47 protein-coding genes and 2 pseudogenes (2 of these 49 cut by a window edge) are annotated in these 57,671 nt (G+C 33.4%); 24 read left to right on the top strand and 25 right to left on the bottom strand.

Annotated features, from left to right (window positions below):
• Positions 1-1,185: the 3' portion of a POTRA domain-containing protein gene (locus J2W48_RS19380; protein WP_310283439.1), read on the top strand. Its footprint begins 702 nt before the window's first position; only the last 1,185 of its 1,887 coding nucleotides appear in the window; its start codon lies beyond the left edge, outside the window; it ends in the stop codon at positions 1,183-1,185.
• Between the two features lie 165 nt (positions 1,186-1,350).
• Entirely contained in the window at positions 1,351-1,815 is a 465-nt protein-coding gene (locus J2W48_RS19375) for a hypothetical protein (protein ID WP_310283438.1), read from the top strand.
• A gap of 286 nt (positions 1,816-2,101) precedes the next feature.
• Here the strand turns inward: J2W48_RS19375 and J2W48_RS19370 are convergent, their stop codons facing one another.
• A complete protein-coding gene (locus tag J2W48_RS19370) occupies positions 2,102-3,370 on the bottom strand; it encodes a tetratricopeptide repeat protein (RefSeq protein WP_310283437.1) in 1,269 nt (422 codons plus the stop codon).
• 42 nt (positions 3,371-3,412) lie between these two features.
• Positions 3,413-6,052 carry a DNA gyrase subunit A gene (gene gyrA / locus J2W48_RS19365; protein ID WP_310283436.1) on the bottom strand — a complete coding sequence of 880 codons (2,640 nt, stop codon included), beginning with the start codon at positions 6,050-6,052 and terminating at the stop codon, positions 3,413-3,415.
• Between the two features lie 258 nt (positions 6,053-6,310).
• Here gyrA and J2W48_RS19360 point away from each other — a divergent pair, with 258 nt between their 5' ends.
• The 3 genes and pseudogenes from J2W48_RS19360 (at position 6,311) to J2W48_RS19350 (ending at position 10,811) form a co-directional block, all read left to right on the top strand.
• Positions 6,311-8,857 (top strand): ATP-dependent Clp protease ATP-binding subunit, encoded by a 2,547-nt coding sequence (locus tag J2W48_RS19360; RefSeq protein WP_310283435.1) that lies wholly within the window; start codon positions 6,311-6,313, stop codon positions 8,855-8,857.
• 135 nt (positions 8,858-8,992) lie between these two features.
• On the top strand, positions 8,993-10,360 hold the full coding sequence (gene rimK, locus J2W48_RS19355; RefSeq protein WP_310283434.1) for a 30S ribosomal protein S6--L-glutamate ligase: 1,368 nt from the start codon (positions 8,993-8,995) through the stop codon (positions 10,358-10,360).
• A gap of 98 nt (positions 10,361-10,458) precedes the next feature.
• Positions 10,459-10,811: pseudogene (locus J2W48_RS19350) on the top strand (YetF domain-containing protein).
• Positions 10,812-10,931: 120 nt separating this feature from the next.
• Here J2W48_RS19350 and J2W48_RS19345 read toward each other — a convergent pair.
• Genes J2W48_RS19345 through hutH form a run of 3 tightly spaced genes read right to left on the bottom strand, consistent with a single transcriptional unit; the run spans position 10,932 to position 14,502 of the window.
• A complete protein-coding gene (locus tag J2W48_RS19345) occupies positions 10,932-12,263 on the bottom strand; it encodes an inorganic phosphate transporter (RefSeq protein ID WP_310283433.1) in 1,332 nt (443 codons plus the stop codon).
• Between the two features lie 31 nt (positions 12,264-12,294).
• Complete coding sequence (locus tag J2W48_RS19340) at positions 12,295-12,939, bottom strand: DUF47 domain-containing protein (RefSeq protein WP_056250900.1); 645 nt, start codon at positions 12,937-12,939, stop codon at positions 12,295-12,297.
• A gap of 48 nt (positions 12,940-12,987) precedes the next feature.
• Complete coding sequence (gene hutH, locus J2W48_RS19335; RefSeq protein ID WP_310283432.1) at positions 12,988-14,502, bottom strand: histidine ammonia-lyase; 1,515 nt, start codon at positions 14,500-14,502, stop codon at positions 12,988-12,990.
• Between the two features lie 634 nt (positions 14,503-15,136).
• Here hutH and thrA point away from each other — a divergent pair.
• From thrA to thrC, 3 genes are all read left to right on the top strand, one after another.
• Entirely contained in the window at positions 15,137-17,584 is a 2,448-nt protein-coding gene (gene thrA, locus J2W48_RS19330) for a bifunctional aspartate kinase/homoserine dehydrogenase I (protein WP_310283431.1), read from the top strand.
• Between the two features lie 74 nt (positions 17,585-17,658).
• On the top strand, positions 17,659-18,582 hold the full coding sequence (locus tag J2W48_RS19325) for a homoserine kinase (RefSeq protein ID WP_310283430.1): 924 nt from the start codon (positions 17,659-17,661) through the stop codon (positions 18,580-18,582).
• A gap of 101 nt (positions 18,583-18,683) precedes the next feature.
• The gene (gene thrC / locus J2W48_RS19320) at positions 18,684-19,973 is read left to right on the top strand and encodes a threonine synthase (protein ID WP_310283429.1); all 1,290 of its coding nucleotides are present in this window, start codon (positions 18,684-18,686) and stop codon (positions 19,971-19,973) included.
• 81 nt (positions 19,974-20,054) lie between these two features.
• On the opposite strand, the gene J2W48_RS19315 is transcribed toward thrC, so the two are convergent.
• From J2W48_RS19315 to J2W48_RS19305, 3 genes are read right to left on the bottom strand one after another with little or no spacing between them, the layout of a single operon-like run.
• Positions 20,055-20,513 (bottom strand): hypothetical protein, encoded by a 459-nt coding sequence (locus tag J2W48_RS19315; protein WP_310283428.1) that lies wholly within the window; start codon positions 20,511-20,513, stop codon positions 20,055-20,057.
• 9 nt (positions 20,514-20,522) lie between these two features.
• Complete coding sequence (locus J2W48_RS19310) at positions 20,523-20,984, bottom strand: helix-turn-helix domain-containing protein (protein WP_310283427.1); 462 nt, start codon at positions 20,982-20,984, stop codon at positions 20,523-20,525.
• A 46-nt stretch (positions 20,985-21,030) separates the two neighbouring features.
• Entirely contained in the window at positions 21,031-21,426 is a 396-nt protein-coding gene (locus J2W48_RS19305) for a hypothetical protein (RefSeq protein WP_310283426.1), read from the bottom strand.
• Between the two features lie 341 nt (positions 21,427-21,767).
• Between J2W48_RS19305 and J2W48_RS19300 the strand changes: the two genes are divergently transcribed.
• The 3 genes from J2W48_RS19300 to J2W48_RS19290 are packed head-to-tail and all read left to right on the top strand — an operon-like array spanning position 21,768 to position 23,357.
• Complete coding sequence (locus J2W48_RS19300) at positions 21,768-22,649, top strand: transposase (RefSeq protein WP_310283425.1); 882 nt, start codon at positions 21,768-21,770, stop codon at positions 22,647-22,649.
• Positions 22,612-23,124, top strand: a complete 513-nt coding sequence (locus J2W48_RS19295; RefSeq protein WP_310283424.1) for a hypothetical protein — start codon at positions 22,612-22,614, stop codon at positions 23,122-23,124. The genes J2W48_RS19300 and J2W48_RS19295 overlap by 38 nt, the downstream gene beginning before the upstream one ends.
• On the top strand, positions 23,121-23,357 hold the full coding sequence (locus J2W48_RS19290; RefSeq protein ID WP_310283423.1) for a hypothetical protein: 237 nt from the start codon (positions 23,121-23,123) through the stop codon (positions 23,355-23,357). Before J2W48_RS19295 ends, J2W48_RS19290 begins: the two co-directional genes overlap by 4 nt.
• 247 nt (positions 23,358-23,604) lie before the next feature.
• Here the strand turns inward: J2W48_RS19290 and J2W48_RS19285 are convergent.
• Both J2W48_RS19285 and J2W48_RS19280 read right to left on the bottom strand, forming a co-directional pair.
• Positions 23,605-23,996 (bottom strand): annotated as a pseudogene (locus tag J2W48_RS19285) (helix-turn-helix domain-containing protein).
• 147 nt (positions 23,997-24,143) lie between these two features.
• Positions 24,144-24,914: a hypothetical protein gene (locus J2W48_RS19280; RefSeq protein WP_310283422.1), complete on the bottom strand. Its 771-nt coding sequence runs from the start codon at positions 24,912-24,914 to the stop codon at positions 24,144-24,146.
• A 448-nt stretch (positions 24,915-25,362) separates the two neighbouring features.
• On the opposite strand from J2W48_RS19280, the gene J2W48_RS19275 reads away from it, so the two are divergent.
• On the top strand, positions 25,363-25,869 hold the full coding sequence (locus J2W48_RS19275) for a GNAT family N-acetyltransferase (RefSeq protein ID WP_310283421.1): 507 nt from the start codon (positions 25,363-25,365) through the stop codon (positions 25,867-25,869).
• 548 nt (positions 25,870-26,417) lie between these two features.
• Here J2W48_RS19275 and J2W48_RS19270 read toward each other — a convergent pair.
• Positions 26,418-26,993 carry a Crp/Fnr family transcriptional regulator gene (locus J2W48_RS19270; protein ID WP_310283420.1) on the bottom strand — a complete coding sequence of 192 codons (576 nt, stop codon included), beginning with the start codon at positions 26,991-26,993 and terminating at the stop codon, positions 26,418-26,420.
• Between the two features lie 227 nt (positions 26,994-27,220).
• Here J2W48_RS19270 and J2W48_RS19265 point away from each other — a divergent pair, with 227 nt between their 5' ends.
• Positions 27,221-28,321: a pectate lyase family protein gene (locus J2W48_RS19265; protein WP_310283419.1), complete on the top strand. Its 1,101-nt coding sequence runs from the start codon at positions 27,221-27,223 to the stop codon at positions 28,319-28,321.
• Between the two features lie 70 nt (positions 28,322-28,391).
• Here J2W48_RS19265 and J2W48_RS19260 read toward each other — a convergent pair whose 3' ends face one another.
• From J2W48_RS19260 to J2W48_RS19250, 3 genes are all read right to left on the bottom strand, one after another.
• Positions 28,392-28,775: a DUF3037 domain-containing protein gene (locus J2W48_RS19260; RefSeq protein WP_310283418.1), complete on the bottom strand. Its 384-nt coding sequence runs from the start codon at positions 28,773-28,775 to the stop codon at positions 28,392-28,394.
• Positions 28,765-29,547 carry a HipA family kinase gene (locus J2W48_RS19255; protein WP_310283417.1) on the bottom strand — a complete coding sequence of 261 codons (783 nt, stop codon included), beginning with the start codon at positions 29,545-29,547 and terminating at the stop codon, positions 28,765-28,767. Before J2W48_RS19255 ends, J2W48_RS19260 begins: the two co-directional genes overlap by 11 nt.
• A gap of 268 nt (positions 29,548-29,815) precedes the next feature.
• The gene (locus tag J2W48_RS19250; protein ID WP_310283460.1) at positions 29,816-30,673 is read right to left on the bottom strand and encodes an NAD(P)H-hydrate dehydratase; all 858 of its coding nucleotides are present in this window, start codon (positions 30,671-30,673) and stop codon (positions 29,816-29,818) included.
• A 238-nt stretch (positions 30,674-30,911) separates the two neighbouring features.
• Here J2W48_RS19250 and gcvT point away from each other — a divergent pair, with 238 nt between their 5' ends.
• The 6 genes from gcvT to J2W48_RS19220 all read left to right on the top strand — a co-directional run bounded on the left by gcvT (position 30,912) and on the right by J2W48_RS19220 (position 37,529).
• Complete coding sequence (gene gcvT / locus J2W48_RS19245) at positions 30,912-31,994, top strand: glycine cleavage system aminomethyltransferase GcvT (protein WP_310283416.1); 1,083 nt, start codon at positions 30,912-30,914, stop codon at positions 31,992-31,994.
• A 242-nt stretch (positions 31,995-32,236) separates the two neighbouring features.
• Positions 32,237-34,267, top strand: coding sequence for a S41 family peptidase (locus J2W48_RS19240; protein WP_310283415.1), 2,031 nt, complete (start codon positions 32,237-32,239; stop codon positions 34,265-34,267).
• A 198-nt stretch (positions 34,268-34,465) separates the two neighbouring features.
• Complete coding sequence (locus J2W48_RS19235; protein ID WP_310283414.1) at positions 34,466-35,179, top strand: YebC/PmpR family DNA-binding transcriptional regulator; 714 nt, start codon at positions 34,466-34,468, stop codon at positions 35,177-35,179.
• A 132-nt stretch (positions 35,180-35,311) separates the two neighbouring features.
• Positions 35,312-35,527, top strand: coding sequence for a hypothetical protein (locus J2W48_RS19230; protein WP_310283413.1), 216 nt, complete (start codon positions 35,312-35,314; stop codon positions 35,525-35,527).
• A gap of 299 nt (positions 35,528-35,826) precedes the next feature.
• A complete protein-coding gene (gene kdsA / locus J2W48_RS19225) occupies positions 35,827-36,645 on the top strand; it encodes a 3-deoxy-8-phosphooctulonate synthase (RefSeq protein ID WP_310283412.1) in 819 nt (272 codons plus the stop codon).
• Between the two features lie 17 nt (positions 36,646-36,662).
• Entirely contained in the window at positions 36,663-37,529 is an 867-nt protein-coding gene (locus J2W48_RS19220; RefSeq protein WP_310283411.1) for a hypothetical protein, read from the top strand.
• A gap of 63 nt (positions 37,530-37,592) precedes the next feature.
• Here J2W48_RS19220 and J2W48_RS19215 read toward each other — a convergent pair whose 3' ends face one another.
• Positions 37,593-38,138 carry a DUF1697 domain-containing protein gene (locus J2W48_RS19215; RefSeq protein WP_310283410.1) on the bottom strand — a complete coding sequence of 182 codons (546 nt, stop codon included), beginning with the start codon at positions 38,136-38,138 and terminating at the stop codon, positions 37,593-37,595.
• Between the two features lie 202 nt (positions 38,139-38,340).
• Between J2W48_RS19215 and recG the strand changes: the two genes are divergently transcribed.
• Positions 38,341-40,449 (top strand): ATP-dependent DNA helicase RecG, encoded by a 2,109-nt coding sequence (recG, locus tag J2W48_RS19210; protein ID WP_310283409.1) that lies wholly within the window; start codon positions 38,341-38,343, stop codon positions 40,447-40,449.
• A gap of 201 nt (positions 40,450-40,650) precedes the next feature.
• On the opposite strand, the gene J2W48_RS19205 is transcribed toward recG, so the two are convergent.
• The 3 genes from J2W48_RS19205 to J2W48_RS19195 all read right to left on the bottom strand — a co-directional run bounded on the left by J2W48_RS19205 (position 40,651) and on the right by J2W48_RS19195 (position 44,572).
• Positions 40,651-41,028, bottom strand: a complete 378-nt coding sequence (locus tag J2W48_RS19205) for a hypothetical protein (RefSeq protein ID WP_310283408.1) — start codon at positions 41,026-41,028, stop codon at positions 40,651-40,653.
• A 117-nt stretch (positions 41,029-41,145) separates the two neighbouring features.
• Entirely contained in the window at positions 41,146-43,476 is a 2,331-nt protein-coding gene (locus J2W48_RS19200; protein WP_310283407.1) for a hypothetical protein, read from the bottom strand.
• On the bottom strand, positions 43,436-44,572 hold the full coding sequence (locus tag J2W48_RS19195; protein ID WP_310283406.1) for a hypothetical protein: 1,137 nt from the start codon (positions 44,570-44,572) through the stop codon (positions 43,436-43,438). The genes J2W48_RS19200 and J2W48_RS19195 overlap by 41 nt, the downstream gene beginning before the upstream one ends.
• Before the next feature lie 115 nt (positions 44,573-44,687).
• Between J2W48_RS19195 and prmA the strand changes: the two genes are divergently transcribed.
• From prmA to J2W48_RS19180, 3 genes are all read left to right on the top strand, one after another.
• Positions 44,688-45,521 carry a 50S ribosomal protein L11 methyltransferase gene (gene prmA / locus J2W48_RS19190; protein ID WP_310283405.1) on the top strand — a complete coding sequence of 278 codons (834 nt, stop codon included), beginning with the start codon at positions 44,688-44,690 and terminating at the stop codon, positions 45,519-45,521.
• 36 nt (positions 45,522-45,557) lie between these two features.
• Positions 45,558-45,833: an ATP-dependent Clp protease adaptor ClpS gene (locus tag J2W48_RS19185; RefSeq protein ID WP_310283404.1), complete on the top strand. Its 276-nt coding sequence runs from the start codon at positions 45,558-45,560 to the stop codon at positions 45,831-45,833.
• A 167-nt stretch (positions 45,834-46,000) separates the two neighbouring features.
• Positions 46,001-46,450, top strand: a complete 450-nt coding sequence (locus tag J2W48_RS19180; protein ID WP_310283403.1) for a 2-dehydro-3-deoxyphosphooctonate aldolase — start codon at positions 46,001-46,003, stop codon at positions 46,448-46,450.
• A 108-nt stretch (positions 46,451-46,558) separates the two neighbouring features.
• Here J2W48_RS19180 and acs read toward each other — a convergent pair whose 3' ends face one another.
• The 7 genes from acs to J2W48_RS19145 form a co-directional block, all read right to left on the bottom strand.
• Positions 46,559-48,469: an acetate--CoA ligase gene (acs, locus tag J2W48_RS19175; protein ID WP_310283402.1), complete on the bottom strand. Its 1,911-nt coding sequence runs from the start codon at positions 48,467-48,469 to the stop codon at positions 46,559-46,561.
• 486 nt (positions 48,470-48,955) lie between these two features.
• Positions 48,956-50,425 (bottom strand): ketol-acid reductoisomerase, encoded by a 1,470-nt coding sequence (ilvC, locus tag J2W48_RS19170; protein WP_310283401.1) that lies wholly within the window; start codon positions 50,423-50,425, stop codon positions 48,956-48,958.
• Between the two features lie 65 nt (positions 50,426-50,490).
• Positions 50,491-51,012 (bottom strand): acetolactate synthase small subunit, encoded by a 522-nt coding sequence (ilvN, locus tag J2W48_RS19165; RefSeq protein WP_310283400.1) that lies wholly within the window; start codon positions 51,010-51,012, stop codon positions 50,491-50,493.
• A 5-nt stretch (positions 51,013-51,017) separates the two neighbouring features.
• Complete coding sequence (ilvB, locus tag J2W48_RS19160) at positions 51,018-52,706, bottom strand: biosynthetic-type acetolactate synthase large subunit (protein ID WP_310283399.1); 1,689 nt, start codon at positions 52,704-52,706, stop codon at positions 51,018-51,020.
• A 154-nt stretch (positions 52,707-52,860) separates the two neighbouring features.
• Complete coding sequence (ilvD, locus tag J2W48_RS19155; protein ID WP_310283397.1) at positions 52,861-54,534, bottom strand: dihydroxy-acid dehydratase; 1,674 nt, start codon at positions 54,532-54,534, stop codon at positions 52,861-52,863.
• A gap of 270 nt (positions 54,535-54,804) precedes the next feature.
• Entirely contained in the window at positions 54,805-55,923 is a 1,119-nt protein-coding gene (gene leuB, locus J2W48_RS19150; protein WP_310283396.1) for a 3-isopropylmalate dehydrogenase, read from the bottom strand.
• A 43-nt stretch (positions 55,924-55,966) separates the two neighbouring features.
• A complete protein-coding gene (locus J2W48_RS19145) occupies positions 55,967-57,142 on the bottom strand; it encodes a 2-isopropylmalate synthase (RefSeq protein ID WP_310283395.1) in 1,176 nt (391 codons plus the stop codon).
• 154 nt (positions 57,143-57,296) lie between these two features.
• On the opposite strand from J2W48_RS19145, the gene J2W48_RS19140 reads away from it, so the two are divergent.
• Positions 57,297-57,671 carry the start of a hypothetical protein gene (locus J2W48_RS19140; RefSeq protein ID WP_310283394.1) on the top strand. Its footprint extends 1,170 nt past the window's final position, so only the first 375 of its 1,545 coding nucleotides appear in the window; its start codon is at positions 57,297-57,299; the stop codon falls past the right edge of the window.

Genomic DNA, 57,671 nt, shown 5'->3' with positions numbered 1-57,671 from the left:
TTTAGAAACAGGTTTGACGATGGACGAAATGCACATGATGCCATATATACTATCCCTAATATTCAAAATACCTTTATTAATACAAGAATCAGATACTTTATAGATTTAGAAAGAAACTACGGTAAAAGTATAAATATTGAACGCCCATTTTATTCTCCTTTAACCAAATGGGCCGGAGGTATAACTTTGGGACAGAATTTTAGAAGAGATACTTTACAGGCAAAAGATTTGCATTATGAGTTTCAGAATTTTAAAAATAATACAGAAGATTATTGGCTTGGAAAAGCATTTAATATTACTTCTGATACTCCAAAAAAAGACAAGACAACCAATATAATCTGGTCAGGACGATATTTAAATATTGATTATATAGAAAAGCCTTCTGTTGAATATGATACTATTAATTTTTTTTCGGATGAAAAGCAATATCTAATGGGAGTTGGTATTAACACACGCCAATTCGTAAAAGATAATTATATATTCAGAAACGGTGTTCCCGAAGATGTCCCTATTGGAAGAATCTTCGGAATCACTTTCGGGTATCAGCAAAAAAATGAGATCTGGCGCCCCTATTTAGGCGGTCAGGCTTCTTTTGGAGATTATTATAAATGGGGCTTTTTAAGTACCAATTTTGAAGTCGGAACTTTTTTTAATGAGTCTAAAACCTATCAAACCTCTTTTTCGCTTCAGGCCAATTATTTTACAAAGTTAATGGAAATTGGAAACTGGAAATTAAGGCAGTTTATAAAGCCGGAAGTCATAATTGGAATAAATCGCCAAAACTCTATTGGAGATCAGCTTACGATTAATGAAAATTATGGTGTTTATGGATTTAATGCCCCATTATATGGGAAAAGTAAAATGGTTTTAACTTTGCAAACCCAAACTTATGCGCCAAAAGAAATTTTAGGGTTTAGGATGAATCCCTTTTTAAATTATTCAATTGCCGTTTTAGGCACAAGTAATTCCGGGCTTTTACAAAACAAATACTATTCAAAATTAAGTCTGGGACTTTTAATAAGTAATGACTATTTAGTATTTAGTTCTTTCCAACTTTCTATGTCCTATTACCCAACAATACCATTTGAGGGAGAAAATATTTTTAAAACAAATACTTTCCAGACTACTGATTTTGGATTACAAAGTTTTGAGTTGGCTAAACCAAGAATAGTGGAGTATAAATAGTGAAATTTTACTATTTATACTCCATTCCAAACTCAATTGATAATCAGCACATTCCAATTTCATCAAACCATTTTCAGTCACTAAAGAGTTATTTTTCATTTATACCCCTAGTTTTTGGCATAGTATATGAATATCCAAAAATAGATTAACATAAAACCCGTAAAAATGAAAACAATTAAAATAGCAATTCTTGGATTATTTCTTTTGGTTGCAAACTTAACACAAGCTCAGGTATCTGTAAATATTAACATTGGGGCAACTCCTGATTGGGGTCCTGCAGGTTATAAAAATATTGAATATTATTACTTACCGGACATTCGGTCTTATTATGATGTAAGAGCATCTCAGTTTATTTATTTCGGCGGAGGTAAATGGGTAAGGTCAAAACGACTACCTAACCACTATAGAAATTATGATTTATACAATGGCTACAAAGTAGTACTCAATGATTATCACGGCAGAACCCCATACGTTCATTACGATAAACATAAAGTTAGATATTACAAAGGATACCATAGAGAACCTCAAAAGTGTTACAAACCAAGAAAAGAAAATAAACACTATGCTCACACAAAACATAAAAACCACCATAATAAACGTGATAATCATGGCAGACATAAACGTGACTAAAAAACAAATAATTCATTTGTTTTATCAAATAACTGATTTATAACAAAAACAGAGTATCAAAATTTCGATACTCTGTTTTTGTTATAAATTAATCCAAGTCAAAAAAGTTAACTTATCCAACATATACATTAATATAAATTTACAGCCACAGCTTAAAAAAAGAATTACGAAGAGTTATTTTATTATAGTTTTTGATTGTATCTCTTTTTTACAACTGACAATAATAAGTAATAAAAAAGCCGTCTAAAAAAATATTTTTAGACGGCTTTTTATTTATTTTTTTTAATTAACCTTTTGCTTTTAATGCTTTTGCTTCAGCAGTCATTTCCAAAGCACTATAAACACCTAATAAAGTTTTCTTTACGTCTTCGTTTTTTGGATCTAATTCATTAGCTTTTTTAAGGTAAGGAATAACACCTTTAAATACACTTTCTCTTTTTGCCTTTAAAACATCATAACGTTTCATATCTTTATCAGAAGTACCTAATTTATTCATTTCATCAATAATAGGTCTTTCAGCTTCTAATTTTAAGGCAGCTAGATTAAGATATGCATTTGCATAATTCGGATCTATTTCGATAACCTTAAGATAATATTTTTCAGCATCCTCAGGATTGTTTGCATTTGCACTAATAACTCCCAGATTAAAAATTAGTTCTTTATTGTTTGGATCCTTTTGCAAAGCTTCTCCAACTAATTTTTTATATGTATCAAAATCTTTTGTGTCCAGATATAAATTTGCTTCTGTAAGAATTAAGGAAGTATCCTCAGGATTAGATTTTCTTGCATCAGCAATCGCTTTTTTAGCCTCTTCAGTACGCCCTTTTTGAACTAAAATTAAAGCAAGGTTTTTATAAATTTCGCCTCTTTTAGAAGGAATTGCTTCTGTTTTAGGATTTTCATGAGTACCTAATTTCACTGCCATATCTCTTTCACTGGCAGTATTAAAGCCATCTTCATTACCTGAAACTTTGCTCACTGCTGTGTAACTCGTTCCTTTTCCTGAATAATTTAATTTTTTTAATTCCTCATAAGTAGTAAGCGCTGCATCATAATCCTGTGCATTTACATAGGTCGAAGCTGCATAATACAAATTAATTGTATCTTTTTGATCCAGTAAATAAGCGTCGTACAATTTTTTTGCACCTTCTGCTTGTTTATTAGCCTGAGTATCTGCGATAGCCTCATTAATCAATTTACCTTTAATTTGAGTAATTGATGTAGCAGCCTGAGTTGAATACTTCTGCTTTCCAGACGCCTTTTCTAAGTCAATTAATTTTTTATAACTTTCTGCTGCCAGAGACAGGTTTTTTCCTGTTTCTACACTTTTATTAGCAAGCTCCAGGAAAGCATTACCTTTCACAAAATAGTATTGTGCCTGCTCAACATCTTTGGCATTTGCTACCATGTTTTCAGCATCTTTTAATATCGTAATTGCTCCTTGGGCATCTCCGCTTTTTAAAGCTTTTTCAGCACTTTTAATCTGATCTTTTTGAGCAAAAGTAGCTACTGAAATCAATAATGCTGACGCTAGTATTACATATTTACTTTTCATAATATTCAATTTGTGTATTTAATTTTAATTTTTGTTGCTTATTTATTCTTCAGACTCTTCTTCCTCTGAGTCGTCTTCATCTTCTACTTCTTCAGTATCATCATCTTCATCATCTTCGTCAGAAGTACCATCATCTTCAAGAACTTCTAAGTCCGGTTTAATTCTTTCAATCGCAGATTCGATAACATTGCCATCTTCATCAACAACTTCTGCTACATCATCTTTCATGACTTTTGTAACTGCCGCTATAGAATCTTTACCTTTCAAATTAATTAATCGAACGCCTTGCGTTGCACGACCCATTACACGCAGATCTTCAATTGCCATTCTGATGGTTAATCCGGATTTGTTGATAATCATCAAATCATCAGCATCCGTTACAGCATTTATAGAAATTAGCTTTCCTGTTTTCTCCGTAATATTAAGAGTTTTTACTCCTTTTCCTCCACGGTTGGTAATTCTATAAACATCTTCACCATCTTCGTCAACTAATTTGGTACGTTTTCCGTATCCATTTTCAGTTACAACTAAAATTTGTGAATCATTAATGTCGTTTTTATCAACAGTAACCATACCAATTACTTCATCAGTATCATCTTTTAAGGTAATTCCTCGAACTCCTGAAGCAGTTCTTCCCATCGGACGTGTTTTGGTTTCTTCAAAACGAACTAACTTTCCAGATTTAACAGCCAAAATAATTTGACTTTCCCCGTTGGTTAATTTTGCTTCCAGCAATTCATCACCTTCCTTAATAGTAATAGCGGCAACACCATTTACTCTCGGTTTAGAATACTTCTCTAAAGAAGTTTTCTTGACCTGACCTAACTTGGTAACCATCACAAGATTGTGACTGTTGATATAATCTTTATCTTTTAAATCCTGTGTACAAATGAAAGCTTTTACTTTATCATCACTTTCTATGTTTACCAAATTTTGAATTGCTCTGCCTTTTGCCGTTTTACTTCCTTCCGGAATTTCATAAACACGCATCCAGAAACATTTTCCTTTTTGAGTAAAAAACATCATATATTGATGATTTGTTGCAACATACATATGCTCTAAGAAATCCTGATCTCTTGTTCCTGCACTTTTTTGTCCGACACCACCTCTGTTTTGTGTTTTGTACTCTGTTAAATTGGTACGTTTGATATAACCTGCGTGAGAAATTGTAATAACTACATTTTCATCTGCAATTAAGTCCTCAATACTTACATCCCCACCGGAATATTCAATTTGAGAACGACGCTCATCACCATATTTGTCACGAATTTCTTCTAATTCTTCTTTGATTAAATTGGTTCTTAAATTTACATCTGCCAATAAAGCTTTCAAATGCTCAATTAATTTCATCAACTCTTCGTACTCTGCTCTTAATTTGTCCTGTTCCAGACCTGTTAACTGACGCAAACGCATTTCTACAATCGCACGAGCCTGAATATCTGACAACTTGAATCTTTCGATTAATTTCTCACGGGCTTCTTCAGTGTTTTTTGAACCTCTTATTAAAGCAATTACTTCATCAATATTGTCAGATGCAATAATTAATCCTTCTAAAATATGGGCTCTTTCTTCAGCTTTACGCAATTCAAATTGTGTTCTTCTAACAACTACATCATGACGGTGCTCAATAAAATAATGAATCATATCCTTTAGATTCAGCATTTGTGGGCGACCTTTTACTAATGCAATATTGTTTACACTGAAAGAAGATTGTAATTGTGTAAATTTATATAATGTGTTTAAAACCACATTTGGTGTAGCATCACGTTTTAAAATATAAACGATACGCATACCATTTCTATCCGATTCATCTCGGATATTAGCAATACCTTCAATTTTTTTATCATTTACCAAATCCGCAGTACGCTTAATCATATCAGCTTTATTAACCTGATACGGAATTTCGGTAACAATTATTGACTCTCTTCCGTCTACTTCTTCAAAACCAACTTTAGCACGCATTACAATACGTCCTCTACCAGTTTTAAATGCTTCACGAACACCTTCATAACCATATATAATACCACCTGTTGGAAAATCAGGAGCTTTAATATGTGTTATTAATTCATCAATTTCGATATCGTTATTATCAAGATACGCAAGTGTCCCATTGATAACTTCAGTCAAATTATGAGGAGGCATATTAGTAGCCATACCAACTGCAATACCTGTAGCCCCATTAATTAATAATGTAGGTACTCTTGTAGGCATTACTTTTGGCTCATATAAAGTATCATCAAAGTTCAACTGAAAATCAACTGTTTCTTTTTCAATATCTGCCATGATTTCTTCCGAAATCTTCTTCATTCTGGCTTCAGTATAACGCATTGCAGCGGGACTATCCCCATCTACAGAACCAAAATTTCCCTGACCATCTACCAAAAGATAACGCATGCTCCACTCCTGCGCCATACGTACCATGGCATCATAAACCGATGTATCTCCGTGCGGGTGATACTTTCCTAAAACTTCACCGACAATCCTGGCGGATTTTTTATGGGCTTTATTCGAAAAAACTCCTAAATCATACATTCCGTAAAGCACTCTACGATGCACTGGTTTCAAGCCATCTCTAACATCAGGAAGTGCTCTTGATACGATTACTGACATCGAATAATCGATGTAAGCTGATTTCATTTCATCTTCTATGTTAATAGGAATTAACTTTTCTCCTTCAGACATAAGTTGTTATATTAAATAATTATATTAGTTTCAAAGCGTGCCAAGATACGTTTTTTTGAAATTTTTATAACTATTTTCACACACTTATTTCAATGATTTATTAACAACATTATTTTATGTTTTGGTTAATAAATTAAGCCTTTTTTAACTGTTTTATTATTTTTTTTTTTGTCTCTTAGCTGACAGGTGTTCCTGAAAGGTATGGTTTTTGTTTTTCAAACACTAATTCACTAAATTTACAATACCTAATTATATATTATGGATGATAATTTTTCACCAAGAGTAAAAGATGTTATTACCTACAGTAAAGAGGAAGCCTTACGTTTGGGCCACGACTTTATTGGTACTGAGCATCTAATGCTGGGCATTTTAAGAGATGGTAACGGAAAAGCTATTCATATACTTAATAACCTAGCAGTTGATTTAGACCATTTACGCAGGAAAGTAGAAGTACTAAGTCCGGCCAACCAGAGCGTTGAAGTAAATGCTGAAAAGAAAAATCTTCATCTTACCCGCCAGGCGGAAAGGGCACTGAAGACAACCTTTCTGGAAGCTAAAGTATTTCAGAGTTCGTCGATTAGTACGGCCCATTTGCTTTTATGTATCTTAAGAAATGAAAACGATCCAACAACCAAGCTATTGAATAAGCTAAAAATAGATTATGATATAGCTAAAGAACAATATTTAAATATGACTCCAAACGAAGAAGAATTCTTAGAAAACTTGCCAAAAAACGAATCGTATAATGATGATTCAGGACAAGATGACAGTCTTAAAGAAAGTAGTTTTAACAATCCGGCCAATAAGTCCAATAAAAAATCAAAGACTCCTGTTTTAGATAATTTTGGGAGAGATTTAACAGAAATGGCCGAAGAAGGAAAACTTGATCCGGTTGTAGGACGCGAAAAAGAAATTGAACGCGTTTCACAAATCCTAAGCCGTAGAAAAAAGAACAATCCGCTTCTTATTGGAGAACCCGGAGTTGGTAAATCTGCTATTGCAGAAGGACTTGCATTACGCATTATTCAGAAAAAAGTATCACGTATTCTTTTCAACAAGCGTGTAGTAACTCTTGATTTGGCCAGTTTAGTAGCCGGAACAAAATACCGTGGTCAGTTTGAAGAGAGAATGAAAGCTGTAATGAACGAGCTGGAAAAAAATGATGATATCATTCTTTTCATTGATGAAATTCACACTATAGTAGGTGCTGGTGGCGCAACAGGTTCCCTTGATGCTTCAAACATGTTCAAACCTGCTTTAGCAAGAGGCGAAATCCAATGTATTGGTGCAACTACTCTTGATGAGTACAGACAATATATTGAAAAAGATGGTGCTTTAGAAAGACGTTTTCAGAAAGTAATTGTTGAACCAACTTCTGTTGAAGAAACAATAGCTATTTTGAATAATATTAAAGATAAATACGAAGATCATCATAACGTAATTTATACTCAGGAAGCAATTGAAGCTTGCGTTAAATTAACTAACCGATATATGTCGGAACGTTTTTTACCGGACAAAGCTATTGATGCCCTGGACGAAGCGGGTTCTCGCGTACATATTACTAATATTGATGTTCCTAAACAAATTTTAGATTTAGAACGTCAGTTAGAAGAAGTACGTGAAAACAAAAACACGGTAGTTAAAAAACAAAAATATGAAGAGGCTGCCAAACTTCGTGATGATGAAAAACGCATCGAAAAAGATTTAGCTATTGCACAGGAACAATGGGAAGAAGATTCTAAAAACAACCGAATTGAAGTTACAGAAGATAATGTAGCCGACGTTGTTTCGATGATGACTGGAATTCCCGTTAATAGAATTGCACAAACAGAAAGCAATAAATTAGCCAAATTACCGGAATTGATTCAGAATAAAGTAATTGGTCAAAACGAAGCGGTTTTAAAAATTGCACGTTCTATTCAACGTAACAGAGCCGGGCTTAAAGATCCTAACAAACCAATTGGTTCATTTATCTTCTTAGGTCAGACAGGTGTTGGAAAAACTCAATTAGCTAAAGTTTTAGCAAAAGAATTATTCGACTCTGAAGATGCGTTAGTTCGTATCGACATGAGCGAATACATGGAAAAATTTGCTATTTCTCGTTTAGTTGGAGCCCCTCCGGGATATGTTGGTTACGAAGAAGGTGGTCAATTAACTGAAAAAGTTCGTAGAAAACCCTATTGTGTAGTACTTTTAGATGAAATCGAAAAAGCACATCCAGACGTATTTAATATGATGCTTCAGGTTTTAGATGACGGGTATTTAACTGACAGTTTAGGTCGCAAAATCGACTTTAAAAATACGATCATTATCATGACTTCGAATGTTGGAGCGCGTCAATTGAAAGATTTTGGACAAGGTGTTGGTTTTGGAACTGCTGCAAAAGTGGCTCAGGCTGATGAGAATTCAAAAAGCATTATCGAAAATGCATTGAAAAAAACCTTTGCCCCAGAATTCTTAAACAGAATTGACGATGTAATTGTTTTTAACGCTTTAGAAAAACATGATATCGATTTGATTATCGAAATTGAGCTTAAAAAACTATATTCTCGTATTGCAGAATTAGGTTATACTTTAAATCTGACTGATAAAGCCAAAGCATTTATCGCTGAAAAAGGTTTTGACAGACAATTTGGGGCAAGACCTCTAAAAAGAGCAATTCAGAAATATGTTGAAGATTTGCTAGCGGAAGAAATTATCACTTCAAAAATACATTCAGGTGATGAAATATTAATGGATTTAAAAGATGATTCTCAGGAGCTTTCTGTAGAAATACATAAAGCAGAAGAGCCGACAAATCAATAAATCATTCTTAAATATTATAACAAAGATAACAAACCCGTTACGTTTTTATAACATAACGGGTTTATTCTTTAAGTCAAATTTTATATTTATCAAAAGGAAATAGCTACTTTTGATATAAATCTATAACAATAATGTATGTTTCAAAACAAGGTTATTTTAGGCAGTGAAGAATGGTGTTCATTTCCAGAATTAGGAATTCCGACAATTAAAGCCCGGGTAGATTCTGGGGCTAAAACATCAGCAATGCATGCGATAAATATAGCTCCTTTTATAAAAAATGATGTCAATTGGGTAAAATTCGATATTAATCCCATTCAGAATAATACTAAAACTATTATTCATTGTGAAGCTCCGTTAGTTGATAAAAGAATTGTAAAAAGTTCAAGTGGTTTCAGGGAACATCGTTATGTAATTCAGACAAGCATTAAACTCGGCGATATAAAATGGCCTATTGAAATGACTTTGACCAATCGCGATTCAATGGGTTTCCGAATGCTTTTAGGTCGTGAAGCCATGAGCGGACGTGTATTGGTTGATCCTGAAGAAAAATACCTCTTAGGGCAACCTTCAACTGAAACTTTAAAAGAATTATACCAAAACTCTGAAAAAGCTACTTCTGGTTTGCGAATTGGACTTTTAGCCAGCAATCCAGAATTATACAGTAATAAAAGGATTATGGAAGCTGGCGAAATGCGCGGTCATGAAATGCATTTTTTGAATATCAAGGAATGCTATATGAAACTGGATGCCAAAACGCCGGAAATACATTATCGTGGAGGAAAAATATTAAATCAGTTTGACGCTATTATTCCCAGAATCAGACCAAGTATCACTTTTTATGGCTGTGCTTTAACCAGACAATTTGAAGCCTTAAAGGTTTTTTGCTTAAACTCAGCTTCAGCGATAACGCAATCGAGGGATAAATTATATTCTTTGCAATTGCTTTTAAACAGCGGAATTGACATTCCCACAACTGGTTTTGCCAATTCACCATTAGATACGGATAATTTGATCAAAATGGTTGGCGGATCACCTTTAATTGTTAAGTTATTGGAAGGAACCCAGGGAAAAGGTGTTGTGTTGGCTGAAACAAAAAAAGCAGCAGAAAGTGTTATTAATGCTTTTAAAAGTTTAAATGCTAATATTCTGGTTCAGGAATTCATTAAAGAAGCTAATGGAAAAGATATTCGTTGTTTTGTTATAGACGGAAAAGTAGTTGCAGCCATACAGCGTGAAGCTATGCCTGGTGAATTTAGAGCTAATATTCACCTTGGAGGAACTGCTTCTGTAATAAAAGTAACTCCAGAAGAGAAAAAAATCGCTATAAAAGCCGCAAAAGCTATGGACTTAAAAGTAGCAGGTGTTGATATTATTCGTTCTTCAAAAGGTCCATTGTTATTGGAAGTCAACTCATCTCCAGGTCTTGAAGGGATTGAAGGTGCAACTAATAAAGACATTGCAGGAGAAATGATCAGAGCAATCGAAAAGAATTTTAAACTGTAATCTTTCAAAAAGATTCACTTCAAATTAATTATTTTAGCAGCTTTGTCAATGGTTTTAAACTCTTGACAAAGTTTTTTTTAAAAATTTAAAAGACAAAAATGACACTATTCCCTTATTTAGATATTATTTTAAGGAGTGCTGCTATTTATTTTTTTATGACAATTGCGTTGCGAATTTTTGGCAAAAAAGAACTTTCACAACTCAATACTGCCGATATTATTTTGATTCTACTGATTAGTAATTCGGTACAAAATGCCATGGTTGGTCCGGATACCAGTCTTTAGACAACGAATTAAAAGAAGCCATGCGCGAACATGGTGTTGAACATTATGCAGATATAAAGCTATGTATGTTAGAAATTGACGGTACTATCAGTGTTATTTCTCAAAATAACAATCTAAAACAAACACATTATAAGCGAAAGCACAATCATAAAAACCTCAGAAAGTAAATTCGTTTAAAACAGAATTCTTTTCACAAACAAAAAAGCTGGTTTCTTGATTTGAAACCAGCTTTTTTTATGTTGACTAAATGCGATTTACCTCTCACATTTTACAAATATCATTTACTCTTAGATAAAAACACTCAGTATAAAATAAATTAATCCCGCCAGAATAGCTGAAATAGGAATCGTTAATATCCATGCCCATATTAAACTTACAGTAACTCCCCAACGAACGGCAGATACACGTTTTGTTAATCCAACCCCAATAATCGAACCTGTAATGGTGTGTGTTGTACTTACGGGAATTTTTAAATGTTCAGTAAAATAAAGCGTTAAAGCACCTGCAGTTTCAGCAGCAACACCTTCAAACGAAGTTACTTTAGTGATTTTAGAACCCATTGTTTTTACAATTTTCCAGCCACCACTCAAAGTTCCGGCAGCAATAGCAGAATAACATGCTAATGGAATCCAGCCAGGCATTACACCTTTTACACCTAAATCATCATTTGGTAATACAACATCTAACCAGGAAGCCATATGAACTCCTGGATTTGCATGGATATAAACCGCAACAGCAGCAGCAATAATACCCATTACTTTTTGCGAATCATTACCTCCATGGCCTAAACTAAAAGCGGCAGAAGATAATAATTGCATTTTTTTCAATGCAGCATCTGCCTGATGAAGATTTAAACTACTGAATATTAAACAAAAAACACTTACTGTTAAAATAATAAAGGCAACTAAAAACCATTTAATATTGTGCGGATCAAAAGCTACACTCCAAAAATGAGAATCAAATCGGGGTTTATCAATTTCTGTATAAGGAACCATTAGATTGCTTACAAACCAAATAGTTGCAATCATTAAAGCTGCTGTAAAAATTTTAGGATAAATACTTTTACGGGAAGCATTTAACAGCCAGATCGAAATTAAATAGGAAGCTAATGCCCCTAATAATGGAGCTAAAACAATAAAAGCAATAATGATAATAACTCCCGAAGGCATTCCACCATCCTTTCCTGCTTTGTACCAGCTTACTATATCAAACCAATAATGTGTTGTTCCGTCTTCTCCAACATAACCTGAAAAACCGTGTACAGCAATGGCATGTGCAATCGCTGCCCCTGCAAAACCTCCAATCAAAGTATGTGAAGAACTTGAAGGAATTCCTAACCACCAGGTCAATAAATTCCAACAAATTGCTGCAATAACTCCAGCCAGAATCACAACAAGATTAATTTCCATGGTGTGCGCTGTTTTTGCAACAGTATCTGCAACACCAAACCCGAAAACCCAATAAGCCAGAAAGTTAAAAAACGCTGCCCAGACAACGGCCTGAAAAGGCGTTAAAACCTTTGTAGCAACAACGGTAGCTATAGCATTTGCCGCATCATGAAAACCATTGATGTAATCAAAAATTAAAGCTAATACTATAATAATTATAAGTAGCGTCATAAATTATAACTTCAGAATGAAATAAATTGAATTAAGAATGTTTTACAGAAATAGATTCCAGTATGTTGGCAACACTCTTACATTTATCTGTTGCAGATTCTAAAACAGATAATACCTCTTTGTATTTTATGATATTTTTAGCGTCTGTTTCGTTTTCAAAAATTTCAAAAACTGCTTTGTTATAAACGTTATCTGATTTGTTTTCCAGTTTATTAATTCGGGCACAGGCATCTTTTATGACTTTGAAATTCTTTAAATTTCTCAGCTCTTTTACCGCACTGTCAATGTTTTGACATGCTTCAAGGTTGATTTCTGTCATTTTTCTGATTGATTTTGTAATCTTATCAACCTGATACAATCTCATTCTGCTTGCTGCACCATGTAAATAATCGGCAACGTTATCAATAGAAGTAATCAAAGTGTGAATATCCTCTCTGTCAAATGGCGTAATAAAGTTTCTGCTTAATTCAAGATTGGTTTGACGTGTAATATCTTCTCCTCTTTGCTCCAATTCGTCAATTTTCTGAAAAAGGACTTCTCTTTCTTTCAATGGAAGGTTTACAGCTTCATGTAAATTAGAAGCTAATTCAATTAAATTGCTTGAAGCTTCTTCAAAGAGTGGAAAGAATTTTTTGTCTTTCGGCACTAAAAATTGGAAAATACTGTTTATTGACATTTTTATCTTTTTAATAGTGCAAAATTACTTCATTAATCGTTTGATATGTTAAGCCATTGTTAACAAATCATTTTCTATTTGAAAACTATTCAGAAATGAAACTGTTTTTTCAATGTCATAGTGCAAGATTCTGTCTTCTTTTACTAAAGGCACAACTTCTCTGTAACTGCTTAAAAACATTTCAATGAAGTCACTTGATTTTAGAGGTTCTCTGTAAGCAATCGCTTGAGAAGCATTCAATAATTCGATTGCTAAAATACGTTCTAAATTATCCATAACACGTAGGGCTTTTGTGGCACCATTTGCCCCCATACTTACATGATCTTCCTGTCCGTTACTTGAAACAATACTGTCAATACTGGACGGGGTAGCCAATTGTTTATTTTGGCTTACGATACTGGCAGCCGTGTATTGTGGAATCATCAAACCCGAATTTAATCCCGGATTATCTACCAAAAATGCCGGAAGATTTCGTAAGCCCGAAATTAATTGATAAGTTCTTCTTTCTGAAATACTGCCTAATTCAGCCAAAGCAATTGCCATAAAATCTAATGCCAACGCCAAAGGCTGTCCATGAAAATTTCCTCCTGAAACAATCTGATCACTTTCAATAAATATATTTGGATTATCGGTAACCGAATTGATTTCGGTTTTGAATACTTTTCTGACATAATCGATCGCATCTTTTGAAGCACCGTGAACCTGTGGCATACAACGGAAAGAATACGGATCCTGAACATGTTTTTTCTCTTGTTCAATAATTTCACTTCCTTCCAAAAATTCATTAACCCTTTGTGCCGTTATTATTTGACCTTTATGAGGGCGAATGAAATGAATCAATTCATTAAAAGGCTCTATTCTACCATCAAAACCTTCGAGAGAAATTGTTCCTATTAAATCTGCCAGATACGAATATTTATAGGCTTTCATTAAAATATGGACACCGTAAGCACTCATAAACTGAGTTCCATTTAATAATGCCAGACCTTCTTTGGACTGCAAAACAATTGGTTTCCAGTTAAAATGTTTTAAAACATCACCTGAAGCCATTTTTTTTCCTCTAAAAAGTACTTCTCCTTCGCCTAATAAAGGCAATGATAAATGTGCTAATGGTGCCAAATCTCCCGAAGCTCCAAGTGAACCCAGGGTGTATATTATTGGTAAAATATCATTATTATAAAAATCTACCAAACGATTCAAAGTTTGTAATTGAATACCCGAATGTCCGTAACTCAAGGACTGAATTTTCAGCAGCAGCATCAATTTCACAATTTCTGCCGGAACCTCCTCCCCTGTTCCGCAAGCATGAGATTTGACCAGGTTTTCCTGAAGTTTTGACAAATTCTCATTCGAAATTTTCACATTACAAAGTGATCCAAAACCAGTGTTGATTCCATATATAGGTTCAGAATGTGAAGCCATTTTTTTATCCAGATAATCCCGGCATCTCTGTACATTAACCTTTGCCTCATCAGAAAGTTCTAGTTTTTTCTGATTTACAATTATTTCCTGCAAAGATTCCAGGTTTAAGGTTTCTGTACTTATATAATGGATATCGCTCATTTGATTTATATTTTAAGATGCCAAAATTCAACAAATCAATATTAAAAAGCAACATTTTATAACAATAATAAAATATTTAATCTTTCTGATCTTTACATCTTGATTATTTAGAATAATAAACAGGTGGTATTAAGTAGGTATATTTATTGTTTTTAATTTTTACTATTATAAATTTTACAGAATAGCGTTTTTACTTAACAAATCTAATCAGACTATTCATTTTTAAACTCTATATTTAATAAAACCAATAAACTAATTAATTACAAACATCTAAAATCGAGGTTAAATATACGAATAAGTCATCTTTGCATATTAAATTTTAACAAATGCTCAATATTAAATTTCTCTCATTTGAAATATTGAAATATTCGCAAAAAGAAAATAAAGGTTTTTAACTTTTACAAAAAACTGTACTTTTGAAAAATCAAAAATGAAAAGTAACAGCAAAAAATATCAATCTACAATGACAGCCCAAACAAGTGCTGTAACTGCTGCTACAACAATTTCTACTACAACTACTACCCCTTAGGGGTATACATTTTTACATATAATCCTGATTATCTATACTTTTTTCCCGAAAGAAGAAAGGCTTTGGATACATAAAAATATTTGCATCAAAGAAAAAAAACATCAAATGAAAGTATTAAAATTTGGCGGAACTTCGGTTGCCAATGCACAAAATATAAAACTCGTTCTCGAAATTATAAGTCAAAATTCAAAACAAGGCAAAGTAGCAGTTGTTGTTTCTGCACTAAGCAAAGTAACAGATATGCTACAATTAGCTGCAGCAAAGGCCGCCGCCAATGATGAAAGTTTTAAAGATATCGTAGCCGAAATCGAGAAAAAGCATCTTGACACTTTAAAGGAATTAATACCCGTTAGTGAACAAAGCAGTTTATTGAGTCACATAAAAAGAATCATCAATCATTTAGAGACATTATTAGATGGTTGTTTTTTATTAGGGGAATTATCTCCAAGAACCGAAGACACAATCCTGAGTTTTGGAGAATTGCTTTCTTCCTATATAATTGCTCAGGCATATCAGCAAATCGATAAAAATTCAGCATATAAAGACAGTCGCGAATTAATTAAAACAAATGCCGATTTCGGAAAAGCAGCCATAAACTTCGATATTTCAAATCAATTGATTCAGGAATATTTTACAGAAAACCAATCACAAATCAATATTTTACCTGGTTTTATTGCTTTGACTCTTGACGGAATCACCACTACTTTAGGTCGTGGCGGTTCTGATTATACTGCTGCAATTATTGCCGGAGCACTTGATGCCAACCAACTTGAAATCTGGACTGACGTAAACGGAATGTTTACTGCTAATCCAAAAATCGTAAAACAAGCGCAGCCAATTGCAAATATTTCCTATCAGGAAGCGATGGAATTGTCGCATTTTGGTGCCAAAGTGTTGTACCCGCCAACGATTCAGCCGGTTTTAAGAAAAAATATTCCAATCTTAATCAAAAATACTTTTGAGCCGGAAGCTGAAGGAACTTTAATTTCAAGCCAAATTTCACCACAAACTACTCCTGTAAAAGGAATCAGTCATATTGAACATATTTCGTTGCTGACACTTGAAGGCCCCGGAATGATTGGAGTTTCTGGTTCATCAAAACGTTTGTTTGAAGTGTTGTCACATGAAAAAATCAACGTTATTTTTATCACTCAGGCCTCTTCTGAGCATTCAATTTGTATCGGAATTTTAAATTCTGATGCTGAAAATGCCGAAGCAGCTATTAATAAAGCTTTTGAGGTTGAGATTTTACAAAACAAAATTGATCCTTGTATTGTAGAAAAAGACCTTTGTATTATTGCATTGGTGGGTGAAAATATGAAAAACCACCAAGGTTTGAGCGGTAGGATGTTCAGTACTTTAGGAAAAAACAACGTAAATATCCGTGCGATTGCTCAAGGAGCTTCAGAAAGAAATATCTCTGCTGTAATTAACGAAAGAGATGTTAAGAAAGCATTGAATACATTACACGAAAACTTCTTTGAAGAAAACACAAAACAGCTGAATTTATTTGTGATGGGGGTTGGAAATGTGGGTGAAAAATTTATCGAGCAAATTCACAACCAAAAGAAATTCTTAAAAGAAAACCTAAAGATCAATGTTCGTGTGATTGCTTTGTCCAACTCCAGAAAAATGCTTTTTGATGAGGACGGAATTTCTTTAAAAGACTGGCAAGCCGATTTGGATAAAGGAGAACCAGCAAATAAGGAAGCTTTTATCGAACGTGCGAAAGAAATGAATTTACGTAACAGTATTTTTGTGGATATTACAGCAAATGCAAGTGTTTCTGAAACTTACGAACAGTTCCTGAAACAAAGTATTGCCGTGGTAACCTGTAACAAAATTGCGTGTTCCTCTGCTTATGACAATTACAAAAAACTAAAAAGTTTATCACGCCAATACAACGCTCCGTTTTTGTTTGAAACGAATGTTGGTGCAGGATTACCGATTATTGATACGGTAAAAAACTTAATAGCTTCAGGCGATAAAGTGCATAAAATCCAGGCGGTTTTATCGGGAAGCCTGAACTTTATTTTTAATAATTTTGACAAGGACAATTCTTTTCACGATGTGGTTAAAGAAGCCGGAGTTCAGGGATTTACAGAACCGGATCCTAAAATTGACTTAAGCGGAATCGATGTTGCCCGTAAAATCCTGATTCTGATTCGTGAAAGCGGTTACGAAATGGATATTGATGCTATTGAAAACGAAGCTTTTTTGCCTGCCGAATGTTTAGCTACAACTAATAACGAAGACTTTTTTGCTTCATTAATCAAACATGCTGCTCATTTTAATGGAATTTACGAAGAGGCTTTAGCCAAAGATTCCCGTTTGAAATATGTGGCGAAATTCGAAAACGGAAAAGCAAGCGTAGGCCTGCAATTCATTCCAAAAGACCACCCTTTTTATAATCTGGAAGGAAAAGACAATATCGTGTTGTTCTACACCGATCGTTATGTAGATCAGCCTTTATTGATCAAAGGAGCCGGAGCCGGTGCAGCCGTTACCGCTTCAGGAATTTTTGCAGATGTAATTCGAATAGGAAATATATAATTTTTTGTTTCAAGTTTCAAGTTTCACGTTCCAACAACCTGAAACTTGAAACCTGAAACCTGAAACAACAAATAATGGAAGAAATAAAACTATTTTGCCCGGCGACTATTGCGAATCTTTCGTGCGGATTTGACGTGCTTGGACTTTGTTTAGACACTGCGGGTGATGAAATGATTATTCGGAAATCAGATCAAAAAGGTGTTCGAATTACTAAAATTGTGGGTGCCGATTTACCTTTGGAAACAGAGAAAAATGTTTCCGGAGTTGCGGCTTTGGCAATGTTAGCAACTTTAGACGAACTGGATTTTGGCTTCGAAATTGAAATTTATAAAAACATTAAAGCCGGAAGCGGAATCGGAAGCAGTGCTGCAAGTTCTGCCGGAGCAGTTTTCGGAATCAACGAATTGCTAGGAAGACCTTATTCCCGAAAAGATTTGGTGCAATTTGCTATGCAGGGCGAAAAATTAGCCAGCGGAAACGCGCATGCAGACAACGTTGCTCCTGCCCTTTTAGGCGGATTTACTTTGGTAAGAAGTTATGCTCCGCTTGATATTATCCGAATTGACAGTCCTGAGGAATTATTCGCAACGGTGGTTCATCCACAGATTGAATTGAAAACATCGGATGCACGTTCAGTACTAAAACAAACGGTTTCCCTAAAAAGCGCCATTATGCAGTGGGGAAATGTTGGTGGATTAATCGCCGGATTATATACTAAAGATTATGATTTGATTGGAAGATCTCTTCATGACGAAATCGTGGAGCCATTACGAAGCGTTTTGATTCCGGGTTTTGATCTGATCAAACAAACGGCTTTAGAAAACGGTGCTTTAGGCTCCGGAATTTCAGGTTCAGGTCCTTCAATCTTTGCTCTAAGCAGAGGAAAAGAAACCGCAGACAAAATAGCAAAAGCCATGAGCGAGGTTTACGAAAAGATGAATTTACCATATGAAATTCACGTTTCGAAAATCAATCCTGACGGAGTAAGAATTATTTAAAAATGAGTGCTTAGTACATAGTAATTAGTCCTTAGTTGTGAAAAACTAAAGGCTTAAAAAGACTAAGGACTAAGGACTAAGAACTAAGAACTAAAAAAAAAATGAAATACTATAGTTTAAACCAAAATGCCCCAAAAGTTTCTTTTCAGGAAGCTGTAATACAAGGATTAGCGAGCGATAAAGGATTATATTTCCCAGAGAATATCACGGCTTTAGATCCGTCTTTTTTTGAAAAAATAGAAAGTTTAAGCCACGAGGAAATTGCTTTTGAAGCGATTCAGCAATTTGTGGGTGATGAAATTCCGGCTGCCAAATTAAAAGAAATTATTGCCGAAACTTTGTGTTTTGATTTTCCGGTGGTGAAAGTAGAAGAAGGAATTTATTCGTTGGAATTATTTCACGGGCCTACAATGGCTTTTAAAGACGTTGGAGCGCGATTTATGTCACGCTGCCTGGCGTATTTCAATAAAGACAAAAAAGACGCAAAAAACACAGTTTTAGTAGCGACTTCGGGAGATACCGGCGGTGCTGTTGCCAGCGGTTTTCTTGGTGTTGAAGGTGTTGATGTCGTGATTTTATATCCAACAGGAAAAGTGAGCGACATTCAGGAAAAACAATTGACCACTTTAGGACAAAATATTAAGGCGTTGGAAGTGGATGGTGTTTTTGATGACTGCCAGGATATGGTAAAAAAAGCTTTTTTAGATGAAACTTTAGCGCATAAAAACCTGACTTCGGCGAATTCGATTAATATTGCGCGCTGGTTACCGCAAATGTTTTATTTCTTCTTTGCCTATAAAGCTTTGAAAAGCCAAAACAAACCGTTGATTTTCTCTTGCCCAAGCGGAAATTTCGGAAATATCTGCGCCGGAATTATGGCAAAGAAATTAGGTTTGCCAATTGCCCATTTTGTAGCGTCTACCAACGTAAACGATACCGTCCCGAGATTCTTAACAAACGGAAAATACGACCCAAAACCTTCTAAAGCAACCATTTCTAACGCTATGGACGTTGGAAACCCAAGCAACTTTATCAGGATTCAGGAATTGTACAATAATGACCTGAAAGCTTTCGAAAAAGACTTCTCTTCTTATAGCTATACCGATGAAGAAACCCTTGTTGCTATGAAAAATATTCATAACATCAACGGTTATATTGCAGAACCACACGGTGCTGTTGGGTATCTAGGCTTGAAAAAAGAACTGCAAAAAAACGAAAATGCTATTGGTATTTTCTTAGAAACGGCTCATCCAATTAAATTCCTTGATGTAGTTGAACCTGCTTTAGGCATTACCCTTCCTATTCCAACACAAATTGAAAGTGTTATGAATAAGGAGAAAGAGAGTGTTAAGATTGGAACTTATGAGGAATTGAAGGTGTTTTTGGGGTAAAAATTATTATCTAAAAAGTGAGCTATAAATAATTAGTATTTATAGCTCACTTTTTAATTTATTAAAAAAAAATTAAAGTTTCTATTTAAGTGCATCATTGTAATTTTTAAGAAGTTCTCTTGTGTCTAAAATAGGCAAATAAAACTTATTAATAAATGCACCTGCTGTTTTTGCTATAATTATCCCTCGACCAGATGAAATAGCTATCCCTGCAACAGTTTCTAAAATAAAATTTGGAAAATTAAGAACTTCATTATCTATTTCAACTAAATTTTCAAGATCTTTTATATGAAAATCAAACAATCCTTTATAATCTAATAATGAAATTTTAGAATCATCTTCATTTACTTGATAATCATAAAGTATATGTAGATGTACTGATAATAATTCTTTATCCAAATTATGTGAAAATTTTAAACCGATAGCAATCTTTAAAAATTCATCATCAAAAGAATTAATAAAATCTTCTTCAGGTTCTTTGAAATTAATTTCTTCTATTTTTACTTTACTTAATTTTAATGCAAATTCTAAATCAGACATAATTATTTTTTAATTATAACATTTTTCTATTTTTGTGACATTGGAATCATTAAGAATACTCAATTTTCCACTATAGATCAATATATTTGAAAAATCATTTTTAGGTTTTTTATCTTTCGATTTTTCTTTAATAGAATAAGGAATTGAATAATTCAATTCAATATTCACTTGCTTTTTTAGTTCTGTTTTTAAGCCTAGAGAATCTTCTAATATATAATTATTAATATTCTCATACTCCAAAACAGGCACTTTGTCAAATGCTAAAGACAATTCTACCAGTTTACTTATTTTATGATTAAAATTACCATTCAAAATTTGACTTATATAACCTTTAGAAACTCCAAGTTTTTCAGCAAGTTGAGTTTTATTAAGATTATTTTCGACTCTGTAATTTTCAATCATTTCAAATAAATCTAATTGAATTTTTGTCATCCAATATTCTTTACTTTTTAATAATTCTTTTCTTTTCATAATTATCAATAATACTCTGAGGCTTAAAACATTAATTTTTTATAGATTACTTTTTCTTTTGAATTAAGGATTCTAAATATAGTTTTTTTAAAGAACGAAATTTATTGATATCCTCTTTTTGATTATTTTTAAATCCACATAAGACTATTATTTTTCCATTCATTTGTTGAATTGCATAAATTCTCAAATGCTTGCTTTTAAATTCATACTCTTTTACTTTTTGTTTTTGAGGTGTAATATCCTTGAACTTAGTATGTGGCAATGTTCTATTATTAGCTACGTACTCCATATAGGTTAACAAAGTACCAAACTCAGAAATATAAGTTGTATCTTTTAACTCAGTTTCGAAGATATCAAGTTGTTTTTGATCATTTACTTCTAACTGATTAAAGGTTTGTTTACCATTAATGGCTTCTATATTACTTAATGCAAATTTAGGCATAAAATGTTTAGTTACAACTAAACTTTATTATTTTAATAAAATTTTAATTTATTGCAATATAAAAAAATATAAAAAATAATTGTAAAAATATAATCAATATATTGAACTTAACGTCTTCAAAGATGCTGGTGTTACCATCAAGAAGACATTATTAGGAATGATATAATCCATGCTCTCCCGCTAGCGCTAGCGCAATGTCATTAAGTTAAGGAGTTAATTGTTTTATTTTGAATATTTTAAGGCTTTCTAAGTTAGTTTGTTTATATTATTTTTCTTATGTTTAAATTGTAATTTTACAGATTTTAGATATGCCCAAGAATTCAATTTTAATAATTAAAAAATTGAGAGAAGAGATTTTTAGTAAAGAAATAATATCCGCTTATAGAGTGAATGAACAGGATTTTACAAGAAAAAGAAAGCAGCCTTTTGGCCAGGTTGTTTTATTTATGCTGAATTTATTAAGGAAAAGTATGGTCATAGAAATTAATAATTTTCTGGAGCATTTGAATTCAAAATTAGATTCTCAGAAAGTTGAAAATTTCACATCAAGTGCTTTTGTTCAAAAAAGAAAAAAAATAAAGCCAGAGGTTTTCAATTATCTATCATCAGTTATTATTGATAATTATTATGTACAAAGCAATGAAAACATTAAGAGGTTTAAGAATTTAAGGATACTGGCTGTTGATGGTTCCAAAATAACTCTGCCATTTACAGAGGAATTAAAAATCTCTTATGGCGAATCCAAAAACCAGACTAATACTTCAATAGTTCAGGCAAAATCATCTGTATTGTATGACGTGTTAAATCGATTAGTTTTAGATTCAGTTTTAGAAAACATAAAAACTGGTGAAAGAGAGTTAGCCTTGAGGCATAAGCCGTACTGGAAGGAAAATGATTTAATAATTTATGACAGAGGATATCCATCTTATGATTTTAAATATAAGCATATTAAAGCGGGTATTGATTATTTAATAAGAGTACAGAAAAATCATAGTAAGATCGTAAATTCATTTATATTAAGCGAGAAAAGAACTTTGATTGTTGATGTTTTTCCACAGGAAAAGCCCCCTGCTGGCGCGAGCGTCCCGCTCGTGAACACAAAGAAATTAAAATCCATTGAAACGTTCACGAGCGGGACGCTCGCGCCAGCAACTAGTAATTTAATTTCTCTAAATAAAAAATACAATGGCAGTTTGGCAATATCTTTTAATCGTAGTTCCTGAAAATTCTATTGATAGTAATTATCAGTGTATTTTTAAAAATAATAAAACAGAATTTTTACCTAATACAAATTCATTTTGGAAAAATTTTGATGGAGATATTTCTTTGATAATTTCTGAACTTGACCAAATTATTCCAAAAGCTGATTGGGGTGATGATACTTTTATATGTTGGAAAGGTAATGAAAGTAGTAAAGAAGACAATGATGCAAGTATTTGCTTAAGTAATGATAAAACAAGAATTGAAGAATTTCACTTTCGAATTGATTTAAGAAAATCATCAAATATTAATCATGTTCTTCAATCAATTTTAAATATTTGTAAAAAAAATCAGTTTATTTTAATTGATATAAAAGGAAATATTTTTAAACCACAATTAGAAGATATTCTCAAAAGCATGAAAAGGTCTAACGCGACAGCTTTTCTTAGTAATCCAATTAAATTTTTAGAAAACTTAAGCAAAAAACATTTCAAATGAAGGAAGAACATAAACTCATACTGAATTTAATAGAATCATATTTAGAAAAAAATCCAAACCAAAGATTTGGACAGGCACTTTTTAATCTTGGCGTTAATGAATTTCAGGAAACTACTGATCCAAGAAATCCAAACTATAATATAAGAGATATTCATGGTGATAGTGACTTGAAAATCGCTGAAAGAATTAAAAACCGATTGTCTTTTTTTGAATCTCAAAAAAAGACAACATAACGATTTATTTCCTCGTCCCCTGATTACAAAGTGTTCCTTCTCAATTAAGATAATCGCTGTGCGAAGTCTCCCGACTTCGTACCCGCTCCAATAAGCAACGCAAACGGAATATAGCAGTGTGTAGCATAAACGATAATAGCTCCGCTATCACGAGCGTCTCGCCCGTGAAGACAAAGAAATTCAGCACATAATAAAAAAAAGATCTTAATTAAGATCTCTTTTTACTACTAATGTATGTTTAAAAACATTATTTCCCGTTTAGTAATTTCTCTAAATATTCAACTTTATCTTTTTCTGCACCAAACGCTCATAAAGTTCAATAACTTTATCTAATGGATTAAAAGTACAATTGAAATTACCTGTCGTCGTTGAAAGTGTACCATGATCTTGAATGGTATTTCCAATAATGTTAAAAACTGCTTCTTCCGAAAAGTTTTTAATTGCTTCAACAGAAACCCCAAGAGCTTTTGCTACTTCAATTAGTTTTTGTTCGTCTACAGTTTCGCTGTTCTCAATAGCAGAAATGGCCTGCTGGTTTGTTCCTAAAGCCTGTGCCAGTGCTTCCTGTTTCATGTCTTTAAGCTCTCTGATCCGGCTGATATTTCTTCCGATATGTTTTGGTTTTGTTGCTGTGCTCATACTTCAAAGATATTTAAAATTCTTAAACGAAAATAGATTTTAGTAAAAAAACAAGACTGCTTTTGTAAGATCCCATTTTCATAATTTATATAATCTGTTGTTTATCTTGCCCGCACTGGCAACTTAAATTAAATAAATCTAAAAATTTTACTTCTTCGTCCCCAACAAATACAAAATCTTAGTAAGTCCTGATTTTACTTTAGCAATTTCCCAATTAAAATTTTCTTTATTATTTAAATTAGAAACCAGTACATTCATTTCGTCAACAGAATAGGTTCGGAAAGAAGAAACTACGCCATCCCATAAAATTAAAATGGGTACAATCGGAATAAGATAGGTAAAAATAATTCTGCCAATTTGAAATGGCCTAATAAATGGAGTTGTCAGTAAAACACTAATCGGCGAAAAGATCATAGCCAAAATACTTTGAAGACTTCTTTCCTGACCTTCAAAAATAGCAATCGAACTATTGGTATCAACAGCGTTTTGGAGAATTTGCTGAGCTTCTTTGGGTTTAAAATGATGCAAGGACAAAAACTGTGTTCGGAGTCCGTTTAGGTTTTCGGGAACGTTTCTCGCATCGATTGGTGTGGGTATAAATTCAAAATTGTCAGCCTGTTTTTGTGTATGTTCAAAAGCGGGAATATTAGGGTAATAATCCGTCAGGAGAATTTTCAGATTAGGATTCTCTTTTCTAAGTTCTTTGTTGAGCCAAATAAGCCCTCCTCCACCGCCCGATCCTAAATCTATTATCTGATTAGTATTACTTTCTTTCAGCCCTTTTTCGATGATTGGAACGATGCCTTTGTACATTCCGGTTTTATTGGACAGAAATTGTAAAAAATCAGTCATATAATTTCTTATAAATTCTGGCAGCCATTGCTGATCTTCAAATTCGAATAAATGAATTCTGCTCATACTATAATCTAATTTACAATTCTATACAAATTTCAATGTTTTTTTAGATAAATATTTACACATATTAAAAAAAAATGAATAGCCTCCTTCTTTAGCTGGAGGTTTACTTTAAAGCTAAATTCGGCTTTATCCAAAAAACGCAAAAGATTAGGCTAAAGCCATATTCTAATGTAATTTTGTTCCTCCAGCTAAAGCCGGAGGTTATTCAAACGTTTCTTCAGCTAAAGCTGGAGGAACTAAACCACTATGGACTGAAAGTCTGCAAGAGTAGCACTTATTTGTTAACCACAAATTACACAAATTAGCGCTAATTTAATTTGTGTAAATTTGTGTAATTTGTGGCTAAAATATTTTTAGAAGCTAAAGCAAAATGTACTAAAGTACATAGTTTTAAACTATATCTGAGACCAATAAACTTAAAATCTTTATAATTACAGCATCGCATACCATGATTACAAAAGCAACAATACAAGACATTCCGGCATTAACAGTCTTAATCAACTCAGCTTACAGAGGCGAATCTTCCAAAAAAGGCTGGACTACCGAAGCACATTTACTTGAAGGCAAAAGAACGGATGAGCAGGAAATGACTAAAACAATTCTGGATCCTAAAAATACAATTCTGAAATTTACTGAGAATGATACCATTATTGGTTCCGTATTATTGGTTCAAAAAGAACATCAATTGTATTTGGGAATGCTGACGGTTTCGCCTGAACTGCAAAATAGCGGAATCGGTAAAAAGATGTTGGCTAAAGCTGAAAATCATGCGAAAGCTTTGGGCTTGTCCAGTATTATTATGACAGTTATTTCTGTTCGTGAAGAACTGATTGCATGGTACAAACGTCATGATTATGTTGATACGGGTGAAAGAGAAGCTTTTCCTGAAAGCGAAATTCACATTACGATTTCAAATGACCCTTTGGAATTTATCTTTTTGGAGAAAAAGCTTTGAGTTTTCCGCAAAGTTTGCAAAGGGTTACGCAAAGATTCGCCAAGTTTTTCTTTTTTAATCTAGCAAAGTCGAGAAGTCAAAAAGTTGCTTAAAATAGCGTTAAAAGGATTAAACTAATTTTGTTTCACGCAGATTCTACAGATTTGAGCAAATTAAAAAAAGATGATCTGCGCACATCAGCTTAGAGCCTGTTTAAATTTTATTTAATTACTTTTTACGGATTATTTTCCGCTATATTTCGTTAAATTTACTCAAAAATAAGTCTGTTATTCTTTCAAAATTTGCCTCATCTATCGAAAAATAATCTCATAAAAATCTAAACATTTAAATTTTAAACAGGCTCTAAATCTTTTTTAAAATCTGCGTGAAAAAACTTTACGCCTTTGCGAGGTTCTTTTTAAAACCTGAACATGAATTTTTATAAAAACCTCATAAAATCCAGAGCCCTGATGGAAGCGACATTCTTTTGTGCCGGGGTTCGGCACAAAAGATATAGCGGACAGCAGGAATAGCTCCAGAAAAACATTAATAAATTACTTCTACCCGACCTAAATTTTATATTTTTTCTTGATTTTGGATAAAAATTCATGCGAAACCCCAAGGTATGAGGATAAATTCTTATTGTTGATCGTTTGTGTTTTATGGGGATATTTTTGTATGAAATCGAGATATCTCTGCTTGGAAGTTTTGTTTAAAACATCTAAAAGCCTTTCCTGTATGGCTATATTGGCCCTTTCGACCATGAGGATGTGAAATTGAATCAATTTTGGCACTTCCTTAAATAATAACATTTTATTCGACTTGGTAATAACCAGTATTTCACTGTCTTCTATGGCTTTTATATTGTATTTGGTTGGCTTTTGATGATAAAAGCTTTCCAGATCGCACATCCATTCATTTTCGAATGAAAAGAAAATAACACTTTCAGTACCGTTTTCGTTTAGGATGTATGTTTTGAAGGCGCCTTTTAAAATAAAACCTTCGTAAGAATTATTTGAATCCTGAATCTGCATAAACTCATTCTTTTTGAGTTTAATGAATTCTGCTTTGCTTGCTATGGTATTCCACTCCTCATCAGTGAGGGGAATCTTGCGTTCTATACTTTTTCTTAGGGCTTCGTACATATGCTTATTTTTTTCTTCTTAAATTTTTATTAAGTATTCAGTGTAATAAAATAAAAATGTAATCGATTACCGCAAAAGTATAAAAATTATAGTATATGTAAAAAAATAAATAATAAATAATTAAAAAAACAAAATTTTAATACAAATATTGAACTTGTTCAACTTTTAATTGCTTTTTTATGAATTATTTTGCCTTATTAAAATAAAATAATCCCAAAATCAAAATTATGAAAATCAAATTAAAATTATCGGTGTTGCTTGCAACATTGGTTTTCGGTTTTACAAGTTGTAATACAGAAGAAATCGCTAGTGTTCAAAATGACGAAAGCAGTGCTGTAATTACCTCTCAAAATCTGACAGCAAAAGTAGGAAACTGTTCTGAAGTTCCGGGTTGGGCATCACAAAACGGAGGAACAACAGGAGGAGGAACTTCTACAGAAACCACAGTGACCACTTATGCCCAATTAAAAGCAGCTATTGAAAACAGTGCTGTAAAAGTAATCAAAGTAACCGGTACTATTACTGTTACTACCCGCTTAACTTTGCAGGATCAAACCGGAAAAACTATTTACGGTACCAGTGGTGCCAAATTGGTTTCTACCAATCAAACCAAAGACGGTTCGGGAATCATCAATATCAAGAGATGTAAAAATCTAATCATCAGAAATCTTATTTTTGAAGGACCTGGTGCTTATGATACGGACGGTTGGGATAATGCCATTCTGGATGATTGCCAAAACGTATGGGTTGACCATTGCGAATTCAGGGATGGTGTTGATGGAAACTTTGACATCAAAAACAAATCGGATTACATCACCGTTTCGTATTCAAAATTCGGTTATTTAAAAGCTCCAAAAGCCGGTGGTCCAGGCGGATCTGACGATCACAGGTATTCAAATTTAATTGGTTCAAGCGATGGTGCTACTGCAGATCGTGGAAAGCTGAGAATTACATTTGCCCGTTGCTGGTGGGCCTCAGGTTGTAAGGAAAGAATGCCACGAGTACGTTTTGGAAAAGTACATTTAATCAATAATTACTTTAATAGTTCTGTTAGCAATAAATGTGTTGCAGCAGGTTTTGAAGCTAATATTCGTGTAGAAAACAACGTTTTTGAAAACGTTAAAACACCAATTGATTTAATGACAGGCTATACGGCCGTTACTGCTGTTGGAAATTCTTTTCTCAATACTACTGGAAATCAATTGGGTAGCAATACTGCTTTTACGCCTCCATATTCTATTATAACATTGCTGGCTACTGCTGTTAAATCAGATGTCACTGCAGGAGCTGGTGCAACTTTTTCAGGTAATATCTGTGGTTCTTTCTAATTGAGGAATATTTATTAGTTGTATTAACCACGAATTATATCTATTTTAATAGTGTAGTTCGTGGTTTTTTTTATAAAACCAGCTCTTCAAACAAACGTTGTATGGTTTTTTCGAGATCCTGACATAATCCGGAATGTGGTCTTGAAGTTTGTATGGCTGAACTCCGAATAGCTGTGAGCCATCGAAAACGTGATGGAATATCCATTTCGGCAATTGGTCCCCCATCTTTGGCCCCGTTAGCAATTTTTTTGAGTGCGGTAACATTGCAATGCAATTGTTCGATATCAAAATCATTGGAAAGGGCTTCGATTTTAGCATCGTTTATGTGATACAAAACCTTTATAAATTTTGCTCTTTTGCAAAACATAATGATTCCGATATTCAGGAATTCTTCACGCTCGACTCTTGGCACCACGCGAATCACGGCATACTCATATAAGTGACTATCTTGCATTTTGGGCCTGGTTTACAAAGATTTCGGAATGATTTAATCGGGTCTGCAAAAACTGCAAATATACATTTCGCAAGCCTTCCGGCGTTTCGTCAGTATCTTCCCATTGCAGCCATTCGAGCGGAATTGTATTTACAATTTTTTCCAGAATTTCATTGGTTAAAAGCGTTTTGAATTCGGTATCGACTTCTTTTAAAAGCGAGGCCTGAGGCAGTAAAACATGATCTTTTATCAATGCAAACGGACTTTTGGCATGCTGCTCCCAATTGTTCCAGGAATGGTGAAAGTACAGGCAGGCACCATGATCAATCAGCCATAATTCTTTGTGCCAGATCAGCATATTGGTATTCTTGAACGTACGATCTACATTGGTAATATAAGCATCCAGCCAAACAATCTGCGAAGCTAATTTAGCGTCAACAGTTGTCACAACAGGGTCAAAAGTAATCGCACCTGATAAAAAATGAAGTGCCAGATTCAGTCCCTGGCTTCCCTGTAGTAAATCCTGAATTTCCTCATCGGCTTCAGTTCTTCCAAATGCTTCGTCAAGATTAGCAAAAACTAATTCTGGAAGCTGTAACTGTAATGCTTTGGCAATTTGTCCGCCTACCAATTCGGCAATCAAAGCTTTTACACCATGACCGGCACCTTTAAATTTCAGGACATATTTAAAATCGTCATCGGCTTCCGCCAAAGCAGGCAAAGAACCACCCTCGCGTAAAGGTGTAATATAACGCGTGACATTTACCGCTCTGAGATTGAAATTATTTATCATAAAGAATGTTTACTGGAATACAAACTTACTAATTTAGAATTTTAGACTTCTTAGAAAATTAGATTTTTAGATTGTTGAAAATTATTGGTGTAAATAAATCGCAATTCTGTTTATAAATTTCATTTGTTATTCAGAAAAGAATCATTGGGGTTATGTGACTATTGATTGTTGAATAAAATGTCAAATACTAGTAAGATTTGCCCCAAAAGATCGAGATGAACGTTGTCTGTAAATTCTAACAATTAAAAAATCCAAAAATTGAAGAAGTCTAAAATTTTAAGGGGTCTAATGATAAAAATGCTTTGCCCAGATTTTCTATAATATCGGAAGCTATAAAAGATTGATATCCTTTTTCCGGTAAGGCAATATCCGCTGTTAGTCCGTGAAGATAGACGCCTAATTGTGAGGCCTGTTCAGGTTCGTAGCCTTGTGCAAGTAAACTGGTGATGATTCCGGTGAGGACATCACCGCTTCCTGCTGTTGCCAATGCAGCGTTTCCGGTGGTATTTTGAAAGATCTTATTTTTATTGATAATGAATGTTGGTGCACCTTTCATAACGATAATGACTTTGTATTTTTTGGAAAAATCGATTGTTTTTTGAAATTTTTCGGAATCCGAATTCCAATTACCGATTAAGCGTTCGAGTTCTTTCGGATGTGGTGTCAGGATTGTTTTTTCAGGTAACAATTGAAGCCATGACTCATTTTGAGCCAGAATATTCAGTCCATCGGCATCTATAACAACAGGTGTTTTATTAGTTTTTATGAATTGAAGCATTGCTTTTTGGGTGGCAGGCTCCTGCCCCATTCCAGGACCAATTCCGATAGCTTGTGGCAGTAACGGCAAATTTATGTTGGCAATAGAATTTGAATATTCATCTGTAACCACCATAACTTCGGGAATAGCGATCTGGAGAATCTGATAACCACATTTTGGAACAAAAGCTGTAACGAGTCCGCAACCCGATTTGAGCCCCGCTTTTGAGGATAAAACCGCTGCTCCTATTTTGCCATAACTTCCTGCTATAATAACGGCATGTCCCTGAATTCCTTTGTGTGTTTCAGGGTTTACCTTTTTATAAAACTTTAGGATTTGCTGTTTGGTAATTAAAACCGGAGCTTTCATTTTCATGGCTTTATAATTTAAAATTACATAAAATTATTGGATAATGAAGGGTTGGTTCTTTCCGAAAAGCCCTAGCCCGGATGGAAATGGAAATCCTTTTGCTTTTTCCTTTAAAAAGTAAAAGATTGGAATGTACAGCCGGAAATAGCTCCTTAAAATTATTGATTTAATAATGAGAATGTATAAAATATGATAATTTTTGAATAAATTTGCGTCACAATTTTATAAAAAAGATACAATGAAAAATACTGCGCTTACGCACATACATGAAGGTTTGGGAGCCAAAATGCTTCCGTTTGCAGGTTATAATATGCCTATTACTTATGAAGGTATTAATGCAGAACATGAAACGGTTCGTAACAATGTAGGCGTTTTTGACGTTTCGCACATGGGAGAATTTTTACTTACCGGACCAAATGCTTTGGCTTTGATTCAGAAAGTGACTTCGAATGATGCTTCGACCTTAACCATTGGAAGAGCACAATATTCCTGCCTGCCCAATAATGATGGCGGAATTGTTGATGATTTGATTGTGTATAAAATGAAAGAAGAGCAGTATTTACTGGTTGTAAATGCTTCGAATATTGAGAAAGACTGGAACTGGATTTCCTCCCATAATGATTTGGGGGTTGAAATGAAAAACTTATCAGATGATTATTCTTTATTGGCAATTCAGGGACCAAAAGCCGTTGAAGCCATGCAGTCTTTGTCATCGATAGATTTATCTGCCATTGCCTATTATCATTTTGAAGTAGCTGATTTTGCAGGTGTCGAGCATGTTATTATTTCCGCTACAGGATACACAGGTTCTGGTGGATTTGAAATTTATTGTAAAAACAGTGAAGCAGAACTGATCTGGAACAAAGTTTTTGAAGCCGGAGCAGCTTACGGAATCAAACCAATTGGACTGGCTGCGCGTGATACTTTGCGTTTGGAAATGGGTTTCTGTTTGTATGGAAATGATATTAACGATACCACTTCACCGCTTGAAGCAGGCTTGGGATGGATTACGAAATTCAATAAAGATTTTACTAATTCAGAAAATCTAAAAAAACAAAAAGAAGAAGGCGTTTCTAAAAAATTAATTGCTTTTGAAATGCAGGAACGTGCCGTGCCAAGACATGATTATGAAATTGTTGATGCCTCAGGAAACACTATCGGAGTTGTAACTTCTGGAACAATGTCGCCATCTATGAATAAAGGAATTGGTCTGGGATATGTTGCAGTAAACCATAGCGCTGTTGACAGCGATATTTTTATCAGAATCAGGAAAAATGATGTTCCGGCTAAAGTGGTAAAATTACCTTTTTACAAGAAATAGTTTTTATTCGTAAGAATCAATATGTTTTAAAAATATTCAAATGCATTACGCTGAAAAGTGTAATGCATTTTTTTTAAGCATCAATTTTAATATTAGCATCCGTTTAAAATTCAATTGTGAAATTTGCATCTAAAATTTTAAGCATCAATAAAGTAAGTAATCGTTTGTTTTATTTATGGGAAATTCCAACGTTTTTCTAAAAAAATAAACGTAAATTTAATTTAAATGATGACTTTTTGTTTATGAAAAAATATTTCCTCGCACTTCTTTTGACAACAGCTGCTCTATTTAGTCAGAATAGTGCGGAAACATGCGAAACGCTTAATAAAATAAATATCCTTATACAATCTGAACATATTAAACCTAAGCTTGTAGATGACAGCTTATCCGTTTTTGTTTTTGATAATCTTATTGATGAATTAGATCCATCTAGAAATATTTTTTTAAAAACAGAATATGATGAAATATCAAAAAAATATCGACTGAATCTGGATGACCTAATCCTTAAAAACGACTGTAGTTTTCTTGCTGATATTAATGCCAAATATATCGAAGGACTTCAACGCACAAAAAAGGTACTTGAAAAAATTCAGTCAGGGCCAATTGATTACAGTGTAAAAGATACGATTCGGTTTTATAAAAAAGCATTTGCCTTTTATCTTAAAAGTGAAAATTTAGAAAAAGTCTGGCTTAAAAAACTGCGCTATCAGATTCTGGATGAAATTTCAGAATCAGGAAATAATCTGGATTCTGTTAAAACCCATTTCAAGTCTATTGAATCAACAGCCAGACAAACAATTCTCTTTAATGAAATTTGTAAAATTGATGCACTTTTAGAAGCAAAACATACACAACAGGAAAAGCTCTATAATTTCTTTTGTATTTATTTTGACCCGCATACAGCCTATTTTAGTAATGATTCTAAATCAAGTTTTATTGCTTCATTATCCAAAGAACATTTATCCTTGGGAATGAGTGTGAACCTGAATGAAAAAAATGAAATTATCATCGCCGAAATTGATCCAAACGGGCCTGCTTTTAAAACCGGACAAATAAAAAAAGGGGATCAGATTGTTTCTATCTCCAACCAAAAAGAAACTTTGCAGGTAGCATGTTCATCACTGGAATCAATTTCTACCATGATCATGTCAGAATCCAATAAGAGCATTACGCTTACGCTGAAAAGAAATTCGGGCAAAAGTTTCGAAGTTTATATCGAAAAGCAAGTGATGAAGGATGAGGAGAATTCGGTTTTCAGTTTTATCATTGGTCAGGACAGCAAAGTCGGTTATATCAAAATACCGAGTTTTTATGCCGATCTGGATGGCAACAGCAGAAAAGGCTGTGCAGATGATGTCGCCAGGGAAATTATAAAATTAGAGCGTGATAATATAAAAGGTCTTGTTATTGATTTGATTGATAATGGCGGCGGTTCAATGGAAGAAGCCATCAGACTGGCAGGAATGTTTGTTGATTATGGGCCAATTTCGATTGTAGTTGACAATAAAAAAAGGGAATCCGTTATAGAGGACCCCTACAGAGGTTTGATTTACAAAGGACCTATTGTGATTCTAATTAATAATAACACGGCTTCTGCAAGTGAATTTTTTGCCTCAATATTACAGGATTATAACCGTGCTTTGTTATTAGGCAGTACTACACTGGGAAAAGCAACTATGCAGACTATTCTTTCGCTTGATGAAAATAAAAATACTGATTTTTTAAAAATTTCAATTAATAAATTTTACAGGGTTACAGGTAAAAGTCACCAATATATTGGTGTTAAGCCAGATGTGACTCTTCCCGAATTTTATGAAGGAGTTTATCCAAAGGAGAGCAGCTATACAACTGCCATTAAAAATGACAGCATTCATACTACATTAAAATACAGACCATATGTAAAAAGAAATCTTATCAATAAATTAGCTAAAAACAGCTCAGCCAGATTAGCAGATAATTTCTATTTTAATGATATTAAAAAAATTAACTTGAAAATTGAGCAGATGATTAATATTCCAAAGGCAGAAATTCCAATGACTTTGGATGCCATTTTTGAACAGAAAAAAATCAGGAATTCACTTTGGACAGAAATCAACACCTTTAATGATGAAAACAATCCGCTGGATGTTTATAATTCAACTGTGAATCAGTTTTTATTAGGCGTATACCCTACTGAAAAAACCATAAATCAATATAAAATTGACAACCTGAAAACCAATCCTTATCTGAACGAGGCAGTCAATATTATTAATGAATTTAATACGGCTAAATAGATTTTAGATTTTTTTAGAGCTTTCAACTTTAAAAAAACAGATAAAAAATTCAGCCATTTATGGAAAAGTTAAATTATTAAACTTTCAAATAATTGACCTGTCATTTATCAAAAAAACAGAATTTAAAAAAGAATAGAATTTGAGTTTGGAAAAATAAGGAATAACCGTATTTTTGCATCTCAAAATAAAAAATCAGTAATGGGAAGAGCGTTCGAATTTAGAAAAGGAAGAAAAATGAAACGTTGGTCAGCAATGGCCAAAACATTTACCCGAATTGGTAAAGATATCGTTATGGCTGTTAAGGAAGGTGGTCCTAATCCAGATGCCAATTCCAGATTAAGAGCTGTAATTCAAAATGCAAAAGCGGCTAACATGCCTAAGGACAATGTTGAGCGCGCTATAAAAAATGCAAGTAATAAAGATACCGCCAACTATAAAGAAATTTTGTTTGAAGGATATGCCCCTCACGGAATTGCAATTTTGATTGAAACAGCATCTGACAACAATAACAGAACGGTTGCTAACATTAGAAGTTATTTTAATAAATGCAACGGAACAATGGGAACCCAGGGTTCTGTTGAATTTATGTTTGACCATACTTGTAATTTCCGAATTGCAAAAGGAAATCTAGATCCTGAAGAATTAGAATTAGAACTAATTGATTTTGGTGCCGAAGAAGTTTTTGAAGATGAAGACGGAATCTTAATCTATGCTCCTTTTGGAAGTTTTGGTGCTTTACAGAAAGAACTGGAAAACAGAAGTCTTGAAATTTTATCTTCAGGTTTTGAACGTATTCCGCAAATTACCAAAGAATTGACAGAAGCTCAAATCACTGATGTTGAAAAACTAATTGAAAAAATTGAAGAAGATGATGACGTGATGAACGTTTATCATACAATGAAAGAAGAATAATTTTCTGCCTTTAAAATATCAAAGCTCTGTATTTTCAGGGCTTTTTTGTTTATAATGATTTTAAACAAATTTAGAAAACATGCTAATCTTTTAATAACCCATATATTTGTACTCCAAAACAAAAATAATTTGATGAAAAACTCTAAATACCTTAAAATTGCCGTAATCATTATGGTGCTTTTGTTTCTAATTACCAGCTTTTTAGGCTGTAGCGTTCAAAATTCAAATTCACATCCCCGTAAGCATTCCCATTCACATCATTCAAAAAAAACACCACCGGGTCAGGCTAAAAAAAAGTCAGGAAGCAAAAGTGCAAAAGCATATGCTCCTGGTCAGCAAAAAAGATAATTATTAAAGCCTTTTTTAAGGCTTTATTCTTTTATAGAAAATTCTTTTGAAATAAAGTTGTAAAAAACTGTGATTCCCCTAAAGCCCAGCCCAGATAGAAACGGAAATCCTTTTTTGAGAAAGCCTGTTTTTTCAAGTCATTACAAGGCGGCCGCCAGAAGCTCCTTCAAAGATCAAGAAAAAAGAATTCAGAGAAAAAGACGAGATGAATAGCACGATTAGCTTCTTAAAATAATCTTAAATCTGCAACTTTAAATCGTAATTCATAACTATCTTTGCACTGTCAAAAAAACACACATATGAACTTACAGCATATTCCACAAATTAAGCATACTGAAAGTGGAAATTTCTTTTTACTGGCGGGACCTTGCGCTATTGAAGGAGAAGAAATGGCTCTCAGAATTGCTGAAAAATTAGTTGGTATTACCGACAAACTTCAGATTCCTTATGTATTTAAGGGATCGTTTAAAAAAGCCAACCGTTCCAGAATTGATAGTTTTTCAGGAATTGGCGATGAAAAAGCATTAAAGATTTTAAGAAAAGTTTCAGAAACTTTTCATGTTCCAACCGTAACAGATATTCATACCAACGAAGATGCTGATATGGCTGCCCAATATGTAGATGTTTTACAAATTCCTGCCTTTTTGGTTCGCCAGACTGATCTTGTTGTAGCAGCCGCTAATACAGGAAAAGTGGTTAACCTGAAAAAAGGACAATTTATGAGCCCTGAAAGCATGAAACATGCTGTACAAAAAGTATTGGATTGTAACAACGAAAATGTAATGGTTACAGATCGTGGAACTATGTTTGGTTATCAGGATATGATTGTAGATTACAGAGGTATCCCAACAATGCAACAATATGCTACAACGGTTCTGGATGTAACGCACTCTTTGCAACAGCCCAATCAAACTGTTGGCGTTACCGGTGGAAGACCTGATATGATTGAAACGGTCGCTAAAGCGGGTATTGCTGTTGGTGTTGACGGTATTTTTATCGAAACGCATTTTGATCCAGCTAATGCAAAAAGTGATGGTGCCAATATGTTGCATTTAGACTATTTTGAAGGTTTAATGACCAAATTGGTGGCGATAAGAAAAACTGTTAATTCATTCTAATTTTTTACATTCAATAATTGAAAAATAAATTTTCATTCTTGCCTTTTTTTCTAATATGTTTTGCTGTAAACACATTTGCTCAGGAAGAAATCGCAATACTAGATAAATATACAGCACACAATAAGGGTAAGTTCTTTATTTCATGGGGAGGCAACAGAGAAAGTTATTCTAAATCTGACGTAACGTTCAGAGGTAAAGATTATAATTTTACCGTTGAAAACATGTCTGCACATGATAAACCAAAAGGCTGGAATATCGATTATGTCAACCCTGCACGAATGACAATTCCGCAGACAAATTTAAGACTTGGTTATTTTATTAGTGATCATTACAGCATTTCTATTGGTGTAGATCACATGAAATACGTGATGAACCAAGACCAGATTGCGAATGTTACAGGCGAAATCAATTTACCATCTGTGGATGGAGCTGAACATCCTCATAATGGATTTTACAACAGCAGACCCGTTAATTTTACTGATAAAACGTTCCTGACTTACGAACATACTGACGGTCTTAATTACATAAACACGGAATTTTCAAGACATGATGATGTATCGAAATGGTTTAGGCTTCCTAATATTGATAAAGTACAAATTAATTTAACAGAAGGTCTTGGAGGTGGAATTTTGTATCCTAAAACAAATACCAAGCTTTTAGGAAAAGATCGTCATGATGATTTTCATGTTTCCGGTTATGGAGTATCTGCCAAAGCTGGAATCAATGTTACTTTTTTCAAACATTTTTATGTTCAGGGAGAGTTAAAGAGCGGTTATATTAACATGCAGGATATCAGAACTACAGCAAGTAATGATGATAGTGCTTTTCAGGATTTCTTCTTCTTTCAAAGAATCATTGCTTTTGGGGGGATTTTCAAAATCTAGAAATATTCTAAAAAATTTAAAAAGCAGAATTCAATATAAAATTTGGATTCTGCTTTTTTGTTTTTATTCCTCATTAAACATCTTTAACAAATTAGTAACCGTATTCCAGTTTCTGATTGTAGCGGTTACATTTAATTTTTTCTCAATATATTTTTGATCAAATCTTGTTTTTCCAGCTCCTACGGCATATTTAATAAAAATCCTGTTCTCATCAATACTGGCTTCATCAGGCTTGAACTGACTAATTTTTAAGTCATTTATATTTTCACTTTTTAAGGCAACTGAGATAAAGGCAACGTATAGCTTTTTAGTATCAACTTCTTTTACTTTTAAAAAAGGATTGTTTTTAAAACATTTTTCTAAATCCGTTTTGGCAATCACAACTGCAGGGACATCATGTCCGAAAACCTTAAAAATTTCCTGTTTAATCATAAAACCCACCTTTGATTCGCTTTCTTCTTCAGAATCTACAAAAACATTACCGGACTGGACATAAGTCCTAACATTTGAAAATCCAATATTTTCCAGCATTGTTTTTAAAGCTTCCATTTTGATCATGTTATGTCCTGAAACATTAATTCCTCTTAAAAGTGCTAAGTGCGTTGTCATTTAATATTATTTTATTCTTCAAAGATATTATTTCTAAACTTTAATTTTCAAATTATCTCATTTTCAAATTTCCTAATTAAAATCTATCTTCGCTTGAGAAAGAGAAAAGAGCATACAATATAGACTAAAACCTATACTCAATTTTCTTTATTCTAAAATCTAAGAAGCCAAAAAATCTAATATTTAACTCTCTAAAATAAAAATGTCTAACAATCTCCTTGAAACCCCTATAGAATACTTAAAAGGTGTTGGCCCGAGTCGTGGTCAGCTGCTTCGTAAGGAACTGGGAATCCATAAATATGGGGATTTAATTAATTTTTTTCCAAACAGATATATTGACAGAACACGTTATTATAGAATAAATGAGCTTCAAAATACAGGAACCGAAGTTCAGATTATAGGTAAAATCATCAACATAAAAACTGTTGAATTTGCTAAAAATAAAAAGCGTTTGGTTGCCACTTTCGTAGATGAAACCGGACAAATTGACCTGAACTGGTTTCAGGGGCACAAATGGATTCGCGAGAGTTTAAAATTAAATGAAGTGTGTGTCGTATTTGGAAAATGTTCTTTGTATGGAAGCCAGTTTAGTATGGCACATCCGGAAATAGAATTATTGATTGAACATGAAAAAAGCCTTCGTTCAGCTATGCAGCCTGTCTATCCATCAACGGAAACCCTAACGAACCGAGGAATTTCAAACCGAACTATCAATAAATTGATGGAACAGTTGTTTATTGAAACACAGGCTTTATTTACCGAAACTTTTCCTTCTTATCTAATTGAAGAATTGAAATTAATTTCGAAGAAAGCGGCTTTATTTAATATTCATTTTCCTAAAAGTACCGATGCTTTGGCGAAAGCACAATTCCGTTTAAAATTTGAGGAATTATTCTTTATCCAGCTTCAGTTAATTACCAAAAACTTAATTAGAAAACACAAAATAAAAGGGCATCCGTTTACCAAAGTGGGGGACTATTTTAATGAATTTTATCAGAATCATTTACCATTTAAACTGACAAATGCCCAAAAAAGAGTCGTAAAAGAAATTCGCTCTGACATGGGCAGCAATGCACAAATGAACCGACTATTGCAGGGAGATGTCGGTTCCGGAAAAACTATTGTAGCATTTTTAAGCATTCTTCTGGCAATCGATAATGGATTTCAGGCATGTCTGATGGCTCCAACTGAAATTCTTGCCAATCAGCATTTTATAGGATTATCTGAATTAGCCAAAACCTTAAATCTCAATATTAAAATACTAACAGGATCAGCCAAAACTGCAGCCAGGAAAATTATTCATGAAGAACTTGAAAATGGCAGCTTACATATCTTAATTGGAACTCATGCTTTATTGGAAGACAAAGTAAAATTCCAAAACTTAGGTTTGGCTGTTATTGATGAGCAGCATCGTTTTGGTGTGGAACAACGTTCAAAATTATGGAAGAAAAACGAAATTCCACCACATGTTTTGGTGATGACCGCAACCCCAATTCCAAGAACTTTGGCAATGAGTTTATACGGTGATCTGGATATTTCTGTGATTGATGAATTGCCTCCCGGAAGAAAACCCATTCAGACCGTTCACAGATATGATAGTAACCGTTTAAAAGTCTGGAAATTCCTTCGTGATGAAATTGCTAAAGGAAGACAAATTTATATTGTTTATCCGTTGATTCAGGAATCAGAAAAAATGGATTTTAAAGACTTAATGGATGGTTACGAAAGCATTTCCCGTGATTTTCCGTTACCCCAATATTCAATTTCAATCTTACACGGAAAAATGAAACCAGCAGATAAAGATGCTGAAATGAAACGTTTTTCAGAAGGAAAGACTAATATTATGGTAGCTACAACGGTAATCGAAGTTGGTGTAAATGTTCCAAATGCGAGTGTTATGATTATCGAAAGTGCAGAACGTTTTGGATTATCACAACTGCACCAATTACGTGGTCGTGTAGGCCGTGGAGCGGAGCAAAGTTATTGTATTTTGATGACAAGCCATAAGCTGAGTTCCGACAGTAAAACCAGAATGGATACAATGGTCCAGACCAATGATGGTTTCGAAATTGCCGAAGTCGATCTTAAACTTCGGGGTCCTGGAGATTTAATGGGAACACAACAAAGTGGTGTTTTAAATCTTCAAATTGCAGATATTGTACGTGATCGCGATATTTTAGCTTTGGCTAGAAACTATGCCATGAAAATTTTAAAAGAAGATGCACCATTACAAAAACCGGAACATGCTACACTAAAAACAGTTTTTATTGAACTGACGAAGAAAAAAAATATCTGGAATTATATTAGTTAAAATATACTATTATAATTTGCCCTGTAGCTAAGGGATCAGTGACAGACGAAAGAATAGACTTTGCCTGGTGAATGTAATTTGTTTTTAAAAGATATGAATCAGCCTTAAAAAAGCTCGCATATTAATCTAAAAAGAAAGGCCTTAAATTATTATTTAAAGCCTTGATAATAGTATAATTATTGAAATATTTAATTGAAATATTTAATTGAAATATTTCGTAATATATTCCAGGAGATTTTCATCACTCATTTTATTAGACGTACTTTCACTTGATACTGAGTTTTTGTATTGTGGCGTTTCGGCTAAAAATTTCATAAACTGTTCCTGGCTTTGTCCTGTTCCGGTTATATGAATTTGATCAATGTTGGGCATCACACTTGCAATCTCTTTGAAAAATTTTTGTGTCAGGCTAATTTCCTGATTGTTTGCATTTTTTTCATTCGAATTATTATCCGGTCCTGCATTTTTTACATATCCGAGTATAATAAATTCTCCTGTATCAACATCTTCTTTTCCAACGATTGTTGCGTTGTGCGAATCCATCCAAACTCCAAACGCCTTTTTGTTATTATCTGACATATTTTTATATTTTCTTAAAGATAACCTTCTGTAAATCAAAATATACCTTTTTGTGTAAACATTATGATTAACATACTATTATAAATTTGCAGCTAACAATCAAATAAGTTTACATAATTAATTTATATACGACTCTAAAAGCGGACAGTTATATTTTTTAAAACTTGCAGTTTTTGAATAAAGGGAATAAAAATTCACCAACTCCTGCCCTGCCTTAAAAGGAACAATTTCCTGTTCTGAATAGATATGAACAGCATAATAATTATAATAATCACATTCGAAAATCATTAAACTGGCCAACGCTTTTTCATTATTATTTTTAGACATTTTTAAAGCTTTTTCATAATATTGTCTGGCCATTGTCAAATTATAATAATTACCACTTTGGTACTTTTTTTCAACTTCCGTGTTATCTCCATAAATATAATCAATATAAGACTCCCCTGAAGTCCAGTCATAAGCTGTCATCATCCACGAATTTCCCAGATACGAAACATTAAAATAAGCATGTCCCAATTGTAAATTACTTGCAGCAGTATTTTGCCTTTTTAGTCGAATAAGCTTTGCAATGAATTCGGATTTGTTAAAGCGATAATTAAATTTACGCTCTTCCGCTTTTTGCAGAATTTTAGGTGTAAACGGATTTTCATTCAGATAATTTGTAAATGAATAATTCTTCTCCCAGAAATCTTTCGGCATACTTGAAAACGTAGCATAAGCCAACTCTAAATTATTATTTCTAAAAGCAAGCGTTCCTTTTAAATCTTTATAATAGTTTACATTGGGCGATATTGTTCCTGAACAAATGTATTTTTCAAAAGATGTTTTATTTTCTTTTTGCTGTAAAGCTATCAGCCGATCCATATCTTCTACAGTGGCATGACGGTCAAAATAACCAATATAGGTATAGAAATAAGGGGTATTATATCTCGAATACTCACCTTCGTTTTTAATATCTGATTTCATAAATAACAAACCTGCAAACACTGTATTTCCCTGCTTGAAAAATTCATTGCTGGCAATTCGATATAAACTGTATAGGGTTTTGAACAAACCTTTGTCGCTTTCTACCAAATTTTCTACAGCATTAAAATACTCAAAAAGTTGATTCTGAACTTTTTCGTTATGAAGATCACTCTGTTTTAAAGCAATTAAAGCCAGCTGAATATTCTTTTGCATTTGTATCGAAGCATTGGCTTTATCGGAAATCATATTGGTATATTTTTTTCCTAAATCAACTTCATCATCAATAAAACATAGCTGAGCTATTGCTGTTGTGAGATAATCCTTTTGCTCGCCAGCACTTTTATCAAGGATACTAATTAAAAAACCTTTCAACTCTCTTAAATACAAAATATCCTTACTGTAATTTTCTTGCTTTGCTTTAGCATAATCTTCATACCAATTCTCACCGTTTACTACTACTGACGGACCGCCACTGGTAAATTGTGGCGTAAAAATCCAGTCTTCCAGTTTATTGATTTCTCTTCCAATCAAAAAACTCAAATACAAACTATTCGGACTCAATGCATAAATTTCTTTTATTGCTTTTAAATCAGGTGCTGGATTTCGCAGGCTTTCTATCGCCAGGATCACACTTCGTTCTTCATCATTTTTAGCTAAAGCCAAAGTTTCTAAGGTCAGCTTCCAATTGTAATGTTGTAAAACGGCAAAAGACTTTTCTTCACAAGTCGCAAAAACCTTACTCAGCAAATAGTTCTGCAAAGCTGAATCTTCAATGCACAAAGACTTATAATACAAAGCCCAGGGTTCTAAAATCGTATTTTTATTTTGAGTAAAACAGGAGTCATATAAACGAATAACTGTATTTGAATCCTGACCATAAAAACTATATCTTAAAATTAAAAAGGCATAACGCTGCTTTAAAAATGCATCTTTTGCAGAAGTTATCTTTTGTTCAAAATTTTCTAAATCCAGCCATTTTTTTTCATTACTGCCTGAATCAATATTGTTCCAGGACTCCCATTTTTCAACCGGACTTCTTTCATATTCCATTTTTTTGGCAAATAAAATGTACTCTAAAAAAGTTTTGTTTTTTGGTAATAATAAAGTTTCAATAAAAGTGTTTTTAGCAAAATTTTTTTTTAAAGTCTTGTTCTCATAAGCACTTTGAAAAACTTCTGCATCTGTCTGATATAAGATAAGATAAACATCATCAGGGTTGATCTGATTACCTAACTTTTTCTTCCATTCCAAACAATTCAATTCCTGATCAGCATTTGAAATGACATCCGTAGCATAATAAGAATCTGCCGAATAATAAAACGGGGTCAATTTAAAAAACCCTTCACGTTGCGCTTTAAACAAAGATAATCTGCTGATTTCAGGCGAAATGCTCCATCCACAGGCAAAAGAAAGCTGAAAGCTAAAGGCTAAAATTAAACTGCTAAAAACGCGCATAATAGTCTGATATATTTTGGGTTCCATAATCGTTGATGTCTTTTTTATCAAATGAAAAAAATGTTACTCGGGTTTGATTGTCAATCTGGATTTTATCTTTTACAATAGAAATCATTTTATCCAGCTCATCATCAGAAATTTTCTCAATCCTGATTTCGTCTCCATTTCGCAAATATGTTTGTCCAAGCAAAATATCGTCTTGCAAAATATATTTATTTGATGCTGATTTTTTTAATTTAATACTATCATTCAGTAATTGATCATAATCTGATAAAATACCTTTAAAAGTATTTCCTCTAAAAAGAACAGCCCAGCTATAAAGCGGCAAAGCAATATCTAATTTAAGTTTATATTGATTATGTGTAATATATTGTTCCAGTTCTTCACTTGTACCAATAGAGTTTTTGGTTTGAAAATCGTCTGGTTTTGACAAATTATAGCACATTAACAGTCCTTTTTCAACTGGTGGGATACCCGCTTTTTTAGCATATTTATATTGCCAAAGGCGAATAGTAGCTGCAACTTTTGACGTGGGAAATACTTTCTTTATTTTTTGAAGTAAATAAAAATAATTTTCTTTTGATTTTTCTGACCAGTCACAATCAATTAAAATTTCTTTATAATCAACTTTTAATTTCGCTAATTCGGCAGATCTTACCGAATCATAACTCAGTACCCTAACATCTTTCTTGCTATGATTATTTTGCGAATAGACTATTTCATAAGCAATTGATTCTGCTTTGCTAATATTCATTTTATTACCAATTTGCTGAACCCGGTTGGAAATCTGTATTGCCAGGCTATCCAATTGTTTCCTGTTGGATTGCAGAACAACCTCATTTGTTATAAAAATACTGGGTGTAATTTCAGGATTACTTTCATTCAGCCTAATATCCCGAATCGTAGCAACCGGTAAAGGCTCTTTACTATACGGATTCCAATCCACATCAAAAAACCGGACATACATGTGTTTTATACCCATCTTTTTGATCAAAGAATCATCTTCTTTCTGGAAATACAAATCGGTTTTCCAATAACAAAATGATCTAATAACTTCATGTTCTTTTTCACAACTTCCTGAACTTAACACCACAAAAAGCAACATAAAAATAATATTCTTCATATAATAGATCACTTAAAAATTCTAATCAAAATTAACATTAATATTTGTAAGGATATTGATTATTTATAAACAACTTCTAGTTTCGATTCTTACCTTTGCAAAAAAAAAATCATTTATGTCAAATATATATTTAGGGTATCATTTTATTATTGAACCTAAGGAATCAGGATCAGAAATTTTAATTGCTGAATTAGGCGAAAAAGCGTTTGAAAGTTTTACGGAAACAGAAAACGGAATTTCGGCTTTTGTAAAGAAGGATTTATGGGACGAAAACATCCTGGATGACATTTATATTTTACAATCAGAAGAATTTAAAATCGAGTATACAATTGAAGAAATCGATCAGGTAAACTGGAATGAGGAATGGGAAAAGAATTTTGAGGCTATTGATGTTGATGGAAAATGTCATGTTCGCGCTCCTTTTCATCCGAAAACTGATGCCGAATTTGATATTGTAATCGAACCTAAAATGAGTTTTGGTACTGGGCATCATGAAACGACCCACATGATGATTCAGCATTTATTAGAAATTAATGTCGAAGGTTTGAAAACTCTTGATATGGGATGCGGAACAGCAATTTTAGCCATATTAGCAGAGATGAAAGGTGCTCAGCCAATTGATGCTATTGACATTGATAATTGGTGTTACCTGAATTCTGTAGAAAATGCAGAACGCAATAATTGCCACCATATTACTGTTTATGAAGGTGATGCAGCTTTATTGGATGGTAAAAAATACGATTTAATTATTGCGAATATCAACCGTAATATTTTATTAAACGACATGCAAAGTTATGTTGATAGCCTAAACCCAAAAGGAACTTTACTTTTAAGTGGCTTCTATGAAGAAGACATTCCTTTTATTGATGCTTCATGCACCGAAAAAGGACTGACGTATGTTAAAAAGTTTCAAAGGAACAACTGGGTTTCATTAAAATACGTAAATTAGTTAATAATTTTTACAACAGTACAAAAACCTAAAAACATGAGTACTAAAGAAAAGGTAAGAGAAAAAGTTCGCGAAAAGGAATTGACAGGTTTCAATAACGAAATCATTGTTTATAACGATGATGTAAACACCTTTGATCACGTAATTGATACTTTAATACGTGTTTGTAATCACACACCTGAACAGGCAGAACAATGTTCCTTAATTGTACATTATAATGGAAAATGTACAGTAAAAACCGGCCCTATGGACAAGCTGAAGCCACAATGCACACAACTTTTGGAAGCTGGTCTTAGCGCCGAAATTGTTTAAATATTAATAATTATTCAGAAACATTCTGTTTGTCAAAAGATAAGCAGAATGTTTTTTTTTTATTAAATTATTTTTTTTTCACAATATCTGAACATCATTATCAAAGTATTTAATATCAAAAATGTACTTTTCTCTCTTATATTTGTAATTCAAAATTTATGCAAAACATGAAAAAAATAGTTCTCTTCAGTATATTGATATTAGTTGTATCATCTTGTGTCAGCAGTAAATCGACTTTAAAAAATGTAGATGATACTGCCCCGGATTTGATTTTAAAGAAAGACAATACTTTTACTATTACTTTATTCAGCAAAGACAAAAAATACGGTTACAATCCAGATTATCCTGTTAATATATTTTATAGAAACACAAAAGATGAAGCCCTTAACGAAACTCGTTTTCTGAATGCTTTAGCCGGACCAAATGGAGAAAAAATAACATACACCAGATTAGAAACTTGCTGTCCGTTTCCAACCAAACGAAGTGACATGGGAGCTGGATTTTTAAACGTTTATGAACTTAAATGGGAAGGTCAGAAAAAACCAATTATACTCTATCTGAACATTTATGAAAAAGGAATTTTAATGGTTCCGTTAGGATTAACCTTAAAGGACTAGGAAAAATAAAGTATTAACTAAATAAGTCTATACTTCCATTTAAATTCAATAAAAAAATGCCTTAAGTAACTAATAAACTTAAGGCATTTTTTATTTATTTATTTTATGTTAAGAAATTCTCTCTTTCATGATTTCTTCAACAACTTCAGGATTCAGTAATGTTGAAGTATCTCCAAAATTAGAAAAATCCCCTTCAGCGATTTTACGTAAAATTCTACGCATAATTTTTCCTGAACGTGTTTTTGGCAAACCAGATACAAACTGAATCTTATCCAGTTTTGCTATCGGACCAATATGGTCAGCAATATATTGATTAATCTCTTTAGCTAAATTCTCTTTGTTACGAATTTCACCAGTTTCTTTCAATATCACAAACCCATATAGTGCATTTCCTTTAATTTCATGCGGGAAACCTACAATAGCAGATTCTGCAACAGCCTGATGTTCATTAATAGCATCTTCTATAGGCGCTGTTCCTAAATTATGTCCGGAAACAATTACTACATCATCTACCCTACCGGTAATTCTGTAATATCCTACTTCATCTCTCAACGCACCATCACCGGTAAAATATTTACCCGGAAAAGCTGAAAAATAAGTTTCTTTATAACGTTCGTGATCACCCCAGATTGTTCTGGCGATTCCAGGCCATGGAAATTTGATACATAAACTTCCCACTACTTGATTGCCTTCAATTTCATTGCGTTTTTCATCCATCAAAACAGGCTGAATTCCCGGTAACGGTAAAGTAGCATATGTTGGTTTGGTAGGTGTTACAAAAGCAATCGGCGAAATCATGATTCCACCTGTTTCTGTTTGCCACCACGTATCAACAACCGGACATCTCTTATCTCCAACATGGTCATTAAACCAGTGCCATGCTTCTTCGTTAATTGGTTCTCCTACAGATCCAATAACCTTAAGCGATTTTAGGGGATATTTTTGAATATAATCTAAACTTTCTTTTGCTAAAGAACGAATTGCTGTTGGTGCAGTATAGAACTGTGTAATTTTATGTTTTTCGATAATATCCCAAAAACGGCTAAAATCAGGATATGATGGTACTCCTTCGAAAATTACTGTAGTTCCGCCATTTAATAGTGGTCCGTATAATATATAAGAGTGACCAGTAATCCAGCCAATATCTGCAGTACACCAGAAAATATCATTTTCTTCGTGACTGAAAACATTTTTAAATGTATATGCCGTATAAACCATATAACCGGCAGTGGTATGAACCATTCCTTTTGGTTTTCCTGTTGAACCAGAAGTGTACAAAATAAATAACGGATCCTCAGCATCCATAATTTCTGCTACATTGTAATCAAGAGCTACATCTAATAGGGGTTGTAACCAGATGTCACGACCTTCTTTCATGTCTATTTCAGTCTCTGTTCTTTTTACAACCAGAACTTTAGTAACAGAAGGGCAAGTTTCTAAAGCCTCATCAACAATTCCTTTTAGGTCAATTGTTTTATTTCCACGGTAACCACCATCAGAAGTAATCACCATTTTACATTCGCAATCATTAATTCTTGCAGAAACTGCTGAAGCTGAAAATCCAGCAAATATAACCGAATGTATAGCACCAATTCTCGCACATGCCAAAACTGCTACAGCAAGTTCCGGAATCATTGGTAAATAAATACACACCCTGTCTCCTTTACCAACTCCCTGCTCACGCAAAACATTCGCCATTTTGGAAACTCTTTCGTATAATTCATTATATGAAATATGCAGAGCACTTTCAGAAGGATCATTCGGTTCAAAAATAATAGCTGTTTTTTCTCCTCTTTTACTTAAGTGTCTGTCAATACAATTTTTAGTAATATTAACTTTTGCCTCAGTAAACCATTTCACTTCGGCGTCAGCCATATTAAAATCTACAACTTTTTCCCATTGCTGATACCATGTAAAATTTTCTTCGGCTATCTTGCCCCAAAATTTTCTTGGCTCTCTTATTGACTTATTGTAATGTTTAAAATATTGTTCTAAATTTTCAATTTTATAATAACTCATAGCGGTTGTAATTTTTTTATAAAAGTATTAAATATCAGCGTATTCTTAAAATTATTTAATTCATAAATTTTATCAAAAAATAACACATAATAAATTAAATACGATGTATTTATGCATTTAATTTAAAAAATTAATTTTTAATGGAAATATGCATATTGCAAAAAAGGCATGATACTAAAATACCATGCCTCTTTAATTTAACAATTTCAGCAACAATTAATTTTCAGATATGTTGTACTGTATTCATTTTATTTTGAAAATAGCAGCAACATTATTAATCATAACAGAAATTTCTACAAGTATATCTATCACTAAACATACCCCAATAATTAGGGATTACTTCACTTAACTCAAATTGAAAGTTAAGTGAATGTAACATGCCTATATCTGTTATTATCTTAATAAGTGCTTACTAATTCAAAATATTACATAAAACAAAGATACAGTGCAAATCCCAACACGCGTATGTGCGTAATTCCTAATATATTATCCAATTTTCTTCATTGCAGTCATAGACTCTCTTAACCATGCTCCTACTTCTTCAATAGGATGCTGACGAATTTCTTTGTTTACAGCAATTAAAACTGCATTATCTACTCCGTTTGAAGTTGAAAATGGTTTTCCAATTATATTAGTCTCCACTTTTTTCATGAATTCTGTCAATAACGGTTTACATGCATGATCGAATAAATAACAACCATACTCAGCAGTATCCGAAATAACACGATTCATTTCAAATAATTTTTTTCTTGCAATAGTATTTGCAATCAAAGGTAATTCGTGTAATGATTCATAATATGCTGATTCCTCAATAATTCCTGCTTCGGTCATAGTTTCAAAAGCTAATTCAACACCCGCTTTAACCATTGCAACCATTAAAACTCCATTATCAAAATACTCTTGTTCTGAAATTTCCGCAGTTGTTGGAGCTGTTTTCTCGAAATTAGTTTCTCCTGTCGCAGCTCTCCATTTTAATAAGTTCACATCATCATTAGCCCAGTCAATCATCATAGTTCTGGAAAATTCACCAGAAATAATATCATCCTGGTGCTTTTGAAATAACGGACGCATAATATCTTTTAATTCATCTGCAATTTCATAAGCTTCAATTTTCGCAGGGTTCGAAAGACGATCCATCATATTAGTGATACCTCCATGTTTTAAAGCCTCAGTGATAGTTTCCCATCCAAACTGAATTAATTTTGAAGCATATGCAGGCTCAATTCCTTTTTCAACCATTTTATCAAAGCATAAAATAGAACCTGTTTGTAATAAACCACAAAGGATAGTTTGCTCACCCATTAAATCTGATTTTACTTCGGCTACAAACGATGATTTTAAAACTCCTGCTTTATGTCCTCCTGTTGCAACTGCATACGCTTTTGCCTGATCTAAACCTAGTCCGTTTGGATCATTTTCAGGATGAACAGCAATAAGTGTCGGCACACCAAAACCTCTTTTATATTCTTCACGTACTTCAGAACCAGGACATTTAGGAGCACACATAATTACTGTAATATCCTTACGGATCTGCATCCCTTCTTCAACGATATTAAACCCGTGAGAATAGGCTAAAGTCGAACCGTTTTTCATTAATGGCATAATAGCAGTTACCACAGCTGTATGTTGTTTGTCTGGTGTTAGATTACAAACCAAATCTGCATTTGGTATCAATTCTTCATATGTACCTACAGTAAAACCATTCTCAGTAGCATTTTTGTATGAAGCTCTTTTTTCTGCAATTGCATCAGCACGCAAAGCATAAGAGATATCCAAACCAGAATCTCTCATATTTAAACCTTGATTTAAACCCTGGGCTCCGCAACCAACAATAACAACTTTTTTTCCTGCTAATGCTTCTATTCCGTTTGCAAATTCTGATTGCTCCATAAATTCGCAAACCCCTAATTGTTCTAATTGTAATCTAAGTGGTAATGTATTGAAATAATTTGCCATTTTCTTTTTTAATATTTAATGAATGTGTAATTTAATAATTGATTAATAAGTAAACTAAAATGATACTATTTGAATGTTTCTAACAATGTTGAAATTTCCATTTTTTCTTTAGAAACAGATATTCTGCCCGAACGTACAAATTGCATAATGCCGTACGGTTTAAACTTTGCATATAATTCTTCGATTTCAGAACGTCTTCCGGATTTTGAAATCACAAAAAAATCACGAGAAACTGTTACAATTGTAGATTGGCTTTCCTTGATGATATTCTGAATTTGTTTTTCATCAAACAACAAACCTGAAGCAATTTTGAATAATGCATTTTCTAAATAAATAGTTTCTTCATCTGTGTGATAAAATGCTTTGATAACTTCAATTTGTTTTTCAATTTGTCCTACTATATTTTTAACCCATTTCTCGGTTGTATCTACAACGATAATAAATCTTGAAACATTTTCTATTTCTGATTCTGAAACGTTTAAACTTAATATATTAATGTGACGCTTTAAGAATATTCCAGATATTCTATTTAATAAGCCTACGTTATTTTCTGAGTATACCGATATGGTAAATGTTTTTTCTTCCATAATTTTTAGCTTAATCTCATATCAGAAACCGAAGCTCCTGTTGGAATCATTGGGAATACGTTATTCTCTTTTTCTACCATAACTTCTAAGAAATAAGAATCTTTTGAAGCTATCATCTCCGCAACTGCTTCATCCAGTTCTTCTCTTTTCGTTACTTTTCTGGATTTGATATAATACCCTTCTGCAATAGCACAGAAATTTGGATTAATCATTACTGTAGAAGCATATCTGTAGTCAAAAAATAATTCCTGCCACTGACGAACCATTCCAAGGAATTCATTGTTTAAAACTACAATTTTTACCGGCACTTTTGTCTGATGAATTGTCCCCAGCTCCTGTATGTTCATTTGAAAACCTCCATCTCCAATTATAGCAACTACTTCTCTATCCGGTCTTCCCATTTTAGCACCAATAGCCGCTGGTAAAGCAAAGCCCATTGTTCCTAAACCTCCTGAAGTAACATTACTCTTAGTAGAATTAAATTTAGCATAACGACAGGCAAACATTTGATGTTGTCCTACATCCGAAACCATTATGGCATCACCTTTTGAGTGTTTATTAATCATTTCGATAGTTTCTCCCATAGAAATTCCTTTTCCATTTGTTGGAGCTAACTCTTCATCGATAACTGCTTCTAATTCAATTTTATATTTTTCTTTGAATTCATTATGCCAGGAATCGTGTGATTTCTTGTCAATTAATGGAATCAAAGCAGTCAATGCCTCTTTAACGTCTGCTAAAACAGCTACTTCCGCTTTTACATTTTTATCAATTTCAGCCGGATCGATTTCGAAGTGAATTACTTTGGCTTGTTTAGCATACGTAGCTAAACTTCCGGTAACACGATCATCGAAACGCATTCCTAAAGCGATTAAGACATCACATTCATTTGTCAAAAGATTCGGTCCATAATTACCGTGCATTCCTACCATTCCTACATTCAAAGGATGATCTGTTGGTAAAGCCGAAAGACCTAAAATAGTCCAGGCTGCCGGAATACCGGATTTTTCAACCAATCTCTTTAATTGCTCTTCTGCCTGACTCAGTATAATACCCTGACCAAAAATAATATATGGCTTTTTGGCATTGTTAATTATATCTGCAGCATCTTGTACTTTTTTAAGATCCAAGACAGGTTTTGGATGATAACTTCTAATCCCTGTACATTTTTCATAACTGAAATCCAATTCATCAAACTGGGCATTTTTAGTAATATCAATCAAAACCGGGCCAGGACGACCTGATCTGGCGATATAAAAAGCTTTGGCAATAATTTCCGGAATTTCGTGAGCTTCCGTAATTTGGTAATTCCATTTTGTTACCGGAGTAGAAATTCCAATAATATCTGTTTCCTGAAAAGCATCAGAACCCAATAAGTGTTTTCCAACCTGACCAGTAATACATACTAATGGTGTTGAATCGATTTGAGCATCGGCAATACCAGTAACTAGATTTGTAGCTCCCGGTCCCGAAGTTGCGATACAAACCCCTACTTTACCAGTAGCTCTGGCAAAACCTTGTGCAGCATGTGCAGCACCTTGTTCGTGGCGCACCAATACGTGGTGCAATTGATCCTGAAATTTATATAATTCGTCATAAACTGGCATAATAGCACCACCTGGGTAACCATAAAGCAAATCTACTCCTTCGGCTAATAAACATCTAATAACGGCTTCCGCCCCTGATATTTTCATTGTTTGTCTTTTTTTCAAAAATCAATGCCAATGGCAATTTCAAAAATCAATTTCAATATTAAAAATTAAACGTACTTGCAAATTTTTAAGATAACCGACTTTTATATTTTCATTGATATTGCAATTGATTTTCTTGATATTGTTATTTAATTAATTATTTGTCCGTAACGCATCCCTCAGATGCACTGGAGACCGAACGCATATATTTAAGTAAAACTCCTTGTTTAATTGGTGATTCCGGTTGTTTCCAACTAGCTTTACGTTTTGCTAATTCTTCATCGGAAATTTTCATATTAATGGTGTTTTTTACAGCATCAATCGTAATAACATCACCATTTTGTATCAACGCAATTCCACCACCTTCATAAGCTTCCGGAGTAACGTGCCCGACGACAAAACCGTGTGAACCTCCAGAGAAACGTCCGTCAGTAATCAAAGCAACTGTATTTCCTAAACCAGCTCCCATAATGGCTGATGTTGGTTTTAACATTTCTGACATACCAGGCCCACCTTTTGGACCACAGTAACGAATAATCACTACATTTCCAGGCTTCACTTCACCTGCTTGTATACCTCTGATTACATCTTTTTCACCTTCAAAGACTACGGCAGTACCTTCAAAAAATTCCCCTTCTTTGCCACTAATTTTAGCTACGCAACCTTCTGAAGCTATATTTCCGTATAAAATCTGAATGTTTCCAGTCGCTTTTAAAGCTTTTTGAATTTCAAAAATAACTTCCTGTCCATCATGTAAATCAGGAATTGAAGCTAAGTTTTCTGCTATAGTTTTCCCTGTTACAGTCAAACATTCACCGTGTAAGAAACCTTCTTTCAATAAATATTTCATTACTGCAGGAACACCACCTACATTATGCAAATCTTCCATTAGATATTTACCGCTTGGTTTCAAGTCAGCTAATAATGGTGTTTTATCACTGATATCCTGAAAATCTTTTAAAGTCAATTCAATCCCAACAGAATGAGCCATTGCAATTAAGTGCATAACCGCATTCGTAGAACCTCCTAAAACAGCCACCATCGTAATTGCATTTTCGAATGCTTTACGGGTCATGATATCCCTAGGCTTAATGTCTTTTTCTAATAATATTCTGATGGCTTTACCGGCATCAACACATTCTTGTTTCTTTTCCGGACTCAAAGCCGGGTTGGAAGAACTGTAAGGTAAACTCATTCCTAATGCTTCAATAGCTGAAGACATCGTATTTGCAGTGTACATTCCACCACAGGCACCTGCTCCTGGACAAGCATTTTGAATCACGCCTTTAAAATCTTCAGGTGTAATTTTGTTACTGATTTTTTTTCCTAATGCTTCAAAAGCAGAAACAATGTTCAAATCCTCCCCTTTCCATTTCCCCGGGTGAATAGATCCTCCGTAAACCATAATAGAAGGGCGATTAACTCTACCCATAGCCATTAATGCTCCCGGCATATTTTTATCACAACCAGGAACAGCGATCAAACCATCGTACCATTGTGCCCCCATAACAGTTTCTATAGAATCTGCAATTACATCACGGGAAACCAAAGAAAAACGCATTCCGTCATTTCCATTAGAGATCCCATCACTTACACCAATAGTATTAAAAATCAATCCAACTAAATCTTCTTTCCAGACGCCAGTTTTAATATCTTTAGCCAGGTCGTTTAAGTGCATGTTACAAGGATTTCCATCGTAACCCATACTTACAATTCCCACCTGCGCTTTTTTAAGATCCTCTTCTGTTAAGCCAATTCCGTAGAACATCGCCTGAGAAGCTGGTTGTGTTTCGTCTTGCGTGATTGTTTTGCTGTATTTATTTAATTCCATTATGTATTATTTGTAATTTTTTAATTTTATTCCTAAAAAAAACCTCCCAACTAAGTGGGAGGTTTAATATATATTTTTCAATTATATTTATACCATTCCCGATGCAGATGTGCTATACACATTGACAACAATGACAGAAGTAATAATAATTGAGATTTGCATTATTTGTTTTTTAGTCTCACAAAAGTATAAAAACTAATAGGGCAAAAAAAATAAATCTCAACATTTTAAATACTTCTTGTTATTTATTTCAACATTTAACAAAAAATCTTAAACAATCGTAGATTGTCCAATATGAACGTTATCATTATTAAAATAAAGTAAGTCGTCTTTGCTAAAAATAAAGTTTGAAACAAATTCCCCTACTTCATTAGTACCAAATTTTGAATCCGATTTTAAATCTGTAGTAACAACTTTAAATTCGATTGCTTTTTCTACTGCTCTGTAAATAACATTTGCTTCCTTAAATAACCCAAAATGCTCTAACAACATCGCAGCAGATAAAATAGAGGCAATTGGATTAGCAATATTTTTTCCTTTTGCTTGTGGATAAGATCCATGAATTGGTTCAAACAGTGCATTTTTTTCTCCTAAAGACGCTGAAGCTAATAAACCGATAGAACCTGTAATCACACTTGCTTCATCAGATAAAATATCCCCAAATAAATTTTCTGTCAAAATCACATCAAATTGTTTTGGATTTAAAATGATTTGCATGGCTGCGTTATCAACAAATAAAAAGTCCAAAGCCACATCAGGATAATTTGCGCTCACTTTCTGAACCACTTTTCTCCATAATCTTGAAGTTTCCAAAACATTTGCCTTGTCTACCATTGTTAACTTTTTACGTCGGTTTTGTGCCGATTTAAAAGCCAAATGGGCAATTCTGGTAATTTCTTCTTCTGAATACTCACATAAATCTGAAGCGTGAGTACCTTCTTCATTTAACGTTTTGGCTCCAAAATAAGCACCACCTGTTAATTCTCTGAAAATTGTAAAATCAGCACCTTCAATAATTTCTCTTTTTAGCGGAGAAGCATCAATTAGTGATTTATATGGTTTAATTGGGCGAATGTTTGCAAACAAACCCAATTCTTTACGCAATTTCAACAATCCCTGCTCCGGACGAACTTTTGCATTAGGATTATTATCATATTTAGGGTCACCAATCGCACCAAATAAAACAGCATCAGTATTTAAACAAAGATTTAAAGTTTGTTCTGGTAATGGATTTCCAGTTTTATCAATAGCAACCGCTCCCATTAGCGCTTCTTCAAAAACAAATTCATGATTGTACACTTCACCAATAGCATATAAAGCTTTTTTGGCTTGTAAAATCACTTCTGGCCCAATTCCATCTCCTGGTAAAACTGCAATTTTCAAATTCATAACGTCTCGTTCTTTATGTATTTAAATCTTTATTTTTATAAAACTAACTTCTTATTAAATCTCCCTGAATTTTAGATGCTTCAATAATTTGATGTATGTCTGCATCTAAAACTTCTTTTTTGATGTCAGCAAATTTCAAAAATTCAATATATACAATATCTAATTGCACCTTTGTAAGTTCATAACCCACTTTTTTAGCACGATATGCCAAAGCTGCTCTTCCGCTTCTGGCTGTCAATATAATAGAAGATTCATTTACCCCAACATCTAATGGGTCCATGATTTCGTATGTTGCTCTGTTTTTAATCACACCATCCTGATGAATTCCGGAACTGTGAGCGAAAGCATTTGCTCCAACAATCGCTTTATTTGGCTGAACCATCATACCCATACTCTCAGAAACCAAACGACTCATCTCGTTTAATTCTCTTGTATTGATATTGGTATCTAAATTTAAGTAAGGATGTTGTTTAAAAATCATCACCACTTCTTCAAGTGCTGTATTTCCTGCTCTTTCACCAATACCATTTATTGTACATTCTATTTGTCTTGCGCCGTTAATTGCACCTGCAATTGAGTTTGCAGTTGCCATTCCTAAATCGTTATGACAGTGGCATGAAAGAATTACATTTTCAATACCTTTTACGTTTTCTTTTAAATATTTAATTTTTGCTCCGTATTCTTCAGGCAAACAATACCCTGTTGTATCCGGAATATTCAATACTGTTGCTCCCGATTTGATTACTTCTTCGCAAACTTTAGCAAGGAAGGCGTTATCAGTCCTACCGGCATCTTCTGCATAAAACTCAACGTCTTCAACATATGATTTTGCATGGGATACAGCAAATTTTGCTCTGGCAATAATATCTTCTCTGGTAGTATTTAATTTATGGAGTATATGAGATTCTGAAGTTCCGATTCCGGTATGGATTCTAGGTTTCTTAGCATGCTTTAAAGCAGCTGCAGCAACATCAATGTCGTTTTTTACGGCTCTTGTCAATCCACAGACGGTTGCATTTTCTACAATTTTACAAATCTCAGAGACCGATAAAAAATCGCCCGGACTTGACACAGGAAAACCTGCTTCGATGATATCAACTCCCATTTTGTCAAGTCGTTCTGCGATAACTAATTTTTGTTTAGTATCTAACTTACATCCTGGAACCTGTTCTCCATCACGCAAAGTGGTGTCAAAAATTTGAACTTTCTCTCTATTCATATTCATTTATTTAATGTAATTTCACATCCTGAAACAAATATATATTGTACTTCTTCAGTATGAAATTCATTTTAATGAAATTATACTGTTCATAAAACAATTTATAAGTGATTAAATAATTGAAAATCAATAAGTTATATTATTATATTTTACAATGGCTAACCATCAAAAAGATTTCTTATTTGTTCTAATCAAATCTCTTTCTAAATCAGAAAAAAGACAGTTCAAAATTTTTGCAAGCCGTTTAGAAACGAGTTCTAATACCAAATTCATTGAATTATTTAATATCTTAGATAAGTCTGAGACTTACGATGAAAAACTTATCTTAAAGAGTGGAATCATCAAAAAAGTACAACTATCTAACTTAAAATCATATTTATACAAACAAATTTTAGTTAGCATCCGATTAAATATCCCAAGTCAGAATATCCGATACCAATTGCGTGAACAAATTGATTTTGCTGTTATTCTGTATAATAAAGGGTTATACAAACAGAGTTTGAAAATTTTGGATAAAACTAAAATTCTT

Origin of the sequence: Flavobacterium piscis (assembly GCF_031457575.1) — a bacterium.
Classification (GTDB): domain Bacteria; phylum Bacteroidota; class Bacteroidia; order Flavobacteriales; family Flavobacteriaceae; genus Flavobacterium; species Flavobacterium piscis_A.
The sequence above is the reverse complement of the archived record's forward strand: the minus strand, read 5'-3'. Positions and strand labels throughout refer to the sequence as shown.

What these genes read in the sequence shown, in the direction of transcription:
- J2W48_RS19375 (WP_310283438.1), top strand. Translation starts at nt 1,351, where the DNA reads ATGAAAACAATTAAAATAGCAATTCTTGGATTATTTCTTTTGGTTGCA.
- J2W48_RS19370 (WP_310283437.1), bottom strand. Translation starts at nt 3,370, where the DNA reads ATGAAAAGTAAATATGTAATACTAGCGTCAGCATTATTGATTTCAGTA.
- gyrA (WP_310283436.1), bottom strand. Translation starts at nt 6,052, where the DNA reads ATGTCTGAAGGAGAAAAGTTAATTCCTATTAACATAGAAGATGAAATG.
- J2W48_RS19360 (WP_310283435.1), top strand. Translation starts at nt 6,311, where the DNA reads ATGGATGATAATTTTTCACCAAGAGTAAAAGATGTTATTACCTACAGT.
- rimK (WP_310283434.1), top strand. Translation starts at nt 8,993, where the DNA reads ATGTTTCAAAACAAGGTTATTTTAGGCAGTGAAGAATGGTGTTCATTT.
- J2W48_RS19345 (WP_310283433.1), bottom strand. Translation starts at nt 12,263, where the DNA reads ATGACGCTACTTATAATTATTATAGTATTAGCTTTAATTTTTGATTAC.
- J2W48_RS19340 (WP_056250900.1), bottom strand. Translation starts at nt 12,939, where the DNA reads ATGTCAATAAACAGTATTTTCCAATTTTTAGTGCCGAAAGACAAAAAA.
- hutH (WP_310283432.1), bottom strand. Translation starts at nt 14,502, where the DNA reads ATGAGCGATATCCATTATATAAGTACAGAAACCTTAAACCTGGAATCT.
- thrA (WP_310283431.1), top strand. Translation starts at nt 15,137, where the DNA reads ATGAAAGTATTAAAATTTGGCGGAACTTCGGTTGCCAATGCACAAAAT.
- J2W48_RS19325 (WP_310283430.1), top strand. Translation starts at nt 17,659, where the DNA reads ATGGAAGAAATAAAACTATTTTGCCCGGCGACTATTGCGAATCTTTCG.
- thrC (WP_310283429.1), top strand. Translation starts at nt 18,684, where the DNA reads ATGAAATACTATAGTTTAAACCAAAATGCCCCAAAAGTTTCTTTTCAG.
- J2W48_RS19315 (WP_310283428.1), bottom strand. Translation starts at nt 20,513, where the DNA reads ATGTCTGATTTAGAATTTGCATTAAAATTAAGTAAAGTAAAAATAGAA.
- J2W48_RS19310 (WP_310283427.1), bottom strand. Translation starts at nt 20,984, where the DNA reads ATGAAAAGAAAAGAATTATTAAAAAGTAAAGAATATTGGATGACAAAA.
- J2W48_RS19305 (WP_310283426.1), bottom strand. Translation starts at nt 21,426, where the DNA reads ATGCCTAAATTTGCATTAAGTAATATAGAAGCCATTAATGGTAAACAA.
- J2W48_RS19295 (WP_310283424.1), top strand. Translation starts at nt 22,612, where the DNA reads ATGGCAGTTTGGCAATATCTTTTAATCGTAGTTCCTGAAAATTCTATT.
- J2W48_RS19290 (WP_310283423.1), top strand. Translation starts at nt 23,121, where the DNA reads ATGAAGGAAGAACATAAACTCATACTGAATTTAATAGAATCATATTTA.
- J2W48_RS19280 (WP_310283422.1), bottom strand. Translation starts at nt 24,914, where the DNA reads ATGAGCAGAATTCATTTATTCGAATTTGAAGATCAGCAATGGCTGCCA.
- J2W48_RS19275 (WP_310283421.1), top strand. Translation starts at nt 25,363, where the DNA reads ATGATTACAAAAGCAACAATACAAGACATTCCGGCATTAACAGTCTTA.
- J2W48_RS19270 (WP_310283420.1), bottom strand. Translation starts at nt 26,993, where the DNA reads ATGTACGAAGCCCTAAGAAAAAGTATAGAACGCAAGATTCCCCTCACT.
- J2W48_RS19265 (WP_310283419.1), top strand. Translation starts at nt 27,221, where the DNA reads ATGAAAATCAAATTAAAATTATCGGTGTTGCTTGCAACATTGGTTTTC.
- J2W48_RS19260 (WP_310283418.1), bottom strand. Translation starts at nt 28,775, where the DNA reads ATGCAAGATAGTCACTTATATGAGTATGCCGTGATTCGCGTGGTGCCA.
- J2W48_RS19255 (WP_310283417.1), bottom strand. Translation starts at nt 29,547, where the DNA reads ATGATAAATAATTTCAATCTCAGAGCGGTAAATGTCACGCGTTATATT.
- J2W48_RS19250 (WP_310283460.1), bottom strand. Translation starts at nt 30,673, where the DNA reads ATGAAAGCTCCGGTTTTAATTACCAAACAGCAAATCCTAAAGTTTTAT.
- gcvT (WP_310283416.1), top strand. Translation starts at nt 30,912, where the DNA reads ATGAAAAATACTGCGCTTACGCACATACATGAAGGTTTGGGAGCCAAA.
- J2W48_RS19240 (WP_310283415.1), top strand. Translation starts at nt 32,237, where the DNA reads ATGAAAAAATATTTCCTCGCACTTCTTTTGACAACAGCTGCTCTATTT.
- J2W48_RS19235 (WP_310283414.1), top strand. Translation starts at nt 34,466, where the DNA reads ATGGGAAGAGCGTTCGAATTTAGAAAAGGAAGAAAAATGAAACGTTGG.
- J2W48_RS19230 (WP_310283413.1), top strand. Translation starts at nt 35,312, where the DNA reads ATGAAAAACTCTAAATACCTTAAAATTGCCGTAATCATTATGGTGCTT.
- kdsA (WP_310283412.1), top strand. Translation starts at nt 35,827, where the DNA reads ATGAACTTACAGCATATTCCACAAATTAAGCATACTGAAAGTGGAAAT.
- J2W48_RS19215 (WP_310283410.1), bottom strand. Translation starts at nt 38,138, where the DNA reads ATGACAACGCACTTAGCACTTTTAAGAGGAATTAATGTTTCAGGACAT.
- recG (WP_310283409.1), top strand. Translation starts at nt 38,341, where the DNA reads ATGTCTAACAATCTCCTTGAAACCCCTATAGAATACTTAAAAGGTGTT.
- J2W48_RS19205 (WP_310283408.1), bottom strand. Translation starts at nt 41,028, where the DNA reads ATGTCAGATAATAACAAAAAGGCGTTTGGAGTTTGGATGGATTCGCAC.
- J2W48_RS19200 (WP_310283407.1), bottom strand. Translation starts at nt 43,476, where the DNA reads ATGGAACCCAAAATATATCAGACTATTATGCGCGTTTTTAGCAGTTTA.
- J2W48_RS19195 (WP_310283406.1), bottom strand. Translation starts at nt 44,572, where the DNA reads ATGAAGAATATTATTTTTATGTTGCTTTTTGTGGTGTTAAGTTCAGGA.
- prmA (WP_310283405.1), top strand. Translation starts at nt 44,688, where the DNA reads ATGTCAAATATATATTTAGGGTATCATTTTATTATTGAACCTAAGGAA.
- J2W48_RS19185 (WP_310283404.1), top strand. Translation starts at nt 45,558, where the DNA reads ATGAGTACTAAAGAAAAGGTAAGAGAAAAAGTTCGCGAAAAGGAATTG.
- J2W48_RS19180 (WP_310283403.1), top strand. Translation starts at nt 46,001, where the DNA reads ATGAAAAAAATAGTTCTCTTCAGTATATTGATATTAGTTGTATCATCT.
- acs (WP_310283402.1), bottom strand. Translation starts at nt 48,469, where the DNA reads ATGAGTTATTATAAAATTGAAAATTTAGAACAATATTTTAAACATTAC.
- ilvC (WP_310283401.1), bottom strand. Translation starts at nt 50,425, where the DNA reads ATGGCAAATTATTTCAATACATTACCACTTAGATTACAATTAGAACAA.
- ilvN (WP_310283400.1), bottom strand. Translation starts at nt 51,012, where the DNA reads ATGGAAGAAAAAACATTTACCATATCGGTATACTCAGAAAATAACGTA.
- ilvB (WP_310283399.1), bottom strand. Translation starts at nt 52,706, where the DNA reads ATGAAAATATCAGGGGCGGAAGCCGTTATTAGATGTTTATTAGCCGAA.
- ilvD (WP_310283397.1), bottom strand. Translation starts at nt 54,534, where the DNA reads ATGGAATTAAATAAATACAGCAAAACAATCACGCAAGACGAAACACAA.
- leuB (WP_310283396.1), bottom strand. Translation starts at nt 55,923, where the DNA reads ATGAATTTGAAAATTGCAGTTTTACCAGGAGATGGAATTGGGCCAGAA.
- J2W48_RS19145 (WP_310283395.1), bottom strand. Translation starts at nt 57,142, where the DNA reads ATGAATAGAGAGAAAGTTCAAATTTTTGACACCACTTTGCGTGATGGA.